The sequence below is a fragment of the Burkholderia sp. BCC1999 genome (genome assembly GCF_905339975.1).
GTDB lineage: Bacteria > Pseudomonadota > Gammaproteobacteria > Burkholderiales > Burkholderiaceae > Burkholderia.
This window is the reverse complement of sequence record NZ_CAJPHP010000010.1, coordinates 1-57,671: the sequence shown is the minus strand read 5'-3', so window position 1 is coordinate 57,671 and position 57,671 is coordinate 1. Positions and strand designations below refer to the sequence as shown.

Annotated in this window: 47 protein-coding genes (1 of these 47 running past the window's edge); 29 read left to right on the top strand and 18 right to left on the bottom strand. The window is 66.8% G+C overall.

The window, feature by feature from the left end; translation table 11 throughout:
- From U5809_RS16130 to U5809_RS16120, 3 genes are all read left to right on the top strand, one after another.
- A protein-coding gene (locus U5809_RS16130; protein ID WP_322087255.1) for a S53 family peptidase crosses the window boundary here: on the top strand, positions 1-1,810 show its 3' portion. Its footprint begins 119 nt before the window's first position; 1,810 of the gene's 1,929 nt are visible here — the last part of the coding sequence; the start codon falls outside the window, past its left edge; the stop codon is at positions 1,808-1,810.
- A 297-nt stretch (positions 1,811-2,107) separates the two neighbouring features.
- Positions 2,108-3,514 (top strand): methyl-accepting chemotaxis protein, encoded by a 1,407-nt coding sequence (locus U5809_RS16125; protein ID WP_322087254.1) that lies wholly within the window; start codon positions 2,108-2,110, stop codon positions 3,512-3,514.
- 123 nt (positions 3,515-3,637) lie between these two features.
- Positions 3,638-4,483 (top strand): GNAT family N-acetyltransferase, encoded by an 846-nt coding sequence (locus U5809_RS16120; RefSeq protein ID WP_322087253.1) that lies wholly within the window; start codon positions 3,638-3,640, stop codon positions 4,481-4,483.
- 75 nt (positions 4,484-4,558) lie between these two features.
- Here the strand turns inward: U5809_RS16120 and pbpC are convergent, their stop codons facing one another.
- On the bottom strand, positions 4,559-6,970 hold the full coding sequence (gene pbpC, locus U5809_RS16115) for a penicillin-binding protein 1C (RefSeq protein ID WP_322087252.1): 2,412 nt from the start codon (positions 6,968-6,970) through the stop codon (positions 4,559-4,561).
- A gap of 54 nt (positions 6,971-7,024) precedes the next feature.
- The gene (locus U5809_RS16110; RefSeq protein WP_322087251.1) at positions 7,025-13,027 is read right to left on the bottom strand and encodes an MG2 domain-containing protein; all 6,003 of its coding nucleotides are present in this window, start codon (positions 13,025-13,027) and stop codon (positions 7,025-7,027) included.
- A gap of 282 nt (positions 13,028-13,309) precedes the next feature.
- On the opposite strand from U5809_RS16110, the gene U5809_RS16105 reads away from it, so the two are divergent.
- Positions 13,310-14,578, top strand: a complete 1,269-nt coding sequence (locus U5809_RS16105) for a lipoprotein-releasing ABC transporter permease subunit (protein WP_322087250.1) — start codon at positions 13,310-13,312, stop codon at positions 14,576-14,578.
- 8 nt (positions 14,579-14,586) lie between these two features.
- On the opposite strand, the gene U5809_RS16100 is transcribed toward U5809_RS16105, so the two are convergent.
- Positions 14,587-15,396 carry a hypothetical protein gene (locus U5809_RS16100; protein WP_322087249.1) on the bottom strand — a complete coding sequence of 270 codons (810 nt, stop codon included), beginning with the start codon at positions 15,394-15,396 and terminating at the stop codon, positions 14,587-14,589.
- A gap of 496 nt (positions 15,397-15,892) precedes the next feature.
- Here U5809_RS16100 and U5809_RS16095 point away from each other — a divergent pair, with 496 nt between their 5' ends.
- Together U5809_RS16095 and U5809_RS16090 are read left to right on the top strand one after the other, a co-directional pair.
- Positions 15,893-17,857, top strand: a complete 1,965-nt coding sequence (locus tag U5809_RS16095; RefSeq protein WP_322087248.1) for a Xaa-Pro dipeptidyl-peptidase — start codon at positions 15,893-15,895, stop codon at positions 17,855-17,857.
- A gap of 417 nt (positions 17,858-18,274) precedes the next feature.
- Positions 18,275-18,643, top strand: a complete 369-nt coding sequence (locus U5809_RS16090) for an NUDIX hydrolase (protein ID WP_322087247.1) — start codon at positions 18,275-18,277, stop codon at positions 18,641-18,643.
- A gap of 21 nt (positions 18,644-18,664) precedes the next feature.
- Here the strand turns inward: U5809_RS16090 and U5809_RS16085 are convergent, their stop codons facing one another.
- A complete protein-coding gene (locus U5809_RS16085; RefSeq protein ID WP_322087246.1) occupies positions 18,665-19,594 on the bottom strand; it encodes a 2-hydroxyacid dehydrogenase in 930 nt (309 codons plus the stop codon).
- Between the two features lie 166 nt (positions 19,595-19,760).
- Here U5809_RS16085 and U5809_RS16080 point away from each other — a divergent pair, with 166 nt between their 5' ends.
- From U5809_RS16080 to U5809_RS16060, 5 genes are all read left to right on the top strand, one after another.
- Complete coding sequence (locus tag U5809_RS16080) at positions 19,761-20,684, top strand: ABC transporter substrate-binding protein (protein WP_176048421.1); 924 nt, start codon at positions 19,761-19,763, stop codon at positions 20,682-20,684.
- A complete protein-coding gene (locus tag U5809_RS16075; RefSeq protein WP_322087245.1) occupies positions 20,681-21,859 on the top strand; it encodes an ABC transporter permease in 1,179 nt (392 codons plus the stop codon). Before U5809_RS16080 ends, U5809_RS16075 begins: the two co-directional genes overlap by 4 nt.
- A complete protein-coding gene (locus U5809_RS16070) occupies positions 21,856-22,803 on the top strand; it encodes an ABC transporter ATP-binding protein (RefSeq protein ID WP_322087244.1) in 948 nt (315 codons plus the stop codon). The genes U5809_RS16075 and U5809_RS16070 overlap by 4 nt, the downstream gene beginning before the upstream one ends.
- A complete protein-coding gene (locus U5809_RS16065) occupies positions 22,800-23,567 on the top strand; it encodes an ABC transporter permease (protein ID WP_322087243.1) in 768 nt (255 codons plus the stop codon). Before U5809_RS16070 ends, U5809_RS16065 begins: the two co-directional genes overlap by 4 nt.
- 219 nt (positions 23,568-23,786) lie before the next feature.
- Complete coding sequence (locus tag U5809_RS16060; RefSeq protein WP_322087242.1) at positions 23,787-24,461, top strand: lytic transglycosylase domain-containing protein; 675 nt, start codon at positions 23,787-23,789, stop codon at positions 24,459-24,461.
- A gap of 87 nt (positions 24,462-24,548) precedes the next feature.
- On the opposite strand, the gene U5809_RS16055 is transcribed toward U5809_RS16060, so the two are convergent.
- Positions 24,549-25,424 carry a LysR family transcriptional regulator gene (locus U5809_RS16055; RefSeq protein WP_322087241.1) on the bottom strand — a complete coding sequence of 292 codons (876 nt, stop codon included), beginning with the start codon at positions 25,422-25,424 and terminating at the stop codon, positions 24,549-24,551.
- A gap of 170 nt (positions 25,425-25,594) precedes the next feature.
- On the opposite strand from U5809_RS16055, the gene U5809_RS16050 reads away from it, so the two are divergent.
- Positions 25,595-26,707 (top strand): alkene reductase, encoded by a 1,113-nt coding sequence (locus U5809_RS16050; RefSeq protein ID WP_322087240.1) that lies wholly within the window; start codon positions 25,595-25,597, stop codon positions 26,705-26,707.
- Between the two features lie 30 nt (positions 26,708-26,737).
- On the opposite strand, the gene U5809_RS16045 is transcribed toward U5809_RS16050, so the two are convergent.
- The 8 genes from U5809_RS16045 to U5809_RS16010 form a co-directional block, all read right to left on the bottom strand.
- Positions 26,738-28,090 (bottom strand): HipA domain-containing protein, encoded by a 1,353-nt coding sequence (locus U5809_RS16045; protein ID WP_322087239.1) that lies wholly within the window; start codon positions 28,088-28,090, stop codon positions 26,738-26,740.
- A complete protein-coding gene (locus U5809_RS16040) occupies positions 28,090-28,416 on the bottom strand; it encodes a helix-turn-helix transcriptional regulator (RefSeq protein ID WP_322087238.1) in 327 nt (108 codons plus the stop codon). The genes U5809_RS16045 and U5809_RS16040 overlap by 1 nt, the downstream gene beginning before the upstream one ends.
- Before the next feature lie 210 nt (positions 28,417-28,626).
- The gene (locus U5809_RS16035) at positions 28,627-29,067 is read right to left on the bottom strand and encodes a dihydroneopterin aldolase (RefSeq protein ID WP_322087237.1); all 441 of its coding nucleotides are present in this window, start codon (positions 29,065-29,067) and stop codon (positions 28,627-28,629) included.
- Positions 29,064-29,696 carry a sarcosine oxidase subunit gamma gene (locus U5809_RS16030; RefSeq protein WP_176048431.1) on the bottom strand — a complete coding sequence of 211 codons (633 nt, stop codon included), beginning with the start codon at positions 29,694-29,696 and terminating at the stop codon, positions 29,064-29,066. The genes U5809_RS16035 and U5809_RS16030 overlap by 4 nt, the downstream gene beginning before the upstream one ends.
- Complete coding sequence (locus U5809_RS16025; protein WP_322087236.1) at positions 29,686-32,697, bottom strand: sarcosine oxidase subunit alpha family protein; 3,012 nt, start codon at positions 32,695-32,697, stop codon at positions 29,686-29,688. The genes U5809_RS16030 and U5809_RS16025 overlap by 11 nt, the downstream gene beginning before the upstream one ends.
- The gene (locus tag U5809_RS16020) at positions 32,694-32,993 is read right to left on the bottom strand and encodes a sarcosine oxidase subunit delta (protein ID WP_011354096.1); all 300 of its coding nucleotides are present in this window, start codon (positions 32,991-32,993) and stop codon (positions 32,694-32,696) included. Before U5809_RS16020 ends, U5809_RS16025 begins: the two co-directional genes overlap by 4 nt.
- Before the next feature lie 22 nt (positions 32,994-33,015).
- A complete protein-coding gene (locus U5809_RS16015) occupies positions 33,016-34,260 on the bottom strand; it encodes a sarcosine oxidase subunit beta family protein (RefSeq protein ID WP_006480591.1) in 1,245 nt (414 codons plus the stop codon).
- A 14-nt stretch (positions 34,261-34,274) separates the two neighbouring features.
- Positions 34,275-35,660, bottom strand: a complete 1,386-nt coding sequence (locus U5809_RS16010) for an L-serine ammonia-lyase (RefSeq protein ID WP_282508587.1) — start codon at positions 35,658-35,660, stop codon at positions 34,275-34,277.
- Between the two features lie 289 nt (positions 35,661-35,949).
- Here U5809_RS16010 and U5809_RS16005 point away from each other — a divergent pair, with 289 nt between their 5' ends.
- From U5809_RS16005 to denD, 8 genes are all read left to right on the top strand, one after another.
- A complete protein-coding gene (locus U5809_RS16005) occupies positions 35,950-37,017 on the top strand; it encodes a GlxA family transcriptional regulator (protein ID WP_322087235.1) in 1,068 nt (355 codons plus the stop codon).
- A gap of 195 nt (positions 37,018-37,212) precedes the next feature.
- A complete protein-coding gene (locus tag U5809_RS16000; RefSeq protein ID WP_322087234.1) occupies positions 37,213-37,917 on the top strand; it encodes a FadR/GntR family transcriptional regulator in 705 nt (234 codons plus the stop codon).
- Positions 37,918-37,987: 70 nt separating this feature from the next.
- Entirely contained in the window at positions 37,988-38,878 is an 891-nt protein-coding gene (gene ltnD, locus U5809_RS15995; RefSeq protein ID WP_322087233.1) for an L-threonate dehydrogenase, read from the top strand.
- A gap of 19 nt (positions 38,879-38,897) precedes the next feature.
- Positions 38,898-40,199: a 3-oxo-tetronate kinase gene (gene otnK / locus U5809_RS15990; RefSeq protein WP_322087232.1), complete on the top strand. Its 1,302-nt coding sequence runs from the start codon at positions 38,898-38,900 to the stop codon at positions 40,197-40,199.
- Positions 40,196-40,834 (top strand): aldolase, encoded by a 639-nt coding sequence (locus tag U5809_RS15985; protein WP_322087231.1) that lies wholly within the window; start codon positions 40,196-40,198, stop codon positions 40,832-40,834. Before otnK ends, U5809_RS15985 begins: the two co-directional genes overlap by 4 nt.
- A 119-nt stretch (positions 40,835-40,953) precedes the next feature.
- The gene (locus U5809_RS15980) at positions 40,954-42,279 is read left to right on the top strand and encodes an MFS transporter (protein ID WP_322087230.1); all 1,326 of its coding nucleotides are present in this window, start codon (positions 40,954-40,956) and stop codon (positions 42,277-42,279) included.
- A 70-nt stretch (positions 42,280-42,349) separates the two neighbouring features.
- The gene (gene otnI / locus U5809_RS15975; RefSeq protein ID WP_322087229.1) at positions 42,350-43,126 is read left to right on the top strand and encodes a 2-oxo-tetronate isomerase; all 777 of its coding nucleotides are present in this window, start codon (positions 42,350-42,352) and stop codon (positions 43,124-43,126) included.
- 28 nt (positions 43,127-43,154) lie between these two features.
- Positions 43,155-44,126, top strand: a complete 972-nt coding sequence (gene denD, locus U5809_RS15970) for a D-erythronate dehydrogenase (protein ID WP_322087228.1) — start codon at positions 43,155-43,157, stop codon at positions 44,124-44,126.
- Positions 44,127-44,154: 28 nt separating this feature from the next.
- Here the strand turns inward: denD and U5809_RS15965 are convergent, their stop codons facing one another.
- The 3 genes from U5809_RS15965 to U5809_RS15955 all read right to left on the bottom strand — a co-directional run bounded on the left by U5809_RS15965 (position 44,155) and on the right by U5809_RS15955 (position 46,821).
- Positions 44,155-45,243 (bottom strand): lysylphosphatidylglycerol synthase domain-containing protein, encoded by a 1,089-nt coding sequence (locus U5809_RS15965; RefSeq protein WP_322087227.1) that lies wholly within the window; start codon positions 45,241-45,243, stop codon positions 44,155-44,157.
- Positions 45,240-46,409, bottom strand: coding sequence for a bacteriohopanetetrol glucosamine biosynthesis glycosyltransferase HpnI (gene hpnI / locus U5809_RS15960; RefSeq protein WP_322087226.1), 1,170 nt, complete (start codon positions 46,407-46,409; stop codon positions 45,240-45,242). The genes U5809_RS15965 and hpnI overlap by 4 nt, the downstream gene beginning before the upstream one ends.
- 61 nt (positions 46,410-46,470) lie before the next feature.
- Entirely contained in the window at positions 46,471-46,821 is a 351-nt protein-coding gene (locus U5809_RS15955) for a hypothetical protein (protein WP_322087225.1), read from the bottom strand.
- Between the two features lie 295 nt (positions 46,822-47,116).
- Here U5809_RS15955 and U5809_RS15950 point away from each other — a divergent pair, with 295 nt between their 5' ends.
- The 3 genes from U5809_RS15950 to U5809_RS15940 all read left to right on the top strand — a co-directional run bounded on the left by U5809_RS15950 (position 47,117) and on the right by U5809_RS15940 (position 49,784).
- Positions 47,117-47,776, top strand: a complete 660-nt coding sequence (locus tag U5809_RS15950) for a response regulator (RefSeq protein WP_322087224.1) — start codon at positions 47,117-47,119, stop codon at positions 47,774-47,776.
- Entirely contained in the window at positions 47,773-49,188 is a 1,416-nt protein-coding gene (locus U5809_RS15945; RefSeq protein ID WP_322087223.1) for an ATP-binding protein, read from the top strand. The genes U5809_RS15950 and U5809_RS15945 overlap by 4 nt, the downstream gene beginning before the upstream one ends.
- 68 nt (positions 49,189-49,256) lie before the next feature.
- Positions 49,257-49,784: a cytochrome b gene (locus U5809_RS15940; protein ID WP_322087222.1), complete on the top strand. Its 528-nt coding sequence runs from the start codon at positions 49,257-49,259 to the stop codon at positions 49,782-49,784.
- Between the two features lie 177 nt (positions 49,785-49,961).
- On the opposite strand, the gene U5809_RS15935 is transcribed toward U5809_RS15940, so the two are convergent.
- Both U5809_RS15935 and U5809_RS15930 read right to left on the bottom strand, forming a co-directional pair.
- Positions 49,962-50,237, bottom strand: coding sequence for a DUF4148 domain-containing protein (locus U5809_RS15935; protein ID WP_322087221.1), 276 nt, complete (start codon positions 50,235-50,237; stop codon positions 49,962-49,964).
- Between the two features lie 71 nt (positions 50,238-50,308).
- The gene (locus U5809_RS15930; RefSeq protein ID WP_322087220.1) at positions 50,309-50,653 is read right to left on the bottom strand and encodes a DUF4148 domain-containing protein; all 345 of its coding nucleotides are present in this window, start codon (positions 50,651-50,653) and stop codon (positions 50,309-50,311) included.
- A gap of 210 nt (positions 50,654-50,863) precedes the next feature.
- Here U5809_RS15930 and U5809_RS15925 point away from each other — a divergent pair, with 210 nt between their 5' ends.
- From U5809_RS15925 to U5809_RS15900, 6 genes are all read left to right on the top strand, one after another.
- A complete protein-coding gene (locus U5809_RS15925) occupies positions 50,864-51,553 on the top strand; it encodes an aspartyl/asparaginyl beta-hydroxylase domain-containing protein (protein ID WP_322087219.1) in 690 nt (229 codons plus the stop codon).
- 91 nt (positions 51,554-51,644) lie between these two features.
- On the top strand, positions 51,645-51,914 hold the full coding sequence (locus tag U5809_RS15920) for a MoaD/ThiS family protein (protein ID WP_282508569.1): 270 nt from the start codon (positions 51,645-51,647) through the stop codon (positions 51,912-51,914).
- A 66-nt stretch (positions 51,915-51,980) separates the two neighbouring features.
- Positions 51,981-53,129, top strand: coding sequence for an exo-alpha-sialidase (locus U5809_RS15915; RefSeq protein ID WP_322087218.1), 1,149 nt, complete (start codon positions 51,981-51,983; stop codon positions 53,127-53,129).
- Between the two features lie 557 nt (positions 53,130-53,686).
- Positions 53,687-55,960, top strand: a complete 2,274-nt coding sequence (locus U5809_RS15910) for a type VI secretion system Vgr family protein (protein WP_322087217.1) — start codon at positions 53,687-53,689, stop codon at positions 55,958-55,960.
- Positions 55,961-55,968: 8 nt separating this feature from the next.
- Positions 55,969-57,000 (top strand): hypothetical protein, encoded by a 1,032-nt coding sequence (locus tag U5809_RS15905; protein ID WP_322087216.1) that lies wholly within the window; start codon positions 55,969-55,971, stop codon positions 56,998-57,000.
- The coding region (locus U5809_RS15900; RefSeq protein WP_322087215.1) for a hypothetical protein at positions 56,997-57,671 on the top strand (675 nt) is incomplete at its 3' end. The genes U5809_RS15905 and U5809_RS15900, both read left to right, overlap by 4 nt.

Genomic DNA, 57,671 nt, shown 5'->3' with positions numbered 1-57,671 from the left:
GCCGACCCGCACCACCGCTTTCCTGCTGTCGAACGCGCCCACCGCGGCTGCTTCGGCCGCGTCGCAGGCCCAGCCTGCATACTCGCTCAACAGCATCGGCACGCCCGCGCTCACCGACACGCACGTGACGCCGCTCGAACTGAGCCAGCCGCTGCATGTCACCGTGGTGCTGAAGAACCGCAACACCGACCAGCTCGACGCGTTCCTGCGCGACGTCAACCAGCCAGGCAGCGCGAACTATCGCAAGTACCTGACGCCCGCCCAGTTCAAGGCGCGCTTCGCGCCGACCGACGATCAGGTCGCGGCCGTCGTGGCCCACCTGAAGGCGAACGGCTTCAGCAACGTCACGGTGTCGGAGAACAACACGCTGGTCTCCGCCGACGGCAACGCGAGCAACGCGCAAAACGGCTTTCACGCGAGCATCAAGCGCTTCAACTATCGCGGCAAGCCCGTCTTCGCGAACGATTCGGCCGCGCTGATCCCGGCGTCGCTCGGCCCGGTCGTCGATGCGGTGCTCGGCCTGCAGAACGCCGCCGTGCCGCACCGCCTGCTCCACCGCTTCGCGCCGGCCGCCGTCATCGAACCGAACAAGATCGCGAAGAATGCGACTGCCGCGTCGCAGCAGGTCGGCCACCAGCCGACCGATTTCGCGAAGATCTACGATGCGAGCGGCCTGCCTGCCGCGACCAACACCACGGTGGGCATCATCACCTGGGGCGACATGACCCAGACCATCGCCGACCTGAACACCTTCACGCAGAATGCCGGTCTGGCGACCGTCAACACGGCGGTGGTCGCGGGCGGGTCGGGCACGCTGGCCGACGACGGCGATCCGGGCGAATGGGATCTCGACAGCCAGGACATCATCGGCACGTCCGGCGGCGTCAAGCAGCTGATCTTCTACTCGGCGGTGAACGGCGACAGCAGCGACAGCGGCCTCACCGACGCGACGCTGACCGCGGCGTACAACAAGGCCGTGACCGACAACAAGGCGACCGTCATCAACGTGTCGCTCGGCCTCGACGAAACCGCCGCGAACTCCGACGGCTCGCTCGCCGCCGACGACGCGGTGTTCAAGCAGGCCGTCGCGCAGGGCCAGGTCTTCTCGGTCTCGGCCGGCGACGCGGGCGTCTATCAATGGTCGACGTCGCCGCAAGGCGCGCCCGGCTATATCGGCACGTACAACGGCACGTCGGTCAGGACGACGATCAACCTGTCGAAGTACAGCGTGTCGTCGCCCGCGAGTTCGCCGTATGTCGTCGCGGTCGGTGGCACGACGCTCTCGACCACCGGCACCACGACGTGGGCCGGCGAAACCGTGTGGAACGAAGGCGTCGCGTACGCGGATCTCGACAGCAACGGCAACCCGGTCGACAACGCGGTGCGGATCTGGGCGACGGGCGGCGGGGTGAGCGCGTTCGAAACCGCGCCGAGCTGGCAGACGGCCGCGCTCGGCAGCACGGTGACGAAGCGCGTGGTGCCCGACGTAGCGTTCGACGCCGCGCAATCGACAGGCGCGTACATCGTCATCAACGGGCAGACCAACCAGCTCGTCGGCGGCACGAGCCTCGCTTCGCCGATCTTCGTCGGCGGCTGGGCGCGGGTCGAATCGGCGAACAACAACAGCCTCGGCCTGCCGACGTCGGCGTTCTACCAGAACCTCCCGACCAATACGTCGCTGCTCCACGACGTGACCTCGGGCAACAACGGTTATAGCAGCCACGGCTATACCGCGAAGGCCGGCTGGGACGACGATACGGGCTTCGGCAGCCTGGACTTCGCGAAGGTCAGCGCGAGCTCCGCGAAGTAACACCCCGGCGCGATGCGGCGCGGCGAAGCTGCCGCGTCGTGTCGCGCCCGGCACGAGGGTCGGCCAAGCGCCGGCATCCATCACCTGTTCCGACGAGCGCATCCGGCCGGATGACCGGTACCCGCTCGTCCGGCCCCCGGCCGTCGGAAGACGGCCGCGCAAAAACGGACAACGCACCGTGCCGGTCTAGACGTTTACCCGACCTCAAGTCGGCGGCTACGCAGCCGTCATGTCAGGAGCGCACGCCCAAAACTCGTCAATGACCGGCCAAGCGCATCCACCAGGAGACCCAGCAACGTGAACTTCTTCGGAATCGGCCGCGGCCACCGTTTGTCGCGCGCGCTCGTCGGCGACATCGCCGAGCAGGCCGGCAGGCTCGGCATCGAGATCTGCGATGTGTCGGGTCACGTCGAGGAAGTCGCGGCCCGCGTCGCCAGACAGGCGGAGGTCTGCCACACGCTGCGCGAATCGGCCGCCGTCACGTTGCGCGGCAACCACCGGATCGCCGAGGCCGCGCAGCAGGTGCGCGCCGTGAGCGCGAATGCATCGAACGCGGTCCACCAGTCGCAACAGACGATCGAGGCGTCGCTCGCCGACATCCACGGACTCGTCGAGGGCGTCACGTCGATCGGCAACCAGATGGGCGCGCTGCGCGACGCGCTCGATCACGTACGGGCCGTGTCCGAAGAGATCTCCGTGATCGCGCGACAGACCCACCTGCTCGCGCTGAACGCCGCGATCGAGGCCGCCCGCGCCGGCGATTCGGGCCGCAGCTTCGCCGTCGTCGCAGCCGAGGTCAAGAACCTGTCCGCCAAGACCGGACAGGCGACGGCCCAGATCGAGACGACCCTCGCGCGCCTTGCCGAGCAGACCGAACACCTGATCGCGGAAGGAACCGACAACGCCGCGCGCGCGCATCGCGTGCGCGAGGGCACGCGTACGATCGGCGAGGTCGTGCACGCGACCGGGCATGCGATCACCGAGCTCGCCGGCGAGGCCGAACAGATCGCGTCGCTGACCGACGAGATCGAGACGCAATGCCATCGCCTCGACGAACAGGTCGGCGAGATGGCATCCGGCGTCGAGGATTCGAGCGACAACTTCTCGCAGGCCAAGGACCGGCTCGGCAACCTGCTCTCCGTCTCCGAGACGCTCATCGAACTCACGGCCGCGACCGGCATCGAATCGCCCGACACACGCCTGATCGATACCGCGCGGAATACAGCCGCCGCGATCGGCAAGCGCTTCGAGGAAGCGGTCGGGCGCGGCGATATCGCACTCGACGCGCTCTTCGACGCGAACTACGTGCCGATCCCCGGCACCGACCCGCAGCAGTTCATGACGCGCTTCACCGACTTCACCGACCGCATGCTGCCGGCCATCCAGGAGCCGGTGCTCGGGATCGACGCACGCATCGTCTATTGCGCGAGCTTCGACAGGCAGTGCTACCTGCCGACCCACAACCGGAAATTCTCGCTGCCCCAGCGCGCGGACGCCGCGTGGAACGCCGCGAACTGCCGGAATCGCCGGATCTACACGGACCGCACGGCGCGCACTTCCGTGTCGCATACCAAGCCGTTCCTGCTGCAGACCTATCGGCGCGACATGGGCAACGGCAACTTCGCGCTGATGAAGGACGTTTCCGCACCCATCGTCGTCGGCGGACGGCAATGGGGGGTGCTGCGGATCGGCTACAGCGTCTGAGTCGGGGCCTGCATCGGCAGGCCGTCGTCTTCTACTGTTCGAGCCCCGTGACGGCACGAAATGACCGTGCCGATATCCGTCGCCGGCACTATGATGGGTCAATCAGCCGCATCGGAGCGAACCATGAATCGGGACGAAGACTTCGTCGTGCGCACCATGTCGGCCGACGAAGTCGCCATGTCGGTCGAATGGGCTGCCGCGGAAGGCTGGAACCCCGGCCTGCATGACCCGCACTGTTTCAGGGAAGCGGACCCGGCCGGCTTCTTCATCGGCTTCTGGCGCAACGTGCCAGTCGCATGCCTCGCCGCGATCGCCTACGACGAACGCTTCGGCTTCATCGGGCTCTACATCGTCAAACCCGGGTTTCGCGGCAAAGGATTCGGCATGCGGATCTGGCAGCACGGCATGCGCTACCTCGGCGATCGCAACATCGGTCTCGACGGCGTCGTTGCGCAGCAGGCGAACTACCGGAAATCCGGCTTCCGGCTCGCGTACCGCAACATCCGCTATCAGGGACACGTGAGCGGCATCGGATGCGCGCTGGCGACCGCGGCTGCCGATGTACCGTTCGAGCAGTTGTTTGCGTACGATCGCCAGTGTTTCCCCGCCGCGCGCGTACGTTTCGTCTCTGCATGGATTGCGCAGCCGGATGCCGTTGCGCTCGCAACAGTCGATGCCGGGCGTGTCGCTGGATACGGGGTCATACGCCGCTGCAAGGCCGGCTGCAAGATCGGCCCGCTGTTCGCCGACGACGCGGATGTCGCCACCGGGCTGTTTCGCGCGCTGGCTGCGCGCATGCCCGGCGAGGTCGTCGTGCTGGACGTACCGGAGACGAACCCTGCTGCCGTCGCGCTGGCCGAAGCGCACGGCATGACGAGCGTGTTCGAAACCGCGCGGATGTACACGCAAGACGCACCAGCGATTGCGATCGATCGCGTGTTCGGGGTAACGTCGTTCGAGTTGGGCTGACGGAGCGGACGGCCCGAGCGCATCGTCCGCCAACGGCAACGCCACGGCCCCGCCAGCAACCGACAGCCCGCCCCGCTACTGCTCCAGCCCCACCCCCAACGGCCGCTGATCGCTGCGCCCGTGATCGTCGACCACCCGCACCGTATAGTTGCCGGCCGTCCTCGGCTGCCAGAACAGCACATCGCCCGGCGTACTGCGACCGACGTACGCATCGTTGACGAACCAGTACAGCGCATGCGCGCTCGCATCGGCCGTCGCGTTGAACGCGATGCGCGTCTCCTCGGTGCGCTTCACGCGCATCGCATACGTACTGCCACGCAGCGGCGACGTGATCCGCGGCGGATCGCCTTCGACCTGCCCGGCATCGCGACAGTCCGCATTCTGCGGCGGCCGCCTGCGTGGGACACCAGCCTGAGCGAACACCTGCTGCAGATCCGACGGCCAGAACTCGAAGATCTCCGTATGCGTGCGCTTGCCATCGTACGGCGGGCATGCAGCCTTCCCCGTCGCATCGTCGATCACGACGGGCCGGTGCACGGTGCTCACGCGAATCGGCGACGTGCCGGGAATGAACCACGTCCAGCCCTGCTGCGGACACCACTCGTTCGGCAGATCGCCACTCGCGAGACAGATCCGCACGCGCTTCAGCCGCGGCGGCATCGCACGCGGCGGCTCGACGAGCGCGCGCTCGGCATTCATCGCGTCGACGACCTGGAAGAACAGCGGCGCGGCCGCGTCGACGCCGACGAACGCCGTATTCGTCGAATTGTCGAAATTGCCGACCCACACGACCAGCACGTACGGGCCGAACACGCCGGCCGTCCACGCATCGCGAAACGACCATGACGTGCCGGTCTTCCAGTACACCGGCACGCTCGACGGCTGTGCGCCGCTCGTCTCGTCGGGGCGCAGGTGCTGGCGCAGCATATCCATCGTCATGTAGCTCGCGTCCGCGCTGAGCAAGCGCAGGCCGGGCAGCGCCGGCTCGTCCGCGCGCAGCCGCAGCGGCCGGAATTCACCGCGATTCGCGAGCATCGCGTACAGCGCCGCGAGATCCTGCATCGTCACCTCGCCGCCGCCGAGCACGAGCGCGAGCCCGTAGTGCTGTGCGCTCGCGAGCCGGCGCACGCCGGCTTCCTGCAGGAACTGATACAGATCAGGCGACTTGAGCTGCGACGCGACCCATACGGCCGGCACGTTGCGGCTGCGGTTCAGCGCGTCGGTTGCCGTGATCGGCCCGAGGAAATGGCCGTCGAAATTTTCCGGCGCATACGGGCCGAACGAAGTCGGCACATCGCGCAGCACCGTCTGCGGATGCAGCACGCCCTGGTCGAACCCGAGCGCATAGATGAACGGCTTGAGCGTCGAGCCCGGCGAGCGCCGCGCGAGCGTACCGTTCACCTGCCCGTCGATGGTGCGGTCGAAGAAGTTCGCGGAGCCGACGAGCGCCTTGACGCCCATGTCGCGCGTATCGACGAGGATGGCCGCCGCGTTGCGTATGCCGCGCGTGTCGTTGCGTGCGACATAGCGCGCGATCTGTCGCTCGAGCGTGCGCTGCAGATCGAGATCGAGCGTCGTCACGAGCTGCGCACCGGAATCGCCGTCGCCTGCCGCGCTGCCCGACGTCGTGCGCCACGCGCTGCGCGCGGCGAGCGCCTGGTCGACCGCATGCGGCGCGTCGAACGGCAGCGCGGACAGCGGCCGCATCGCAAGCGGCAACGCGAACAGCGGCTTCAGCGACGCATCGCCCGGATGCTTCGTCAGCCAGCGCGCATACAGCCGGTTGCGCGACGTGGCGAGCGCGCGATTGATCTCGTCCTGCCCGCCGCGCACGCGCCGTGCAGGATCCTGCGGAATCACCGCGAGCGCGAGCGCTTCGGGCAGCGTCAGCGCATCGGGCATCCGGTCGAAATAGACGACGCTCGCGGTGCCCGCACCCTCGACGTTGCGGCCGTACGGTGCGTCGTTCAGATAGGCTTCGAGGATCTGCCGCTTCGAATAGAACAGTTCGAGCTGCATCGCGCGCGCGACTTGCACGAGCTTGCCGGCCGGCGTGCGCGTGTTCAGCTTCCACAGCGAGCGTGCAAGCTGCATGGTCAGCGTCGACCCGCCCTGCGGATTGCCGCCGCGCACGTACGTGATCCACACGCCGCGTGCGAGCCCGTACGGGTTGAAGCCCGGATGCCACCAGAACCAGCGGTCCTCGTGCAGCATCACGGCCTCGACGAGTTGCGGCGACATCCGGTCGAGCGGCACCCACAGCCGGTAGCGGTCGTCCTTCGCGAGCGTCAGGCGCAGCAACCGGCCCTGCGCGTCCGTCACTGCAACCGACGACGGTTTCCAGTCGCGCAGCGGCGGATGCGGCCACAGCCGGCACGCGGCCAGCGCGCCGAACACGAGCAGCGCACCGACGAGCCAGTTCTGCCAGCGATGCAGCCAGCGGCCGGCGCCGTACAGCGCGCGCCGGAGCACGGATGCTTCAGCCATGCGCGGATGCTCCGCGCGTTCGACATGGCCTGCAACGCCGCTGCCGCCGGATCGTCATCGCACGCGCTCCACCGTCAGTGCCATGCCGCCCGGCGCCTGCGCCTGCACGCGGCGGTCGTACATCGACTCACCGTACGCGGGCGGCGCGACGAAGCGGCCCGCGTTGCTCGCCTTGATCCGGTAGACGAATTCGCGCACGTCGGTGGTCGCGGTGCCGTAGATCACCACGCGGTCCTCGCGCACATCCGCGAACTGCGGTTGCCACGTCGAACCCTTTACGCCGATCGGCGAACGCCACGGTACATCGGCCACCGGCGCCGACGCGCCGCCGTCGCCGTTGCTGTCGCCATCCTGCGCGTCGGTCGCGGGCGGCGGCGCGATCACCGGATCGAAGCCGCCCGGCAACAGGTCGACGATCGCGACATTGCCGACGTTCGCGGAGCCCGTCGCGCGGATCTTCAGGTGCACGTCGATCTCCTGGCCGACCGTGATCTTGTCCAGCGGCTTGCCGTCCGTGTCGGTGTAGTCGCGCACGATCTCCAGCCCGTTCTTGATCGCCTTCGTCGACGTGCCGCGGTCGTAGCCCGACTGGCTCGCGACCCACCATGCGGGCAGCGCGCTGCCGTTCACGAAGTCGACGCGCGACGCGCCGGCCGCCCACGTGCCCGAGCGTACGAGGTTCGCCTGGATCGACGACACGTCCTTCGCGCCGGCACCCGCACGCACCTCGTCGATCGCGAGCTGGTCGAGCTGGCCCGCGTTCGACGCCGCGTACGCGTCGAGCGCGAGGATCGTCATCGCCGACGACAGCGTGTTGTAGCGGTTGTCGACGAGCGGCGCGGCGATGTTGTCCATCGCGCGCGGCGACAGCTTGCTCACGCGATCCGGGAAGTGCTTCGCAAGCAGGTACAGCACGCTCGCGTCGCGCGTCAGCGGGTCGATGTAGTAACCCGTCACGTAATCGCCGTCGGACGCGCGCTTGCGTTCGAGCAACGCCTGCGGGCTCGCGATCAGTGCGGCGGCCTCCTTGTCCTGCTTCAGCAACTGATACGACGCGGCGAGCCACGCGGCCGCGAGATCGTTCTTCCAGTCCTTCGGGTACGCATCCTGCAGCCGCTTCTGCACGGCCGCGAGGCTGTTGGTCGTCACGTTGCCCTGGCGCGTCAGCAGGTAGACCGCGTACGCGCGCTGCCGCAGCAGGTCGAGCGAGCCGAGCGAATCGTTCGCGGCGAGCTTCTGCAGATACGCATTGCCCGCGTCGAGCATGTCCTTCGGCACCGCAACACCGCGATCGTGCGCGTCGAGCAGCACGTGCATCGCATACGCGGACACGAACGGATCGGCATCGGGCGTCGCGCTCCACAGCCCGAACCCGCCCTGCGCGTTCTGCCGGCTGCGCAGTACGCCGAGGAACTGCGTGATCGCGCTCGCGTTCGCCGCATCCGCACCGGCTTCGGGCGCATGCATCGCGCTCGTCAGCGCGCGCACCGACAGCCACTTCGCCGCGAACACGCGCGGCACGACCGCGCTCACCATCTGCTCGCTGCAGTAGTGGTCGAAGTTGACGAGATACGACGACAGCCCCTCGGACAGCACGAGCGGCGCGGTCGAGATGCTCGCGTCGCGCGACGCATACGCGTCGTACATCGACCGCAGGTTCGGCACGCTCGCCTTCTTGCCCGGATCGACGCGCGCGATGTCGAGCTGCGTGCGGAACGCGGCGGCCGGCCGCACCGACACGTCGACGCGCTGCTGCGCCCCCTTCGCGCCATAGCGCGCGCCGAACGACAGCGCGCCCGAGCCGAGCGTATCGGTTGCCTTCACGCGGAACATCGCGACGCCTTCATGCTGCGGCGCGAGCGCGACGTTCTGCGTCGCCGGCCCGATCACCTGCAGCTGCGGGCCCGTCTTCAGCGTGACGGCCACCGGCACCGGCTGGTTGCCGACGCCCGTCAGGTTGTTCGCGACACCGACGCTGACGTCGGCCTCGTCGCCGGGCGCGAGCGTCGTCGGCACGTTCGGCGACAGCACGAAATCGCCCCGCACCGTTGTCGCACCTTCGAACGTGCCGACCAGGTCCGGCGACACCGACACGGCCATCACGCGCAGCTTCCCGTTGAAGTAGTCGGGCACCGTGTAGCTCAACCGCGTATCGCCGTTCACGTCGACGATCCCCGACCAGTAGACGACCGGCTTGTCGCGCTTGCGCTTGAACGGGTTCAGCTGGCGGCCGATCGCATCGTCGGCGTCCCCGCCGGGCGCGGCCATCGCCATCAGCTTCTCGAAGTCCGGCAGGATCAGGTCGAGAATCTGCGATGTGCCGACTTCGAGCATCCGCTTGCGGAAGAAGAACTTCAGCGGATCGCCGAGCTTGTAGCGCGCGACCTGCAGGATGCCCTCGTCGACCGCGAACACGACGACCTTCGCGGGCTTCGCCGAATGCACGGTGAAGTTGACGGTATCGCCCGGCTTCACGAGCGCCGGCGCATCGACCGTCACCGCGTTGCGGCGCGCGTCGAGGTTCACCGAGAACGGCACGACGCCGTAGCTCAGCGGGCTCATGAAGATCTCGTCGGACGACGGGTCGCGGATGTATTGCACGTTGATGTAGCCGTTGCCTTCGAAGCCGGCCGGCACCGTGATGTGCTGGATCGAGCTCGTCGTGTCCGCATGGAACCACGCGTGCGCATACACCTTGTCGCGTTCGATCGTGATCAGGCCGCTGCCCGCATAAGGCGCGCGGATCGCGATCTCCACCTGCTCGCCCGGCTTGAAGTCGTGCTTCGCGAGGCTCACCTGCAGCTCGGCGTTGCGGTCGAGCGAGCGCGTGACGTTCGCGGCGCCGGTGACCGAATACTCGATCCGGTTCACCGCGGTGCCGTCCGCGCGGCGGATCACGAGTGCATAGCTGCCCGGCTTGTCGGTGCGCAGCGCGAAGTCGAGCCCCGCGGCCGGAATCGCCAGCGGCTTCTCGTCGACCGGCACTTCCTTCAGCCGCGAATCGTATTTGTACGCGCCGGAATCCTGCTTCGTCAGCACCGACACGTAGCGCTCCTCGACGAGCTGCGCGCGCAAGTCCTTCACATCGATCGCCTTCGCGCCCGGATCGATCGCGACGAGCCGCACCGTACGCGGGCTGCCGCGCTTTACGTAGCCGAGATCGTCGACCGACTTGTAGCCGACGAGCCAGTCGTTGTTCGACACGAGCGTCTGCGCGTTCGCGGCAACGTTGCGGCCGCCTTCCGCCTCATACGCCTTCGCCTGGAAATACAGCTGGTAGGTCGCGTCCGCGTACTTGTCGAGATCGAGATCGAACTCGGCATGGCCGTGGTCGTCGGTCGTGCCGTCCTGCAGCGTCGTCGTATAGCCCTCCTTCGCGCGGCGTGCATCGAAGAAGTGATAGCCCTGCCAGCTGCGGAACGACGGCCACACGGGGCGCAGCGTCAGCGTCGCCGCGACGCGGCGTTTCTCCGCCGGCGTGCCGAACAGGTTCTGCGCATCGACGATGCCCTTCAGCCCCTTCGGCTTCACCCATCCTTCGACGACCTGCTGCGACAGCTTCGCGTCGACCTTCATCCGGTCGGGCAGGAACTCCTTCACCTGCACGGTCGTGCTGCCGATCGGCTCGGCGCCCGGCTGGCCGTCCTTCACGATATACAGGTTGACCGTCCACGTGCCGGTCGGCGCCGTTTCGGCGGTCGTGTAGCCGAGCTCGGTGAAGCCCGTCGCGTCGACGGTCACCGGCTTGCGCTCGACGGTGATGCCGCGCGGATCGACGATTTCCGCCTGCAGCGGCACGCCGGCCGGGCTGCGCGCCCAGCTGGCCGCGCGCACGATCAGGCCGATGTGGAACGGATCGCCGGGCCGGTACAGGCCGCGATCCGAGAACAGGTACGCCGAGAGCTGCCCCTGGCCGGTCGCGTTGCGCTCGCCGTCGACGTCGAAGCGCGAGAAATCGAGCTGGCGGTCGCGGCCGGCCACCGGCAGGAACGACAGGTCGGTGTCCTTCTTCACGACATACAGCTGCGGACGTTTCTCGCGGTCGAGCCCCTTGAACGCAGGGAAATGCACGACGCCGTCGGCAGCGGTCGTCTGCGTGAACAGCGCCTGGCCGTTCACCGCGAGCACCGACACCGTTGCGCCCGCAACCGGCTTGCCCGTGCGGATCGACTGGATGAACACGTCCTGGCTGCCGTCGAGCGAACGCTTGACCAGCATCCCGAGATCGGTCACGACGATCAGGCGTGTATCGCCGAGCGCGCTGTCGCTGTCGTCGCCGTTGCCGCTGCTGTCACCCGAATCGGCGTTGTCCGACTGATCCTGGCTGCCGTCGCCGGACGATGCATCGCCGTCCTTCGCGTCGTCGGCTTTCTTCTTCTCGGCCGCCGGATCGTACTTCGACAGGTGCAGCAGGAACACGCCTCGCTTGCCGCCCTTCAGGTACTGGCCAAGATCGATGCCTTCGTAATGCGCCTTGCCGGGCTCGCCGGCCGGGAACGCACGCGTCTGCACGAAGCGCTCGACGATGTGATCCTCGCTGAACGAATAGGACAGCTCGGGCCGCGCGTACGTGCCGTTGTTGAAGCTCACGAGATGCTGGATCTGGTCGGGCAGCACGCGGCCGATCTCGACCTTCATCCCCGGCAGGTTGCGCGACACGACCGACAATCGCTTGCTGCCGCTCATCGACAGCAGCGAGCCGTCGGCCATGAAGCGCAGCAGCTTCGGATAGTCGGGCACCGTGAACGCGCTCGTCACGGGCTTGCCGAGCAGGTAGCCGCCCGCCGATTTCAGGTCGCCCTCGAACCGCACGACGACGCGCTCGCCCGGCGTCGCGTGGTACTTGAAGCTTTGCAGCGTCGCGAAATCGTTCTCGGTCGGCACCGCTTCGAGCGGCAGCGGCTTCGACTGCTTCAGCACCGCATCGCTGATGTCGGCCACGTTCCATTCGTACGGCGGATCGTCGTCGGATTGATCGACGCCCGGCTTGCGCTTCGGCAGCACCCACGCCTTCGCGCGCGCGGCGAGATCGGCACTGCGCACGCCGTCGGACGTTTCGGCGACGAGCACCTGCTCGGGCTCATAGCGCTCGTTGTCGACGAGCGTCGGCGCGACGTTGCCGATCGACAGGCTGTACAGCCCCGGCACGCCGACCGACGCGTGCAGCACGTCCGGCGTGCCGTTGCCGCCGCGCACGCTCTTCACGCCCTTGTCGACGTCGAGCCGCACCGACAACGGATCGCGCGGGATCTCGAGCGGCTGCGAGTAGACCCACGCGCCCGTCTTCATCTTGTCGTAGTTGACCGTGTAGCGCAGCGGCGACGCGGTCTTGCCATCGCGGCCGACCAGCACGAGGCCGATGCGCTTCTCGAATTCGGCCGGATCGACCGGGTAGTTGAAGCGCAACTGCAGCAGCGCCTGCTTCTCCGCCGGATTGTCTGGGTTCTGGTAGAACTCGTTGTTGCCGAATGTGGCGGCGAACGCCGGCAGGTCGAACGAGAATCGGTCGTCATGCATCGTCACCTGCGGCGCGAACACGCGGTGCACCGCGAAACGCACCTCGACGTGCGCGCCGACCGGCCAGTCGGCCGCCGGCGTGAAGCGCAGCGTCTTGTCGTCTACCCACTCCCACGCGCCCTTCAGCGCGGGCGTCATCTCGATGCCGTCGCCGGCCGGCTTGCCGACCTGCTCGATCGGCGCGGCCGATTGCGCGAACACGACTTCGAGCGGATGCACGGTGATCTTCGGCTTGTCGGTGTCGTCGACCTCGTAGGTCGTGATCGCCGGCGCCTTCACGGTAAAGCTGACGGTTTCGGGCTCGGGCGGCTTCGGGCGGTGCTTGAACCAGTACCCGCCGTAGCCGAGCGCGGCCGCGAGCAGCACGAGGCCGCCGGCATGCCACGGGCGGCGGCGCACGGCCGCGACGGTGATGCCCATCCACGCGGGCGCCGTCCACGATACGTCGCCGACCAGCGGCCGCAGCGCGCTGCCGAGCAGCCACCACACGAAACCTGCGACGCGAATCGGCAGGAGCAGCAGGAAGCGCAGCAAATCCATTTGTTATTTCCTTGTCAAGGACCTGCTGCCGACGCGGCAACCTTCCCCGAATTGTTATGGGTCTGTGACGGCGCGGCCCGGTTGCGCCGTATTGCCTGGTATGTTCGACCGGATGCTGGCCGCCATTATCGATCAGACCCGAAACGATGGAAATATCGGTGTGCCGGCACGCAACGCCGCCCGGTGACCGGCCGGTCGGGCGGATTTCGGTCCACGGCGCGACCGCTGCACACGGCCGCGCCGCGTTCGCTAGAATGCGCGGCTCGGCAGGATCGAATCGAAATGAAAGGAAACCGCTTGAAACTCCCGTTCGAATGGCAGATCGGGCTGCGCTACGCACGCGGCGGCCGGCGCTCGGCCGGCGACGGCTTCGTGTCGTTCATCGCCGGCGCCGCAATGGCCGGCATCGCGCTCGGCGTCGCCGCGCTGATCGTCGTGCTGTCGGTGATGAACGGCTTTCGCACCGAAGTGCGCGACCGGATGCTGTCGGTGCTCGCGCACGTGGAAATCTTCTCGCCGTCCGGCGCGATGCCCGACTGGCGGCTCACCGCGCACGAATCTCTGCAGAACCCGGCCGTGCGCGCGATCGCGCCGTACGTCGACGCGCAGGCGCTGCTGACGAACGCGGGCAGCGTGACGGGCGTCGCGCTGCGCGGCATCGACCCCGTGCTCGAGCCGCGCGTGTCCGAGATCGCGCGCAAGCTGAAGACCGGCCGCCTCGACGCGCTCGTGCCGGGCGGAATGGGCATCGTGCTCGGCTCGGCGCTCGCCGATGCGCTGCACGTGAAGATCGGCGACCGCATCACGTTCTTCGCGCCCGGCAACACCGCACGCATCGGCGAGGCGCTGCCGCAGTTCCGCCAGTTCAACGTGGTCGGCACGTTCGAGTCGGGCCACTACCAGTACGACAGCGCGCTCGCGTACATTCATATCCGCGACGCGCAGAAACTGTTCAACGTGCCCGCGCCGACCGGCGTCCGGCTGCGCCTCGACGATCTGCAGCGCGCGCCGGAGATCGCGCTCGCGCTGTCGCGCACGCTGTCGGGCGACCTGTACATCCGCGACTGGACGCGGCAGAACCGCACGTGGTTCGAAGCCGAGCGGCTGCAGAAGCGGATGCTGTCGCTGATCCTGATGCTGATCGTCGCGGTCGCCGCGTTCAACCTCGTGTCGTCGCTCGTGATGACCGTCACGCAGAAACAGGGTGACATCGCGATCCTGCGCACGCTCGGTGCGCCGCCCCGGTCGATCATGAAGATCTTCGCGATCCAGGGGATGACGATCGGCCTCGCCGGCACGCTCGCGGGCGTCGCCTTCGGCTGCGCGATCGCGGTCAGCATCCCGTGGGTGCTGCCGGCGACCGAACGGTTGCTCGGCATCCACTTCCTCACACCGTCCGTGTACTTCCTCAGCTCGCTGCCGTCGAAGCTCGCGGCGGTCGACGTGATCGAGATCGCCGCGGCCGCGTTCCTGATGTCGTGCGTCGCGACGCTGTATCCGAGCTGGCGCGCCGCCCGCGTGCGGCCGGCCGAGGCCCTGCGCGACGAATAGGCCGCGCGTTATGCCGTCTCGTGGAAACCGACGCTACTGCCGCCGTCCGGCGTGTAGCCGGCAAGCACGTCGAGGCCGACGTCGACGAGTTCGGCACGCATGCCGGCTGTCTCGCGACCCGACCGGTCGACCAGGATCGCCGTGCCGGACGACAGCTGGCGTGCCGTATTCAGCAAGGCGAGTGTGCCGCGCGCGGTGCCGGCCGACTGCCCGACCGTCAGCGGCGTGCCGTCTTGCGCAACGAGGTGCTCGCCGGACGCCAGCGGCTGGTTGCGCGCGACGGACGCGTTGAGCAGGCTCATGAAGTGAAAGCGCGCATCGGCGCTCCGGCCGGCTGCCGCGCGGTCGCCGTCGGTGAACGTGTCGCCACGCACGGCCGCCCCCTGCGCGGCGAGGTCGACGGCCTGCTCGTGAAACGCGTTCGTCGCGAGCACGAGGCCGGCATTCGCGTTCAGCGTCGACTCGATCCAGGCGCGATCGGTTTCCGCAAGGCTCGTCGATTCGACCTTGATCTGGCCGTTGTCGGTCGTGAAGTCGAATGACGCGTCCGCCAGATCCGGGCGCTTCGCGACGATCTCCTGCATGCTCGCCGCGAGCGGGTCGGTCACGCCGCGCAGTTTCATCGTCAGGTCGCCGACCATTGACAACTGTTTCGTCAGCGCCGCTTGCATCGCTTCAGGATCCAGCGCCCTGACGGTAAGCGGCTGACCTGGCGGATTCCCCGAGCCCGTCGCATCCGTGTCCTGGCGCCCGTCGAGCGCCGCCTGTGCCATCTGCGCGAGCGACAGGCCGCCCGCTGCCGTGACCGAAATCGTCATTGCCCTCTCTCTCTTCTTCAAGACTGTTTGTCACGGTTTACGGACGGATGCCACGGAAGTTGAGACGACATGCCGCGCACACGCCGAAACTTTGTTTGACCAAAGCTAAAAAAGTTTGACACGAACATTTCACTGAGATAACTTTTGCGCAAGCTTCCGGAAAGCAATCCGGCCAGCCACGCCGACTTACATCGCGCTTTCCTGCCGTTGCTGCACCGCCGTTCGCAACATTCCCGCCTCATCGCATCGTGCCGTTCCGTTTCATCTGAAACCTGAAGGAAGCTCGGGCATGCCCACATTTGATTCGCACTCCTGCATTCACTCCGTGGTGCCGCTGCGCTGACGCGTTCCGCTCGGGGCGAGACGCCCGTGCGTCCCGTCCGCCGCTTTTGATGGTGCAGTTCCGCTTCATCCGACGCAGTACCCGGCCAGGCCGCAGGGGGTGTATCGCGAGCCGCGCCGGTTCCAGACAATCACAAGAGACGAGGTCGATTCAATGAACATTCATCGAACCGGATTCCGGCGCGCGTGGCTTCCCGCGCTCGTGGCCGCCACGACGCTCGCCGCGTGCGGCGGCGACGACGGCAGCGTGGCGGGTGTATCCGCACTCGCGCAGGGCCAACAGGAGGGGGCAGCAGCCGCAGCGGCAGCCGATGCGCAGTCGCTCGCGTCGCACGTGTCGCCGTCCGGCGTCCCGTACGCGAATCCGGCCAGCAACGGACGCTACAAGCCGGTGATCAGCAACGGCCAGGTGCAGCCGTCGCTGTCGGGCGGCACGATCGAGGAAAACGCGTGGGTCGACACGCCGGTCGATTCCGACGGCGACGGCACGCGCGACCGCATTCATGTGCGCATCGTGCGGCCGTCCGAAACCGCGAACGGCGCACGCACGCCCGTCATCGTGCTCGCGAGCCCGTACTACGCGGGGCTTGCCGACAGCCCCGACCACAACGTCGACGTCGAACTCGACGGCACGCCGCATCCGGCCGCGGCTGCCGGCGCACCGGTATCGGCGTCCACGCGCATCATGGCCGCCGCACCGCAGTCGCGGATGCTGCAGCAGGTCGAAGCGGCCGCCGCCGGCCGCTCGTGGATCGAGAGCTACTTCGTGCCGCGCGGCTTCACGATCGTCTACGCGGATTCGCTCGGCACCGCCGGCTCGGACGGCTGCCCGACAATCCTGACGCGCGACGAATCTGTCGCGATGGCGTCGGTGATCCGCTGGCTCGGCCGCGACGCAACCGCGAAGGACGCGAACGGCAAGACGGTCGTCGCGAACTGGTCGACGGGCCACGTCGGCATGTACGGCGTGTCGTACGACGGCACGCTGCCGAAGATGGTCGCAAGCCTGCGCACGCGCGGGCTCGACGCGATCGTACCGATCGCCGGGCTGACGAACATGTACGGCTACTACCGCTCGGGCGGGCTCGTGCGCGCGCCGGAAGGCTATCAGGGCGAAGACGTCGACGTGTACATCAAGGCGCTGCTGACGAACGCGCATCCCGAGCGCTGCACGCACCTGATCGACGAAGCGTTGCAGCAGGAAGACCGCAAGACCGGCGACTACTCGCCGTTCTGGGCCGCGCGCGAGATCCCGACCGCGTTCGCGGTTGCACCGGCACTCGTCGCGCAGGGGCTGACCGACGACAACGTGCGCGTCGACCAGTCGACGTCGTGGTATCTCGCGATGCGGCGCCAGGGCGTGCCGACGCAGCTGTGGCTGCACCGCCTGAAGCACACCGACCCGACGCGCGTACCGGCGATGGGCGAAGCGTGGACCGCGGAGGTGAACCGCTGGTTCACGCGCTACCTGATCGGCTACAACAACGGCGTCGAACGCGATCCGCGCGCGGTGATCGAGCAGGCCGACGGCACGCTGCTGAAGGAGGCGGACTGGGCCGCACGCCGTGCGACGCCGGTCACGTATTTCGCGGGCGGCGACGGCGCGGGCACCGGCACGCTGCTGCGGCTGCCGTCCGGCGGCCCGCTCACGCGCTTCACCGACGATGCGCGCATTCCGGCGCTCACGCTGGCGAACACGCCGACGGGTGAAAACCGCAGCCGCTTCGAAACCGCGCCGCTGACGGCCGCGACCCGCCTCTCCGGCGCCGCGACCGCCCGCGTCAGGCTGACCTTCACGGGCGTCGCCAACGTGACGGCACTGCTGGTCGATCGCGCGCCGGACGGCACGGCCACGATCGTCACACGTGCCTGGACCGACCCGCGCAACCGGCTGTCCGAGTGGCTGTCGGAACCGGTGCTGCCCGGCTTGCCGTACGATCTGAAGCTGACGTTCATGCCGCGCGACTACAAGCTGGAAGCCGGCCACCGGCTCGGGCTCGTCGTCCTCTCCAGCGACTACGAGGCGACGCTGCGGCCGACGCCGGGCACGGGCCTGACGCTCGATCCGGCCGGCACGTCGGTGACGGTGCCGCTGGCTTCGTCGTCGGCAGGCGTGTAATCGCACGCCGGCTGCCGGCGTAACGGCGCCGCCTCCCCCGTCTGCGCGTTCGTTGGCGCAGGCGGGGGATCGCTGCAAGAAGGGAGCACCCAGGGCCTGTTCACGCTAATAACGGGCTTGCGCTGGCCCCCAGAAGGGCCGAGCGCAAGGAATGCGACGAAGCGAATACTCGACGTATTCGCGAGGAGCATGACGCGGCGATCGGCCCTTCTGGGGGCCAGCCCCACGAATGATTTTTTCCAAACAGGGGAACGTGCCTTGCCGGCCGCATTGCGGCGTCGCGCGTCGCTTGTTTGGCTCGGCCAAACGGCGCTCCTTGCTTCTTGCACTGCAGCCGGCAAGGCACGTTCGCAAGCCCGTTATTAGCGTGAACAGGCCCTATAGGCTGCGACAGTCAAACGCAATCGGTGAACCCATATGATCCCCCTCAGCGCGAAAGCCATCGTCCGTGACGGACGCTCGGTCCTGTTCCTGCGCAATCCACGCGACGAATGGGAGTTGCCGGGCGGCTGGCCCGAAGAGGGCGAATCGCTCGAAGCAACCGTCACGCGCGAAGTGCGGGAAGAATGCGGGATCGTCGCGTCGGCGCTCCGCTACGTGGCGAGCCGCTCGTGCGAGGTCGTACCGGGCAAGCGCGTGCTCATCGTGTGCTTCGAGTGTCAGGTCGATCGTCACGACATCGTACTGAGCGACGAGCACAACCAGTTCGGCTGGATCGACCTCGATGCCGACAGGCCGGCGAACCTGCCGGAGTTCTATTGGGAATTCTGCAGGCAGGCAAGCTGATCCGCGCCCGCCCCGCGGCCATCACACCGGCGTCAACACCGGCTGCCCCGCGAAATGCCGCGCCGCGTTGTCGAGAAACTGCTGCACCGACCGATCGAGCGCCTCGGGCGACCAACCGCCCATGTGCGGCGTCAGCACGACATTGTCGAGATCCGTCAGCGCGCGTGGCGGCTCGGGTTCGCCTTCGTACACGTCGAGTCCCGCGCCCGCGATGCGCCGTTCGCGCAGCGCGTCTGCCAAAGCAGCGGTATCGACAACGCTGCCGCGCGACACGTTGACGAGAAAACCGCCGGAGCCGAGCGCATCGAGCACGGTGCGGTCGATCAGGTGCCGCGTGCCCGCGCCGCCCGGCGTCGCGACGATCAGGAAATCGGCCCACTGCGCGAGCGTATCGACTCGATCGAAATAGCGGTAAGGAACGGGCTTCTCCGACCGGTTGTGATATCCGATCTCGATGTCGAAGCCGGCCGCGCGACGCGCGCACTTCTCGCCGATCTTGCCGAGCCCGACGATGCCGAGCTTCTTGCCCGACACGTTCGGCGGCATCGGCAACCCTTCGCGCCACACGCCGGCACGGGTTTTCGCATCGAGCTGCACGACGTTGCGCACCGCCGCGAGCAGCAGCGCGAACGCGTGATCGGCCACGCAATCGTCATTGGTGCCCGCGCCCGTGACCACCGTGACGCCGCGCGCCTTCGCATGCGCGACGTCGATGTGCTCGTAGCCCGCGCCGAGCGCGCTGACGAACGTGAGCTGCGGCAGCCGGTCGATCTCGGCGGCAGTGAGCCCCGTGCTGCCGTTGGTCAGCACCGCGCGTATCGTGCCGCCGTGTTCGGCGATCGCGCGTTCGCGTTCTTCGGCAGTCGGGGCGTGGCGCACGTCGAACGACGCGGCAATCTCGCGGCGCGCGTCGCCGCGCAAGGCGATGAGGACCAGCAACTCGGGCTTCATGTCAGCAAGTGTCCGCAGGCAGGAACGAATTTCAGTGTAACAAGCGCACGTGACGGATGCGGGTTATCCCCACACGGGCTGTGGACACGCCGCCGCACGCGGTTTGCCAAAGCCCGCTCAGTCAAGTAACTTTCGGCGTACGCCCCCGTCCTGGAGATTGGCCCTGATGAAGCTCGCCCTGCCCGCCCGGATCCTGGGCCTCGCGTTCGCCGCCGCCCTCGTCGCGCCCGGCGCGCACGCCGACACGCCCGTCGTGGTGTCGTCGAAGATCGACACCGAAGGCAACCTGCTCGGCAACCTCATCGCGCAGGTGCTGAAGGCCCACGGCATCCCCGTCACCGAAAAGATCGCGCTCGGCACCACGCCGATCGTGCGCAAGGCGCTCACGAGCGGCGAGATCGACGTCTACCCCGAGTACACGGGCAATGCCGCGTTCTTCTTCAACAAGGCCGACGATCCTCTGTGGAAGAACGCGAGCCAGGGCTACGACGCCGCGAAGAAACTCGACTACGCGGCGAACCATCTCGTGTGGCTCGCGCCGGCGCCCGCGAACAACACATGGGGCGTCGCGCTGCTCGCGCCCGTCGCGCAATCGCAGCACCTGAAGACCTTCTCCGATTTCGGCAAGTGGGTGGCCGGCGGCGGCAAGGTGAAACTCGCGGCATCGGCCGAATTCGTGAACAGCGCGTCCGCATTGCCGTCGTTCGAGAAAGCGTACGGCTTCAAGCTGAAGCCCGAGCAGCTCGTCGTGCTGTCCGGCGGCGACACGGCCGCGACGATCAAGGCCGCCGCCAACCAGACCGACGGCGTGAATGCCGCGATGGTCTACGGCACCGACGGCGGCATCGCATCGAGCGGCCTCGCGGTGCTCGACGACGACAAGCACGTGCAGCCCGTCTACGCGCCGGCGCCGGTGATCCGCGAAGCCGTGCTGAAAGCGCATCCGCAGATCGCCGACTACCTGAAACCGGTATTCGCGAGCCTCGACCTGAAGACGCTGCAGTCGTTGAACGCGCGCATCCAGATCAACGGCGAGCCGGCCGCCGGCGTCGCGAAAAGCTACCTGAAAGCGAAGGGCTTCGTGAAATGACGGGTCGCGCGGCGGCGTCCGCGCGGCGCGTCACGCTCGACAAGGTCGGTATCCTGATCGGGGTACTGACGATCGTCGCCGTGTTCGGCCTCTCGTTCGCGGTGCTGAGGCCGAACCGGATCGCGGCCGGCACCGGGCTGTCGGTGTTCGCCGCGCTGCCGCCGATGCAGGGTGCCGCGCTCGCCGCGCTGTGGACCGCCGGCGCGCTGTGGGTGATGACGGCGAGCCGTCCCGCCTGGCGGCTCGCGGCCGGCTGCGCGGGGCTCGCGACGCTCGCGTATGCGGTCGGCGCGGCCGCGACGCACGTCGTCGCACCCGACGACATGCTCGCGCGCGTCTCGCCCGACGCGGGTGTCTGGCTGCTGCTGTTCGCCTGGACCGTGCTGATCGCCGACGCGCTCGCACGCCTCGCGTTCGGCCCGTGGCGACGGCTCGTCGCACTCGTCGTCGCGATAGCAGCGATTTCGGTGCCGCTCGCAAGCGGCTGGTGGGACAGCCTCTCGGTGATGCGCGAATACGCGGTGCGCAGCGACGATTTCTGGCGCGAGGCGATTCGTCACGTGTCGCTGGCGGGCGGCTCAGTGGCCGCCGCGCTCGTCGCGGGCCTGCCGCTCGGCATCGCATGCGCAAGGGTCGCGGCTGTGCGCACCGTCGCGATGCCCGTGCTCAATGTCGTGCAGACGATCCCCAGCATCGCGATGTACGGGCTGATGATGGCGCCGCTCGGCCTGCTCGCCGCGCACGTGCCGCTCGCGGCCGCGCTCGGCATCCGTGGGATCGGCGTGGCGCCGGCCGTGCTCGCGCTGTTCCTGTATTCGCTGCTGCCGATCGCATCGAGTGTCGTGGTCGGGCTCGGGCAGGTGCCACCGCACGTGACCGAAGCGGCGCGTGCGATGGGCATGACGCGTGCGCAGCGGCTGCTGCGTGTCGATCTTGTGCTCGCGCTGCCGGTGATCCTGAGCGGCGTGCGCATCGTGCTCGTGCAGAACATCGGCCTGACCGCGGTCGCCGCACTGATCGGCGGCGGCGGGTTCGGCACCTTCATCTTCCAGGGGATCGGGCAGTCGGCCGCCGATCTCGTGCTGCTCGGCGCGATCCCGACGATCGCGCTCGCACTGGCGGCCGCCGTCGTGTTCGAAGCCGCGACGTCGCTCGCGAAGGGACGTGCAGGATGATCGAGATCGAACACGCCGGCAAACGCTTCGGCGATGTGATCGCCGTCGACGACGTGTCGCTGACGATGCAGCGCGGCACGATCACCGCGCTCGTCGGCGCATCGGGCAGCGGCAAGTCGACGCTCCTGCGCATGATCAACCGGCTGATTGCGCCGACCAGCGGCACGATCCGCATCGACGGCGTCGATACGGCGACCGTCGCCCCCGAGCAACTGCGGCGCGGTATCGGCTATGCGATCCAGGGGCATGGACTGTTCCCGCACTGGAGCGTCGCGCGCAACATCGCGACCGTGCCGCGCCTGCTCGGCTGGCCGTCCGCTCGCATCGACGCGCGCGTGAACGAACTGCTCGACCTGTTCCATCTCGCGCCGGCCGAGTTCGCGGACAAGCTGCCGCACGAACTGTCGGGCGGCCAGCAGCAGCGCGTCGGCGTCGCGCGCGCACTCGCGGCCGAGCCCGCGATGCTGCTGATGGACGAACCGTTCGGCGCGCTCGACCCGATCATTCGCGGCAAGGCGCAAGACGACCTGTTCGCGCTGCAGCGCCGCCTCGGCATCACGGTCGTGATCGTCACGCACGACATCGAGGAAGCGCTGAAGCTCGGCGACACGATCGCGGTGATGGACAACGGCAAGCTGCTGCAGGTCGCGCCGCCGGCCGAGATCCTCTGCAAGCCGGCGGCCGGCGTCGTCGAGCAACTCGTCGCGGGCGTCGACCGACCGCTGCGCCTGCTCGCGCTGACGCCGATCGATACGGTGGCCGAACCCGGCCATGCCGACGGCGAACCGATCGCCGCGACGCGCACGCTTCGCGATGCGGTATCCGAATTACTGTGGCGCGGTGTCGATGCACTGCCCGTCGATGACGGCGACGCACGCAACGAACACGGCGCGCGCCGCATCACGCTCGACGCGATCCGCGCGCATGCGAGGAAGCCCGCATGACGGCGCACGGCAGCATGCGGCCGATGCGTTCGGCACTTCCCGCGTACGTCGCCCGCGCGGCCGCGCTCGCGCTGCTGCTCGTGCTGCTGTTGCGCCCCGCGTGGCTGCAGGGTGTGTTCGCGCCGTTCGCGGACAACGGCGCACCCGTCATCTACGATCGCGCGAGCCTGCTCGATCTCACGCTCGCCCATCTCGGCACGGTCGCGCTGTCGAGCCTGATCGGCACGATCGTCGCGGTCGCGGCCGGGATCTTCGTCACACGGCCGGCCGGCGCGGATTTCCTGCCGGTCGCGCGCAGCGTCGTCGACATCGGCCAGACCTTCCCGCCGGTCGCAGTGCTCGCGCTGGCCGTGCCGGCCGTCGGCTTCGGCTTGAAACCCGTGCTGATCGCGCTCGTGCTGTACGGGCTCCTGCCGATTTTCGAAAGCACGATCGCAGGGCTCGAAGACGTGCCGCGCGACGTCGTCGATGCCGCGCGCGGAATGGGGATGAGCAGCTGGCAGCAACTGGTGTCGGTCGAGCTGCCGCTCGCGTTTCCGGTGATCGTCAACGGCATCCGGCTCGCGGTCGTGATCAATCTCGGCACCGCGACGATCGGCTCGACTGTCGCCGCGCGCGGGCTCGGCGACGTGATCATCGCGGGCCTGCAGACGTCGAACACCGCGTTCGTGCTGCAGGGCGGCGTAATCGTCGGGCTGCTCGCGGTGCTCGTCAGCGATGCGATCGGTGCACTGGCACGGGTGGCGACCGCGCGTCGCGCGTAAGGTTTGCGGCGCAGCACACCTTGCGCGCGTGTTAAATAACGTCAGCGCGAGATTGAACGGCGTCTATCCGGACTACGATGCGTGTCCGCGCAACGATCGCACCGCCGCATCGTTGCGCGCCGAAACAAACCTACATGCTGCTTTCATTCGAGCCGACGTTCGACAACCCGTGTTGATTGGTCGATATACTATGCGCCTCCCATTCCCCCGCACTTCACCATGCGACGGTTTCTCTCGCTGATCGTGCTTTCGCTCGGCATCGCGCATCAGGCATCGGCGCAGCAAGCGCCCGCGCTGCCTGCATCCGCGCCCGACGCACTGGCATCGGCGCCGTCCGTCGCCTCCGCGCCGCTCGCGAACGCCAACGATCAGCCGAACGAAGCAAACCGCCGCATCACGACCTACCTGACGAAGAAATTCGGCGTGGCGAAGGAACGGGCCACGAAGCTCGCCGACATCGTGAGCGTCACTGCGACGAAATATTCGCTTCCTCCCGCACTCGTTTACGCCATCATCTCGATCGAATCGCGCTTCCAGGAAAAGGCGCGCGGCCAGCATGGCGCGACCGGGCTGATGCAGGTCGTGCCGGCCGCGCACCGCGGCCTGTTGCGCAACGTGAAGGATCTGACCGAGCCGAACGCGAACGTCGAAGCCGGTTCCGCGATCCTGTCGGGCTACGTGAAGGCGGCCGGCGGCAACGTGCAGGCCGGGCTGAAGAGCTATGGCGGTTCGAACGCGTACGCGGCGAAAGTGATGCAGCGGGTCGATTCGTTCCGGTTCGTGCTCGAGCCCGACGACGACGCGAAAGCCGTCAAGGCGCCCAGCGACACGAAGGGCCGCCTGATACCGGTCAGCGATACGTCGCCGCCTGCGTCAGCGCGCAACAGCCAGTAATTCCCGCTTCCATTCCCGCTTCCTCCCGCGGTCCCGCGCAAGCGGAAACACGTCACCTGCGCAAGAGCGACCGCCGCCGGGCACCTGTCATGCCGGTGCGAAATGTGCGCGCAGATACTCGATGAAAACCTGCGTTTTCGCGGGCAGCAAACGCGTTTCGGTCATCGCGAAGATGGGCACGAGCGCGCCCTCCCATTCAGGCAGCACGCGCCGCAGCCGGCCGGCGGCGACATCGTCGGCCACCACTTCCTCCGGCAGCTGGATGATCCCCGCATCGTGCACGGCCAGTTGGCGGTTCATGCCCACGCTGTTCACGACGAACCGCCCGCCCACCGGCACGTCGACCGCCTGCTCGCCGCGACGCAGCGTCCACGCGGTGAGGCGCTGCACACTCATGCACTGGTGCTGCGCCAGGTCGCCCGGTTCGAGCGGCTCGCCCGCGCGTTCGAGATAGCGCGGCGACGCATACAGGTAGTTGTGGAACGTCGCGAGGCGCCGCGCGACGAGCTGCGAATCCGCCGATTCGCCGATCCGGATCGCGACGTCGAACGGCTCGCTCACGAGGTCGACACGCCGTGACGTCAGCTCGAAATCGAAGGTCAGCTTCGGGTAGCGGTTCGCGAATTCGACGAGCAGCGGCGTCAGGTAGATCACCGCGAAATCGACCGGAAACGACGCGCGCAGCACGCCCGCCGGTTCGGCCAACAGCCCGCCGAGTTGCTCGTGCGCGAGCCGCGCCTCGTCGACGATGCGCTTGCATCGCTCGAAATACAGCTGCCCGGCTTCCGTCAGCTCGATGCGGCGCGTCGTGCGGTGCAGCAACCGCAAGCCGATCGCCTTTTCGAGCGCGCCGATCCGCCGCGACAGCGTCGAATTCGGCATCCCCAGCGCCTGCGCGGCGCTGCGAAAGCCGCGCGCCTTCACGACTTCCACGAACAGCGCCATGTCGTTCAGCAGTTCCATCCCGAATGCTCCATCAATGGATCAATGTTCTCCACGACACCCACTTTATCTCGAAAAAGGAGCAATGGATGATGCGGATATGGCGTCACGGCCGGCGCGACCTGCGCGACCCTCGCCCGATGCGGCACCGCCCCGGTGCCGTCACCCGAACTTCGATGAGGAAATACGCGATGAAACAGCTTTTCGTTCCCGCTCAAGCCGGCCAGGAAGCGCCGCGTCTGTTCGCTCCGGTCCGTGTCGGCCGCTACGACCTGCAGAACCGCCTGGTCATGGCGCCGATGACGCGCAGCCGCGCCGCATTCGACGGCACGCCCGGCGCATTGGCCGCCGAATACTATGCGCAGCGCGCGGACCTCGGCCTGATCGTCAGCGAAGGCACGCAACCGTCGGACGACGGCCAGGGCTACCTGACGACGCCTGGCATCTACACCGATGCGCACGTCGCCGGCTGGAAGGCGGTCAGCGAGCGCGTGCACGCACGCGGCAGCCGCCTGTTCATCCAGCTGATGCACGTGGGGCGCATGTCGCACCCTGACAATACGCCGCATCATCGCCAGGGCGTCGCGCCTTCCGCGATCGCACCGGGCGTGCCGATGTTCACGATGAAAGGGATGCAGGAGATTCCGGCGCCGCGCGCGCTGACGACGGACGAAGTGCGCGAGACCGTGAACGACTTCCGCATCGCCGCGCGCCGCGCGATCGAGGCCGGCGCCGACGGCGTCGAGATCCACGGTGCGAACGGGTATCTGGTCCAGCAGTTCTTCGCGCCGAACGCGAACACGCGCACCGACGCGTACGGCGGCTCGATCGAGAACCGCGCGCGCTTCGCGATCGAGGTGGCCGAGGCGATCGCCGACGACATCGGCGCGGATCGCACGGCGATCCGCCTGTCGCCCGGCACCACGCTGTGGGGCATCGACGAAGGTCCGGAAAGCGCCGACCTGTATCGCCACCTGACCGCGCAGCTCAACCGCCTCGGCCTCGCATACCTGCACGTGATGCACGGGGGCGACGAGCCGCTGCTTGCAGACCTGCGCGCACACTGGAACGGCACGCTGATCGTGAACCGGCCTGGCCGCACGCGCGATGCGATCGGCACGGATGTCGCGACGGGCCTCGCCGATCTCGAAGCGTACGGCCAGATGGTGCTCGCGAATCCGGATTTCGTCACGCGCCTGAAGACGGGCGCACCGATGAACGACGCGCAACGCGACACGTTCTTCGGCGGCGATGCGCGCGGGTATGTGGATTATCCGGCGCTGGATGGGGCGGCTGCGGCTTGATGCATCCGCATGGCGCGGTGCCGCGATGCCTCACAGAAGATCGACGTTGACCTTGGCAATCATGGGTGCGATACGCTGCGTCTTTTCGGCCTGATCGCATATGCAGTCCGAAATATTTCGCACCCACCCGCGCTCCTCGCCCGCGTACACGTCCGACTCGGCCAACTCGGGAGCCAGCTTCCTGGCCAACGTCGCCATCTTCGTCAATTCGCGTGCAACGAACGCCGGCCGGATTTGCACGCGGTGCGCAAAATCCGCCAATGCGAAGGCGGTCAGCTCCTCGGAACGGAATACGTCGCCGTAAGCCATCGCCATGTCCTGGACATATGCGTCACCGTACACATCGACGCAAACGAGATCGTAAAGCGGCGCGGGAGCGAGACCGCCGCTACTGACAAAAAACGAAATGTTCTTGCCGTGTGCGTCGCTGTTGCCGATCAGCAATTGCAGCAGCGCCCAGCGCAACATCGCCGTGCGCGCGGCAGCCGGAGTCTCGAGATACGGCGTCAACGAAAACAGCTTCTCGAAGCTCACGCCCTCCCGAATATTGCGGACGTCCGCATTGTTCCCGAGGTTGCGCTCGTACTTGAGCGTCGCCGGCAAGTCCAGTGCCTGGCATCCGTCGATGATGTGGAGGCGCCGCACTGCACGGACACGCTGCGGGTCTCCCGGTTCGATCGTCACGATCCGGTCGAATCGCTCGATAAGCAGAATGGGTTCGGGAATCCGCCGTATCTCGACATGCGCCACCGGCAGCCCCATCCGGGCAGCCAGCGTCATGCAGAAATGTTCGTTGGCAACCATGAACGGCGCGTGCGGATTGCGGGACTCGGGCTTCAGGATATGCGTGCTGCTGAGCGCCCCCTCGACGAGCGCGAATTGCTCGCCCTCGACCAGTACCTGCAACTTGTCCTGATGACCGGCAATCGACAGCCGAACCCGATCGTCCCAGACGGGAAACGGAATCGCGTCCCGCTTGCGAATGCGGTCGGTCAATTCCTCCGCGGATATCACGCGCCGCACCGGTTCGGCGGCCTCCGGTGCTGGCACATCGGCACCATCGTCGGGAACGAAGCTCAACGCACCGACGGGCTCTTTCCCAAGCATGCGGATCAAGCCGAAGACATTGTCCTTCGATATCTGATACATCGCCGCGGCCACTTCGAGCGCGCGGCCCTCGGGCAGCAGATTGCCGATGAAGCGCTGGATCGCTCCCGCGGGAAGCGAACCGCCGTCGAGCGGAATACACGGAGACAGTGAAAATGCGTCAGCGCGCGCCTGCCACGACGGATCGTACGCAAAGCCGTAATCGTCCTGACGGGCGTCGTAGGTCAACCGTCCGACCGGCGAGCCGTTGGTCGAAATGCTCAGGCGATGGGGCATCAGGCCGGCTCCCGCGACCCTGGCGCAACAGCCTGCGATGCCATGTGTTCGTGCAACGCCTTGCGGGCGACGGGAACGTCACGTTTCGGCACGACAAGCAGATTGAGACCGAGGCCGTCGAGCACCTTGAACAATTTATCGAGGCTCACCGCTCGGCCGTTTTCCAGCCGGGACAGCACATCCTTCGAGACGCCGAGCATATCGGCCGCGTCGTCGATCCGCATCTGGTTCTGCGCCCGCCGGTTGCGCACGAGCGCCCCCAGCGCGGCGAGATCAAGTGTAAGCGGATCGGGGGTCGCAATCGGACGAGGTAAGGTACGGGCCATAATTCCGGAATTCCAGGAACAAAGTGCCGCCAGCGATATCTGGCAGCATTGTTACGAAAATATCGGAATTATACTCGCAGGAGCTCCAAGTCGCCAATTGTTCCTATATTTCAGGAATAAATCGACTCAGACTAGCCTTCTTTAAATTATTCTCATATTTCAGGAATTATTGTCCTCGACGAACCGGAACGGCGGGCGCCGCCGTTGGCCTCACAGCTGCCCCGCCGCCCCCGTCCACCGCAGGTAATCGCCGCGTGTCCAGTCGAGCGACACGCCGACGCGCTTCGTACCGGGCCGGATCTTCGGCTTGTACACCGACAGCGTCAACGATTCCAGCGCCGGCCATTCTCGGAACGACAGCACCGCGATATCGGCGACGAGCGTCTCCAGCAACCGCGTATGCGGCTTGTGCGACAGGAACGCGGCAAGCCGCGCGCAATAGCCGTCGTAATCGATCCACTCGCCCTGCTCGCTCGGCTCGCAGCGATAGCCGAGCCGAGCATCGATCACGATCGGCTGCGGCGCTTCATGCTCGTGCGCATGAATGCCGATCCGCGCGGGCACCTTCAGTTCGTCGACGAACACGCTCCAGCCGCGCCCGCGCAGGCGCGGCGCGTCGATCGCCACGAACGGTTCGTCGAACGGCTTCATGATGCGAGCGGCGCCGCGGCGTCGAGCATGATGCGCACGAAATAGTCCGCGAAGCTGCGACGCAGGACGATCTCGAACGTGTCGTCGCCGGTCGGGATCAGCGTGATCGGCGACTTGAAGTAGTGCGACTGCGCACACTGGCCCGGCTTGAACACGCGCGGATGCAGATCGAGCGGGCAGCCGCGCGCGATCACGTCGCGCACGCGTTCGCCGCTGATCTCGACGACCGTATAGCCGCTGCCGACATCGACGGCCGCCGCATACGAACCCTGCACGGCTTCAGCGAGCTTCGCTTCGAGCACGCCGGCCTGAACGGGCCCGTTCGAGCGCACGAGCCACTCGTCGGGGCCGAGCCACAGCACGTCGTACTCGGCGCCGCGCGCAACCGTGTTCGGCGCCGCGGGCGGGCGGCAACCGACCACACGCTCGAACGCGGCGACGAATGCCGGATCGCTCAACTCGCCACGCACATTGACGAGATCGAGGAACGGCCGCTCGCGCAGCGTGAACTTCTTCGATGCGCGCGCCTGGTGCGGCTTCAGCACGTCGGCCGCGCCGACGAACGGCGATTCAAGCGTCACGCCGCCCGCGCCCGCCACCTGCGTCTGGTTTCTCGTTTCATTCCACATGCTGGCGCACCCCTTCGGTATCGTAGAAAACCGGGCTCGAGATCTTCGCGGTGATGCGCTTGCCGTTGGCCAGCGGAATCACGACGCTCTCGCCCATCTTGTTCAGGCCGCCCTTCACCACCGCGAGCGCGATCGAGCGCTTCAGGATCGGGCTGTAGTAGCTCGACGTCACGTGGCCGATCATCGGCGTCGGATCGACCGCCGACACCTGCGTGTCCTTCGCGATGATCTGCGCGCCTTCCGGCAGCACGAACTGTTCGTCTTCGGTCAGCAGGCCGACGAACTGCTTGCGGCCCTCCTTCGCGGTGTCCGACCGCGCGAGCGAGCGCTTGCCGAGGAAGTCCTTCGACTTCGCGACGACCCCGCCCATCCCGAGGTCGTACGGCGTGATCGAGCCGTCGGTATCCTGGCCGACGATGATGTAGCCCTTCTCCGCGCGCAGCACGTGCATCGTCTCGGTGCCGTACGGCGTGATGTCGAACTCGGCGCCGGCCGCCATCAGCGCTTCCCACACCGCCCGGCCCGCGTTCGCCGGCACGTTCACTTCATAGGCCAGTTCGCCCGAGAAGCTGATCCGCATCACGCGCGCCTTCGCGCCGGCAACGGTGCCGTTCCGATAGCTCATGAACGGGAACGCCTCGTTGCCGAAGTCGATGTCCTGGCACACCTTCTGCACGACCTTGCGGCTCTTCGGTCCGACCACCGCGAACGTCGCCCAGTGATCGGTAACCGACGACAGCCGCACCTTCATGTCGGGCCATTCGGTCTGCAGCCAGCGTTCGAGCCACGTGAGCACGCGCGCCGCGCCGCCCGTCGTGGTCGTCATCATGAAATGCTGGTCGGCGAGGCGCACGGTCACGCCGTCGTCGAACACCATCCCGTTTTCGTCGAGCATCAGCCCGTAGCGGCACTTGCCCACTTCGAGCTTGTTCCACGGATTCGTGTACATCCAGTTCAGCAGCTTCACCGCATCGGGGCCCTGGATGTCGATCTTGCCGAGCGTCGATGCATCGAGGATGCCGACGCTGTTGCGCACCGCCAGGCATTCGCGCTTCACGGCCGCATGCAGGTCCTCGCCATTCTTCGGGAAATACCACGGCCGCTTCCAGTTGCCGACGTCCTCGAACAGCGCGCCGTGCTCGACGTGCCATTCGTGCACGCAGGTCTTGCGGATCGGGTCGAGGAAATCGCCCGTCTCGCGCCCCGCGAACGTACCGAACGACACGGGCGTGTAGTTCGGGCGGAACGTCGTCGTGCCCGTTTCGGGAATCGTCTTGCCGAGCGCGCCCGCGAGGATCGCCATCCCGTTGATGTTGCCGAGCTTGCCCTGGTCGGTGCCGAAGCCCATCGCCGTGTAGCGCTTCACGTGCTCGACCGATTCGAAGCCTTCGCGCGCGGCGAGCAGGATGTCGGCGGCCGCCACGTCGTTCTGGAAGTCGACGAACTGCTTCGGCCCGCGTGCCGCGGCCTCACGGCTGCCGACGAGCCACAACGGCTGCAGTGCGCCTTCGACGGCTTCGGCCACCTGCGGAGCGACCGGGCGCTGCGCGGCCGTGAAGCCCGCCGCCTTCGCGGCTTCCGCACCTGCGTCGACCGCGAGCCGCAGCGCGCGTGCCAGGCCGAATTCGCCGGCCGCCGCGCCGATGCTCGCTTCCGCCTGCACGGGCTTGCCCGGCAGGAAACATGCCTTCTCGTCGTTCCAGCACGCCTTGCCGCCCGACTGCGCGAACAGGTGCAGCACGGGGCTGAAGCCGCCCGACATCGCGACGAGGTCGCACGGCAACGTCTGCAGCTTGCCGCCCACCTGGCCGTTCGTGAGGGACGCGACGTCGACCGACGATACGCGCCACTTGCCCGATGCGGCCGTCACGACCGCGCCGCTCATCACCGTCACACCCTGCCGCTTCGCAGCGGCCGGCAGCGCACCGTTCGACGACGCACGCGAATCGACGACCGTCACCTTCGCGCCGCATGCCTTCAGGTCGATCGCGGTCTGGTACGCGCGGTCGTTGTTCGTGAACACGACCGCGTTGCGGCCCGGCAGCACGCCGAAGCGATGCACGTACGTGGATACCGCGCCAGCCAGCATCACGCCCGGCAGGTCGTTGTTGCCGAACACGATCGGACGCTCGTGCGCGCCGGTCGCGAGGATCACGCGCTTGGCACGGACCTTCCACAGCAGCTCGCGCGTGCCCTTGCGCATCGATACCGGCAGGTGATCGGTCAGGCGCTGCGTGACCGTCACGAGGTTGTGGTCCTGATAACCGAACGCGGTGCTGCGCGACAGGATCGTCACGTCGGGCAGCTTGCGCAGCTCGGCCTCGATCTTCTCGACCCACTGCAGCGCGGGCTTCGCGTCGATCTCCGCGCGGCACGACAGCAGGCTGCCGCCGAGTTCGCGCTGGTCGTCGACGAGAATCACGCGCGCGCCGGCCGTCGCGGCCGCATGCGCGGCGGCGAGACCCGACGGGCCACCGCCGACCACGAGCACGTCGCAATGCGCGTAGCACTTGTCGTAGCGATCGGCGTCGAGCACTTCAGGCGCCTTGCCGAGGCCGGCCGCATCGCGGATCTTCTCTTCGTACTTCGGCCACATGTTGCGCGGCCACATGAACGTCTTGTAGTAGAACCCGGCCGGCATGAAGCGCGAGAACTTCTGGTTGATCGCGTACTTGTCGTTCTCGAGCGTCGGCTCGGCGTTCACGCTCGTCGCGACGAGCCCCTGGTACAGCTCGATCTCGGTCGCGCGTGCATTCGGCACCGTATACGGGCCCGATTCGAGCTGCACGACGGCATTCGGTTCGGCCACGTCCGCCGTCACGATCCCGCGCGGACGGTGGTACTTGAAGCTGCGCGCGACGAAGTGCACACCGTTCGCAAGCAGCGCGGACGCGAGCGTGTCGCCCTGGAAGCCTTGATACGTGCGGCCGTTGAACGTGAACGTCAGCGGAATCGCGCGATTGATGCGGCCACCGGTGCCGAGGCGGTCTTTCTGGCTCATTTGCTCGTGCCCTCTTCGTGTGCGTTGCCGGCAGCTTCGCCACCGAACTTTTCGTAGCCCTTGATATCGTAGGTCACCGTGTCGCGCGTGGCCTTGAACCAGCGGCGGCAGCCCTGCGCATGCAGCCATTGCTCCTTGTGCAGCCCGCGCTTGTTCTCGCGCATGAACACGTATTCGCCCCATTCGCGGTCGGTCATGTTCTCGTTGTTGACGGGGCGCACGATGTCGGCTTCACCGCCGCACGAGAACTCGGATTCGGCGCGCGGCCCGCACCACGGACATTCGATCAGCAGCATGTTTCTTTCTCCAATGGTCGGTTCAGTGCGCGACGGCGGCTGCGCCGTGCTCGTCGATCAGGTGGCCCGTGTAGAAGCGGTCGAGCGCGAACGGCGCGTTCAGCGGATGCGGTTCGTCGCGCGCGATCGTGTGCGCGAACACCCAGCCCGAGCCGGGCGTCGCCTTGAAGCCGCCCGTACCCCAGCCGCAGTTGAAATAGAGGCCTTTCACGTCGGTCTTGGTGATGATCGGGCACGCGTCCGGCGACACGTCCACGATGCCGCCCCACTGGCGGTTCATCCGCACGCGCGAGAACACCGGGAACATCTCGACGATCGCCTGCAGCGTGCTCTCGATGATGTGGAAGCTGCCGCGCTGGCCGAAGCCCGTGTACTGGTCGATACCGGCACCGATCACGAGGTCGCCCTTGTCGGACTGGCTGATGTACGCGTGCACCGCGTTCGACATGATCACCGAGTTGACGACCGGCTTGATCGGCTCGGACACCAGTGCCTGCAGCGGGTGACTTTCAATCGGCAAGCGCACGCCGGCCATGTCGGCGAGCGTCGTCGTATTGCCGGCCGCGACCACCGCGACCTTCTTCGCCTTGATGAAGCCCTTCACCGTATCGACGCCGACCACCGCGCCGCCTTCACGACGAATGCCCGTCACCTGGCAGTTCTGGATGATGTCGACGCCCGCGCGGTCCGCGCCGCGTGCGAAGCCCCAGGCCACCGCGTCGTGGCGCGCGACGCCGGCGCGACGCTGGATCGATGCGCCGAGCACCGGGTAGCGGCTGTTCAGGTTGATGGTCGGCTCGATTTCCTTGATCTGCGCAGGCGTCAGGAATTCCGCGTCGACGCCGTTCAGGCGGTTCGCGTTCACGCGGCGCTCGGTGTCGCGCACGTCCTGCAGCGTGTGAGCGAGGTTCATCACGCCGCGCTGGCTGAACATCACGTTGTAGTTCAGGTCCTGCGACAGCCCTTCCCACAGCTTCATCGCCTTCTCGTACAGTGCGGCCGATTCGTCCCACAAATAGTTCGAGCGCACGATCGTCGTGTTGCGTGCGGTGTTGCCGCCGCCGATCCAGCCCTTCTCGAGGATCGCGACGTTCGTGATGCCGTGCTCCTTCGCGAGGTAGTACGCGGTCGCCAGGCCGTGGCCGCCGCCGCCGACGATCACGACGTCGTATTCCTTCTTCGGCTCCGGGCTCTTCCACTGCTTTTCCCAGTTCTCGTGATACGAGAGACCGTTGCGGAACAGGCTGAATATCGAGTAGCGGCTCATGGTGTGGTCCTTCGTTAGCATTCGATGACGTTCACGGCGAGACCGCCGCGCGACGTTTCCTTGTATTTCGTCTTCATGTCGGCGCCGGTTTCGCGCATCGTCTTGATTACGGAATCGAGCGATACGTAGTGCTGGCCGTTGCCCTTGAGCGCCATGCGCGACGCGTTCAGCGCCTTGATCGCGCCCATCGCGTTGCGCTCGATGCACGGGATCTGCACGAGCCCGCCGACCGGGTCGCAGGTCATCCCGAGGTTGTGCTCCATGCCGATCTCGGCCGCGTTCTCGACCTGGTCGGGCGTACCGCCCATCACGGCGGCGAGCGCGGCGGCCGCCATCGAGCACGCGACACCCACTTCGCCCTGGCACCCGACTTCCGCGCCGGAGATCGACGCCGTTTCCTTGTAGATGATCCCGATCGCCGCGGCCGTCAGCAGGAACTCGACGATGCCGGCTTCGTTCGAACCCGGCACGAATTTCACGTAGTAGTGCAGCACCGCGGGGATCACGCCGGCCGCACCGTTGGTCGGCGCCGTGACCACGCGGCCGCCGGCCGCGTTCTCTTCGTTCACGGCCATCGCATACAGGTTGACCCAGTCGAGCATCGACAGCGGGTCGCGCAGCGACTCTTCCGAACGGGCACGCAGATGGCGATTCATCTCGGCCGCGCGGCGCTTCACGCGCATCGGGCCCGGCAGGTCGCCCTCGACCTTGCAGCCGCGCTCGACGCAGGCGGCCATCGTGCGCCAGATCGCGAGCAGCCCGGCGCGCACTTCGTCGGCGGAGCGCAGCGCGCATTCGTTGCGCATCATCAGTTCGGCGATCGACAGCCCGTGTTCGCGGCACTGGCGCATCAGGTCGTCGCCGGTGCGGAACGGGTACGGCACCTCGACCGCCGCGCGCACGCCGTTCACGCGATCGCCGTCGCGGTTCACGACGAAGCCGCCGCCGACCGAGTAATACTCTTTCTCGACGAGCAGCTGGCCGTGCTCGTCGAAGGCCTGGAAGCGCATTCCGTTCGGGTGCACGATGCTCGTGCCGCTCATCAGCTTGCGATAGAAGCCGATGTGTTCCTTTTCCTCGAAACGCACCGTCTGCTTGCCGAGCAGCGACAGCGACTTCTCCGCGCGGATCGCGGCGAGGCGCGGCTCGATCAGGTCGGGGTCGATCGTGTCGGGCAGGTGGCCCTCGAGGCCGAGCAGCACGGCCTTGTCGGTGCCGTGGCCCTTGCCGGTCGCGCCGAGCGAGCCGTACAGCTCGACCCTCACGCGGCGCACGAAGCCGAGCAGGTTCGCGTCCTCGACGTGCGACGCGAAGCGGCACGCGGCGATCATCGGGCCGACCGTATGCGAACTGGACGGGCCGATACCGATCTTGAACAGGTCGAACGCGCTGACGTTCATCTGGCTGCCTTTGCGCTTTCACGCGTTGAGTGACGTTGATTGGACGCCAGTACACCAAAGCGTAAAATCGGCCGATAGAACAAAAACGGCATCGGCGTGGGATACCGCCGCCAAGCACCGCGCCGGCCGGCCCGAAAGTGCGTTTTGGCGATGGTTCGCGACGAAAAACCACAAGTCCGGCCGCGGCCGATCGGCGACGCTGGCTTCATCCGCGCCGCCTCGGCAGCCGTACCCGCAACCAGAGTGAAACGAGTGAGACCGCCTGCCCGGCGTGACGAGATTGGCCGCGATGACACCCGACGTACCCGCTTCCCCCCTCGCAGAACCCGCGCCGCGGCGCATCCGCTTCGGCATCGTGCTGCTGCCGAACTTCACGCTGACGGCCTTCTCCGGCTTCGTCGACATGCTGCGGCTGTCGGCCGACGACGGCGACTACAGCAAGCCCGTGCGCTGCGCATGGAGCGTGATCGGCGAAACGCTCGCGCCGGTGCGCGCGAGCTGCGGGATCCAGATCACGCCCTGGGAGACGTTCGACGCGGCCGAGCCGTTCGACTATGTGGTGGTGGTCGGCGGGCTGCTGCATTCGGGGCCGCAGGCCGGCCCGCAAACGCTCGACTTCGTCCGCCACGCGGCGGCCGGCGGCGCGACGGTCGTCGGCATCTGCACCGGCGTGTTCACGCTGATGCGCGCCGGCGTGCTCGACGGCTACCGCACCTGCGTGAGCTGGTTCCATTACTGGGATTTCATCGAGCGCTTTCCGTCAGCCGATCCCGACCTGCTGATCGCCGACCGGCTGTTCGTGATCGACCGGCGCCGGATCACCTGTTCGGGCGGCCGCGCGTCGATCGACGTCGCGGCGGCCATCCTGCTGCGCCATTTCGATCACGCCACGGTGCAGAAGGCGCTGCGCATCCTGCTCGTCGGCGAGATGCAGAAAGGCAACGCGCCGCAACCGCATCCGCCGGGCCTCGAACCGGCGACGCACCCGAAGGTCAAGCGCGCGATTCTCCTGATGGAACAGCATGTCGGGCGTGCGCTGTCGCTCGACGAGCTCGCGAACAAGCTCGACCTGTCGACGCGGCAGCTCGAGCGGCTGTTCAAGGCCGAGACGGGCAAGAGCCCGCAGGCATTCGCGAAGCAGGTGCGGCTGCGCACGGCCGCGTGGCTGCTGACGAGTTCCGATCGCACGGTCGCCGATATCGCGTCGAGCTGCGGATTCGCCGACGCATCGCACCTCGGGCGCGAGTTCCGCAAACAGTTCGGCGTGCCGCCGGCGACGTATCGCGAGCGAGGCGGCGAAGTGGCGGAAGGCGGTGAACTGGCTGCGGCCGATCCCGTCGAGGACATCGCCGACTGACGGCCGCGGCGCACCGCCCCCCTTCCCTGACCGACCGCTCGCAGAACGACACACGTTCGCGTCGGTTTCACCTCTTTTGGAACCGGTTCCAATCAATTTGACCGACGTTGCATCCTGCTAACCGAGGGTTATCCCGGATGCTGATGCTTGTGCAAATTTGTATGATGACCACATCACCTTACAAACCAGAGCGCCATGTTCGAGAAAATTCCCGCCCGTGCGATGAGCGACCATGTCGCGCAGCAACTGCTCAAGCAGATCGAAGCCGGCAGTTTCTCGGCCAGCGGCAAGCTGCCGACGGAAGCCGTGCTCGCGCTGGAATTCGGCGTGAGCCGCACCGTGATCCGCGAGGCGATCTCGCGGCTGAAGAACGAAGGCGTGGTCGAGCCGCGCCAGGGCAGCGGCGTGTTCGTGAACCAGCACGGCGCGATCCGGCCGCTGCGGATCGACTACGCGGAAGCGGTCGAGGCCACCTCGCTGCCGCACTTGCTCGCAGTGCGCCGCGCGATCGAGGCCGAGGTCGCGGCCGAAGCGGCCCTGCATCACACCGATGAAGACATGGCCGACATCGACGATGCGCTGCGCAAGATCGACGATGCGGTGGCCGAAGGGCGCGACGGCGTCGCCGAAGACGTCGCGTTCCACCGCACGATCGCGGCCGTCACCGGCAACCCGTATTTCCTGAAGACGCTGCAGTTCCTGAACCAGTACCTCGAAGCCGGCGTGAAGGTCACGCGGCGCAACGAAGCGACGCGCGAGGACTTCTCGCGCCAGGTGCGCGAGGAACACGCGGCGATCGCCGACGCGATCCGTGCACGCGACCCGATGGCCGCCCGCAACGCGGCGCGCACGCACATGTACAACGCCGCCCGCCGTCTCGCGGAAGCCGGCATCTGCTGAAGCCGGCGGCCACTGCCCGATCGGGCGCCGCCGCCATCACGAACCTCTCCCGAATCGATCAAGGTTGACCATGTCACGAAATGTTGGAGTCATCGGCCTCGGCGCGATGGGTCTCGGCGTCGCACGCTCGCTGCTGCGCGCCGGCCTGCACGTCCATGCATGCGACGTGCGCGACACCGTGCTGCAGGCGTTCGCCGCCGAAGGCGGCGTGGCCTGCGCGACGCCGGCCGAACTCGGCGCGCAGTGCGACGTCGTCGTCACGCTCGTCGTCAATGCCGCCCAAACGGAAACGGTGCTGTTCGGCGAACACGGCGCGGTCGCGGCGATGAAGCCGGGCGGCGTCGTGATCGCGAGCGCGACCGTCGCGCCCGAATTCGCGGTCGCGCTCGGCGCACGCATCGAGGCCGTCGGCCTGCAGATGCTCGATGCGCCCGTGTCGGGCGGCGCCGCGCGTGCGGCCTCCGGCGAGATGACGATGATGACGTCGGGCCCGGCCGCCGCGTACGCGGGTTGCGAAGACGTGCTCGCCGCGATCGCCGGCAAGGTCTATCGCCTCGGCGACGCACACGGCATCGGCTCGAAAGTGAAGATCATCAACCAGCTGCTGGCCGGCGTGCACATTGCCGCGGCCGCCGAAGCGATGGCGCTGGGTTTGCGCGAAGGCGTGGACGCCGACGCGCTGTACGACGTGATCACGCACAGCGCCGGCAATTCGTGGATGTTCGAGAACCGCGTGCCGCACATCCTGAACGGCGACTACACGCCGCTGTCGGCCGTCGACATCTTCGTGAAGGATCTCGGCCTCGTGCTCGATACCGCGCGCCGCAGCAAGTTCCCGCTGCCGCTGTCGGCCACCGCGCACCAGATGTTCATGAGCGCGTCGAGCGCCGGCCACGGCGGCGAGGACGATTCCGCCGTGATCAAGACTTTCCCCGGCATCACGCTGCCGCCCGCCCGCTGATTCGAACGACGCTCCTGCCATGACCGCTTCCGCTTCCCGTCCCCTGCTCGGCTGTATCGCCGACGATTTCACCGGCGCGACCGATCTCGCGAACATGCTCGTCAAGAGCGGCATGCGCACCGTGCAGACGATCGGCGTGCCCGCCGACGGCGCGTCGGCCGACACGGCCATCGACGCCGACGCGATCGTCGTCGCGCTGAAGTCGCGCACGATCCCGGCGGCCGACGCCGTCGCGCAATCGCTCGCCGCGTACGCATGGCTGCGCGCGCAGGGCTGTCGCCAGTTTTTCTTCAAGTACTGCTCGACGTTCGACTCGACCGACGCGGGCAACATCGGGCCGGTGGCCGACGCGCTGCTCGACGCGGCCGGCGGCGGCTTCACGATCGCGTGCCCGGCGTTCCCGGAGAACGGCCGCACGATCTATCGCGGCCACCTGTTCGTCGGCGACGTGCTGCTGAACGAATCGGGGATGGAGAACCATCCGCTCACGCCGATGAAGGACGCGAACCTCGTGCGCGTGCTGCAGCAGCAGACGACCTCGGCGGTCGGCCTGATCCGCCATGACACGATCGCGCTCGGCGCGGCTGCCGTCCGTACGCGGATCGAGCAGCTGCGCGCGGAGCGCGTGCGTTTCGCGATCGCCGACGCGCTGTCGGACCGCGACCTCTACGTGCTCGGCGAAGCGTGCGCGGGCCTGCCGCTCGTCACCGGCGGCTCGGGCATCGCACTCGGCCTGCCCGCGAATTTCCGCCGCGCGGAGCAACTGCCAGAACGCGACAACGCGGCGTCGCTGCCGCGCATCGACGGGCTGTCGGCCGTGCTCGCCGGCAGCGCGTCGAAGGCCACCAACGCACAGGTCGCCGCGTGGCGCGCGACGCGGCCGAGCTTCCGCATCGATCCGCTCGCGGCATCGCGCGGCGAACCCGTCGTCGACCAGGCGCTCGCATTCGCGCGCTCGCACCTGCCGCAACCCGTGCTGATCTACGCGACCGCGACGCCCGACGAAGTGAAGGCCGTGCAGCAAGCGCTCGGCGTCGAAGCGGCCGGCCATCTCGTCGAAAGCACGCTCGCGGCGATCGCACGCTGCCTGCGTGATCTCGGCGTGCGCAAGTTCGTCGTCGCCGGCGGCGAGACGTCCGGCGCGGTCGTGCAGGCGCTCGACGTGAAGTCGCTGCAGATCGGCGCGCAGATCGATCCGGGCGTGCCGGCCACGGCCACCATCGACGCGCAGCCGCTCGGCCTCGCGCTGAAATCCGGCAACTTCGGCGCGACGGACTTTTTCGACAAGGCGCTGCGCGCGCTGGACGGAGCCGCACGATGAGCGACGAAGCGAAACTGCGCGAAGAGATCTGCGTCGTCGGTGCCAGCCTGTACGCGCGCGGCCACGCAGTCGGGAGCGCCGGCAACATCAGCGCGCGCCTGCCCGACGGCTGGCTGATCACGCCGACCGATGCATGCCTCGGCCGGCTCGACCCGAACGACATCGCAAAGGTCGGCACGGACGGCCAGCCGGTATCGGGCGGCAAGCCGTCGAAGACGCTCGCGCTGCATCGCGGCATCTATGCGCGCAACGCGGAAGCGAACGGCGTCGTCCACACGCATTCGACGCACCTCGTCGCGCTGACGCTCGCCGGCGTGTGGCGCGACACCGACGTGCTGCCGCCGATCACGCCGTACTACGTGATGAAGGTCGGCCACATTCCGCTGATTCGCTACCGCCGCCCCGGCGACCCGGCCGTCGCGGCCGAAGTCGCGGCGCTGGCCGACCAGGTGCGCGGCGTGCTGCTCGACCGCCTCGGCCCCGTGATGTGGGGGCCGTCGGTATCGCAAGCATCGTACGCACTCGAAGAGCTCGAGGAAACGGCACGGCTGTGGCTGATGACGCAGCCGAAGCCCGCGCCGCTGTCCGAAGCGGCACTCGACGAACTGCGCCAGACCTTCGGCGCGCGCTGGTAGCCCGACGCACGCGACACGCACCGATTCCCATGCCCGCCGTGTGCGCGGGCCCTTCCGCCAGCACACACACGATCCGGCGGCGTACGCGCCGCCGGCACACGATATTCATGGAGACGACGATGACTGCTCTCGACGCGGCCGCAAGCCGCTCGCCCGCCGCGCCCGCCCATGCGGCCGAACTCGACCGCACCTACAAGAAAGTGTTCTGGCGCATCGTGCCGTTCCTGATGCTCTGCTACGTGGTCGCGTATCTCGACCGCGTGAACGTCGGCTTCGCGAAGCTGCAGATGTCACAGGACCTCGCGTTCAGCGAAACCGTGTTCGGGCTCGGCGCCGGTATCTTCTTTCTTGGCTATTTTCTGTTCGAACTGCCAAGCAACATGCTGATGCACCGCCTCGGCGCACGCATCTGGATCGCGCGGATCATGATCACATGGGGCCTGCTGTCCGCGCTGTTCGCGTTCGTGAAGACGCCGACGCAGTTCTACGTGCTGCGCTTCCTGCTCGGCCTCGCGGAAGCCGGCTTCTATCCGGGCGTGATCCTGTACCTCACGTACTGGTTCCCGTCGCATCGCCGCGCGAAGATCATCGCGGTGTTCATGTCCGCGATTCCTGTGTCGGGCATCTTCGGCAACCCGCTGTCGGGCTGGATCATGGAGCGCTTCCACGGCGGCTCGGGTTTCCACGGCTGGCAATGGATGTTCATGATCGAAGCCGTGCCGGCTGTGCTCATCGGCATCGCGACGATCCTGTATCTCGACAACAACATCCGCGGCGCGAAGTGGCTCGACGAGCGCGAGAAGCAGCTGCTCGAGGACGAGATCGCCGCGCAGCCGCAGGAACAGCAGAAGCACGGCCATTCGCTGAAGGCCGTGTTCTCGGACCCGCGCATGTGGTGGATGTCGCTGATCTACTTCGCGTTCGTCACGGGCCAGTACGGCCTCACGTTCTGGATGCCGACGCTCGTGAAATCGACCGGTATCACCGATACGCTCCAGATCGGCCTGCTGTCGGCGATTCCGTTCCTCGTCGCGATCGTCGTGATGAACCTGTTCGGCCACAGCGCGGACAAACGCCGCGAACGCCGCTGGCACCTGATCGTGCCGGCGCTGATGGGCGCGGTCGGGTTTGCGGTTGCCGCGTCGTACTCGCACAATACGGCGGTGTCGATCGTATTCCTGTCGCTCGCGGCAGGCGGCGTGCTGACCTGCGCGCCGCTGTTCTGGTCGCTGCCGACCGCGTTCCTCGCGGGCTCCGCGGCCGCGGCCGGGATCGCGATCATCAACTCGGTCGGCAACCTCGCCGGATTCGCGAGCCCGTACGTGATCGGCTACCTGAAGGACGTCACGCACAGCACGTCGTCCGGCATGTACGTGCTGGCCGCGATGCTCGTGATCGGCGCGATCGCCGTGTGGCTCACGCCCGCGAAACTCGTGAACCGCTGATCCGGCGAACTGCAAGATTCGACGCGGGGCGCCGTGCGCCCCGCCCCACTCATTCACAGGACCCGCTGCCATGCCACGCTTCGCCGCCAACCTCTCGATGATGTACACCGAGCATGCGTTCCTCGAACGCTTCGCCGCTGCCTCGTACGACGGCTTCAAGGCCGTCGAGTACCTGTTCCCGTACGACTTCACCGCCGAGGACATTCGCGCGCGCCTCGACGCGCACAACCTCGAACAGGCGCTGTTCAACGCGCCGCCGGGCGACTGGGCCGCGGGCGAACGCGGCATCGCGTCGCTGCCGGGCCGCGAGGACGAGTTTCGCCGCGGCATCGACCAGGCGCTCGACTATGCACGCGTGCTCGGCAACAAGAAGCTGCACGTGATGGCCGGCATGGTGCCGCCGGGCGCCGACCGCGCGCACCATCGCGACACGTACCTCGCGAACCTGCGCCATGCGGCACAGGCCGCTGCCGCGCACGGCATCACGATCCTGATCGAGCCGATCAACCAGCGCGACATGCCCGGTTACTTCCTGAGCCGCCAGGACGACGCGCAGGCGATCTGCGCGGAAGTCGGCGCGCCGAACCTGAAGGTGCAGTTCGACTGCTACCACTGCCAGATCGTCGAAGGCGATCTCGCGATGAAGCTCAAGCGCGATTTCGCGGGCATCGGCCACATCCAGATCGCCGGCGTGCCCGAACGCCACGAGCCGGATATCGGCGAACTCAACTACCCGTACCTGTTCGCGCTGATCGACACGCTCGGCTACGACGGCTGGATCGGCTGCGAATACCGCCCGAAGGCCGGCACGTCCGAAGGCCTCGGCTGGGTCAGGCCGTACCTGTAATTCCCGTATTCCTTTGAGGGTGAAGAACATGAAAGTACTGATCACCGGCGGCGCCGGCTTTCTCGGCCAGCGTCTCGCGCGCAAGCTGCTCGAGCGCGGCGAACTGACCGGCCCGGACGGCCGCGGCGAGAAGATCGACGAGCTGGTGCTGCTCGACGTCGTCAAGGGCAGCGACTTCGGCGATGCGCGCGTGACGTCCATCGTCGGCGACATCGCCGATCGCGCGGTGCTCGAAAGCGCGATCGACACGCAGACGGGCGCGATCTTCCACCTCGCGGCAATCGTCAGCGGGCAGGCCGAAGCCGATTTCGATCTCGGCATGCGGATCAACCTCGACGCATCGCGCGCGCTGCTCGAAGTGTGCCGGGCACGCGGCCATCGGCCGCGCGTCGTGTTCACGAGCTCCGTCGCGGTTTATGGCGGCGCGCTGCCCGACGTCGTGCAGGACGACACCGCGCTGAATCCGCAATCGTCGTATGGCGCCGAGAAGGCGATCGCCGAGCTGCTGCTGTGCGACTACGCGCGGCGCGGCTTCGTCGACGGCCGCGTGTTGCGGCTGCCGACGATCAGCGTGCGGCCGGGCCGGCCGAACGCGGCGGCATCGTCGTTCGCGAGCGGCATCATCCGCGAGCCGCTGAACGGCGAGGAAAGCGTATGCCCGGTGCCCGGTTCGACGCGGCTGTGGCTGCTGTCGCCGCGCGGCGCGATCGAAGCGCTCGTCGCCGGTTGCGAGATCGACGGCGCGAAGCTCGGCAACAAGCGCGTGATCAACCTGCCGGGCCTGTCGGTCTCGGTCGACGAGATGATCGAAGCGCTGCGCGAAGTCGCGGGCGACGAGGTCGTGAAGCGGATCCACCATGCGCCCGACGAGCGTGTCGAGAAGATCGTCGGCAGCTGGCCGGGCCGCTGGGACACGTCGCGTGCGGAAGCGCTCGGACTGAGGGGCGATACGTCGTTCGCCGACGTGATCCGCAGCCATATCGCCGACGAACGGCGCTGAATCGCGCGTCGCGTCGCGCCCGGCTGCGTCAGCGCGGCCGGGCGGATTCCCCGATGGGTTGCGACGCGGGTCTCGTGCCACCCGGCCGGTTCGACGAACCGGCCGCCCACTGCCACGCGAGCAGGCCCGGCAGATAGAACAGCAGGTCGCGCACGCGGCGGGCGCCGGCCAGTGCCAGGCAGGTCGGCGGGTCGAACCCGAGCAACCCGCCGATCAGCACGAACCCGCCCTCCTGCACGCCCAGGCCGCCCGGCATCAGGAACGCAATGCTGCTCACGAGCTGGATCAGCGCCTCGATCGCCAGCGCTTGCGCAAAGGTCGGATCGGCGCCGAGAAAATACAGCGCCAGCCAGATTTCCAGCGCATAGCCCGCGAACTGCAGCGTCTGCCAGATCCCCAGGTAGCGCACGACGACACCCGTCTTTCTCCAGATCAACCGGATCGACTGATCGGTACGCGCCGATTCGCCGACCAGCGCCACCACCTTGCCGCTCGTGACGCGGTTGAGCACGCGCATCGCGCGCTCGAACGGCCGCGCATGCTGCACCAGCGCGAACAGCAGCAGCACCGGCACCAGCGCGGCCATGCCGATCGCGAGGTTCCCGGCCACCCGCGCGGCGTCGGACGACACGTGTTCGAGCACGTAGCCGATCGCAACCAGCGCGAAGATCAACTGGCTGATCAGCGTCAGCTGCATGTCGGCGACGAGGCTCGCCACGGCGGTCGCCGGGCGCACGCCGGCCTGCCGCAGCAAGCCGAACGACACGATCTCGCCGCCGATGCGCGCGACCGGCAGCAACCCGTTGATCGATTCACGGATCCACACGAGCTTGAGCATCGTCATGAACGACGGCCGGCGCGGGCCACGGATCAGCATCCGCCAGTCCCACGCATTCGCGAGCATCGGCAGGATGTGCGCGAGCGCGGCGAGCAGCAGCCCCGCGCCGGCGATCTGCAAGCGATGGAGGATATCCAGCGGATGCTCGCGCCAGATCAGCCACACCGCGAGCGCCAGCCCGCCGAGCGCGGCGGCGCGTCCTGCATGCCGAAGCCGTGCGTCGCCGCGCGAGGCGCCCGGGTCCGCACGGGTGGCGTCGGTGTGCGTCGCGGTGGTCACGATTCACCCGCCGGCGACAGCAGGCCTTCCCGGTCGACGCGAAAACGCGTGCCGCGCCACACGACGTGCGACGAGAAGAAGCTCGATACGAACACCAGGAACTGCAGGAGATCGACGAACGGCAGCCAGAATGCGCCGCGCAGGCCGGCGCCGGTCGCGCGGCTCGTTTTCACCATCAGCAGCACCCGCGCGGCGAGCGCCGCGACCGTCAGCGCGCACGCGGCGGCCGCGCCGCCGGAAAACAGCAACGCCAGCAACGCGAGCGGCAGCGGGTGCATCAGCACCGACCCCGCATGACCGAGCCGGTCCGCGGCGCGAATGGTGCAGCTCCAGCGCAATTCGTGAGCGTACAACCGGGCGAACGTCTCCTCGACACACGCATGGCCGACCACGAACGGCGGAATGACGACCTGCGCGCCCGCTTGCCGCACCGCTTCGCCGAGTGCGTGATCTTCCGCCAGGTGATGCGCGAAACGCGCCAGCCCGCCGATGCGCTCGAGCGTCGCGCGCGTGATCGCAATCGTCTGACCGAAGCACGGCCGCGCGCGCCCGATGAAGAGCCCGGTGATCACGCCCGGCAGGAAATGGTAGTTCGTCATCGCAACGGCGACTCCGGGCCAGAAACCCGGCGATGCAACGCCGCGATACACGCTCGTCACGATGCCGACATCCGGCTGCTGTAACGCGCCGACGACGGCGCGCAGATAATCGCGCTCGACCACCACGTCGCTGTCGGCGAGACAGAGCACCGAATGCTCCGCGTGTTCGAGCATGTTCACGAGATTGGCGATCTTGCGGTTCGGTCCGTACAGCCGCGCATCGGCCACGACCTTGATGTTCGCGTCCGGGTAGCGTGCGCGCAGCGTCTCGACAGCCGCCAGTGCGGCGTCGCACGCATCGTGCACGCCGAACAGGTGCTGGACCGGCCCAAGATAATCTTGCACGAAGAAGCTTTCGAGATGCTGTACGAGATCCCATTCGTCGCCGTGCAGCGGCTTCGCGACGGTGACGCCCGGAAACGCGCGCGGCTTCGCCGCCGCCCGCGAAAAGAACCGGCCGACCAGTACACTGGCCGTGATCGTGTACGCAATCCCCAGCAACACGCCCAGCCCGCAGACGATCGACATTGTACCGGCCAGCGCGTGCAGCACATGCAGCAAAACCATGCTTCTCCCCAGTGGTGCCCCGTACGACCGCGACGCCCGGGAACGGCCGCGCGCACGCGGCTCACCCGTGCGCGCCGCCGTACCGGTTCCCGTTGAGCCGGATATGAAGGACGACCAAGCGACGATACGCGCAATCAGATGACACAACTACCGTGCGGCGATCGATTCCGGTCACGCGCACGTAGCCGCATGCCACCGCGGCCTTGAACGCCGCGCCGGCAAGCTTACGGGCTGACAGGATCGCGGTGGCGACCGCCACGATGATCCAGATGCGAAACGTCATCGTGGTGAAAAATGCTTCGGGTACGCGCCATGCGAGCAGCGAAACCAGCACGAAACACTGGATGAACATGCCGGCCAGTGCGGCGATCAGCAGGTGGGCGCGCCATCGCTCGATCGTCGAGGGTGCCATCAGGAATGAACCTCCCGTACGGGCGACACGCATCGACCGTAGGTCGATCGAAAGCGTCGCGGATTGTCGAGCGGGCCCATCCGGCTCGTGCCGGAGGCGCCCGACCCGGTTCGGGATCAGCGGATGCGGAGAACCACCCGAGAAATGTTGTGGCCGATGGTAGCGGGATTGCCGGCGCCGAACCTTAAGCGTTCTTCAGAATCGCGCGGTATTCGAACGGGGCCCGATTACATTCCGTTGCACGGCCCGCGTGGTCAGGCTCGTACAATCGCGGTTGCCTGCACACGAATCGACCATGCGACTCCTCCTTGTTGAAGACGACGACCTGATTGGCAGCGGCCTCGAGATCAGCCTCGGCCAGGCCGGTTATCACGTCGACTGGTTGCGCGACGGCCACGCGGCCGCCACCGCGCTCGCGACGACGCGCTTCGCGCTCGTCGTGCTCGATCTCGGCCTGCCCGGTAAATCGGGAACGGACCTGCTGCGCGCGCTGCGCGATGCCGGCGATACGGTCCCCGTGCTGGTGCTGACCGCGCGTGGCACCGTGGCCGACCGCGTCCGCGGCCTTGACGACGGCGCGGACGACTATCTCGCGAAACCTTTCGAGCTGTCCGAGGTGCTCGCCCGCTGTCGCGCGCTCGTGCGACGCTCGCAGGGCCGGGCCGGCGATGAAATCGTGTGGCGCGACATCACGATCGACCTGACCGCGCATACGGTGACGCGCGATGCGTCGCGCATCGCGCTCACGTCGCGCGAGTGGGCAATCCTTATTCAGCTCGTCGGCCACCCGGGCATTCCGCAGTCGCGCGCGCGCCTCGAGGACAGCCTGTACGGCTGGCAGGAAGGCATCGAAAGCAATGCGATCGAGGTCCATGTTTCGAACCTGCGCAAGAAGCTCGGCGCGGAACTGATCCGCACCGTCCGCGGCATCGGCTACGTCGTCGATCTCCAATGATCACCCGCTCGATACGACGCCGCGTGTCGCTGATGGCGATCGGCTGCGTAAGCGTCGTCTGGCTCGTCGCCGTGGTCGGCGGCATCCACTACGCGACACGCGAGATCGGCGAATGGGAAGATGCCCGCCTCGCCGAATACGCGTCGCTGCTGATCAATCTCGCACCGGCCGATCTCGACCGCCTTGCCCGCGTGCCGCCCGACGCGCGGGTCGAACTGTCGTTCGGCGCATCGCGATCCGGGCCTGACAGCGACGGCGACCGTTTGCCGCGCGACGTGCTGTTCGATGTGCGCGACGCACAAGGCAACGTCGTTGCGTCGAGCCTTCCCGCTGCCGCGGCAGGGTTGCCCGATGCGCGTGACGCACACGACGCCCCGCAGACGATCGTGATCGGCGATGCGCAGTGGCGCACGTATACGCTGCGCGAGAACACGTCGGGGCGCCGCGTGCGCGTGATGGAGACCGTCAATACGCGCAGCGATCTGGCGACCGGCATCGCACGCGGCATCGTCCTGCCGCTGATCGTCGCGCTGCCGGTGCTCGCACTGCTGCTCTGGGTCACGATCGGACGCAGTCTCGCGCCGTTGAAGACGCTGTCCACGCTGATCGGCGCGCGCGATGCGCGATCGCTCGAACCGCTCGCCATCGCGACCGTCCCGGATGAAGTGCGCACGCTGGTCGATGCGATCGACCGCCTGCTCGCGCGGCTACGGCAATCGATCGTGCGCGAACGCGCGTTCACGTCCGATGCCGCGCACGAACTCAAGACACCGCTCGCCGCGATCAAGGTGCAGGCGCAGGTGGCAATCGCGACCGACGATCCGGCACGCAAGCAGTTGGCGATGCAGCGTGTCGTGCAAGGCGTCGACCGCAGTGCGCGGCTCGCCGAACAGTTGCTGCTGCTCGCGCGGCTCGACGAATACGAACGCATTCCGACGCGCGCGGTCGTCGTGCGCGAACTCGTCGACGCGGCGATCGACCGCCATCTGGCGAAGGCGGCTGACAAGGACATCGCCATCGTGGCCGGTCACCTCTCCATGCGCGCGATCGACGCCGATCCGATCCTGATCGGCATCCTGCTCGACAATCTCGTCGACAACGCCGTCAAGTACGGCCGCCACGGTGGGCGCATCGAGCTCGGCGTGGACGACGACGGCGCACTGCAACGCATCGTCGTGCGAGACGACGGGCCCGGTGTCGCGCCCGGCGAGCACGAACGGCTCGGCAACCGCTTCTATCGCGGCAGCGGTGCGCAGTCGCCCGGCAGCGGGCTCGGGCTGTCGATCGTCACACGCATCGCGCAATATTTCGGCGGCACCGTGCAGTTCGAGTCCGGTATCGGCAGCCAGGGCCTCGGCGTGGCGATCACGCTGCCGTCGGCGGATGCAGGTGGATCGATGCCGCGCGCTTAACGTTTCGTTAAGGATTCGACCGTAGAATCCGCCCGAACCATACCCCCTGTCACCCGTCAGGAGTCTCCATGTCCACACCCGCCCGCTATGACGCCGTTGCCCGTTTTCTTCACTGGCTGATCGTGGCGCTGGTCGTCGCGCAATACGCGATCGGCTGGACGATGCCCGACGTGCATCGCGACACGCAACCGGTCGGCCTGATCGCCGCGCACCTGATCGTCGGCACGGCGCTGCTCGCGGCGATGGCGTGCCGCGTGCTGTGGCGCGCGACGCATCGCCCGCCGGCCAGCGACCTGTCGCCCGCGATGCGCGCGCTGTCGGGCGTCACGCACGGCGCGCTCTACCTGCTGCTGATCGCGGTGCCGCTGCTCGGCTGGATCAACGCGTCATCACGCGCGTGGGCCGTGACGCTCGTCGGTGTCATGCCGCTGCCGGCGCTGTCGGCGGCCGGCTCCGGATTCGGTCACGCGATGGGCGACGTGCACGGCATCCTCGCGTGGGCCCTGTTCGCCGGCATCTGCCTGCACGTGGCGGCCGCCCTGTTGCACCGCTTCGTGCTGCGCGACCAGGTCGTGCAGCGCATGATGCCGTGGTGACTGGCCTGCCGGCTCATCGCGACCGGTTGACGAGCTGATCGCGACGCCGCGCGAAGCGGCGTGCAATGAGCGGCATCGCAGCCGGCGCCCTTCGGCCACGTCGCGTGGCGCGAAGGGCATGCGGTTTGTGGTCCCGCGAACACGACGGCCAGGCTTCACACACGATCATGGCGGCACCTAGTTGCTGGTTTGCGCCGGCATGCCTGGAGCCGGCGCAGGCGCGGCCGACGTCGCCATCCGCGCGCGGTCCTGCTCGGCGAGCTTCGCTTCCGCGGCCTGGATGTCCGCCGGATACTCGCCGTCGTCGCCCTTCGCCGGGTCATACCCGGCCGCTTCCAGACGCATCAGTTCGTCGCGAACCTGCGCGCGCGTCAGCGGCGCAGTCGATTGCGCGAATGCAGACTGACCGACGATCGCGCCGATCATCATCAGTAGTGCGATATATGTTTTCATCATGAACTCCTTCAATATTGCGTTTCGATCAACCGTGGGAAATGCGTGACCTGCGGATGCAGGCGGGTACGTCAGCTGCCGAAATAGATCGTGCAGAAACTCGCGGGGCCGACGCATGCGGCAGCGCGCGGATGGGGCGACATCGTCACCGGTTTGCCGGCGTCGGATGAAACGGCCGGATCGCTGCCGACCGCCGTGCTCGCCTGGCGCTGCGGCATCTGTTCGGCCTGTTGCCGGAACAGCGGGCTCACGTCCGGATACGACGTGTCGGTCACGAAGCGCAACCCGTTGTTTTCCGCGTCGATCAGTTGTTGCGTGACCTGCGCGCGCGTCAGCGCCTGTGCCGACGCTTGCGTCGCGACACCCGCGACGGACATCGCCACCACCGTGGCGGCCACCAGCCAATGCGTGTTCATGTTTCACTCCTTCAGAAGTCAACGAGACGACGTGCTACACCCGTATGACGACGGAGCGGCGGTGTTTATTCCCGGCCTTTCGTTCCGCGAGTGCCGGGTGTTCATCAAACTGTCATTCATTCGTCAGCGGGCGTAACCTGACGTAACGCAGCGCCCGTAGGGGTTCGGGCAGACTGACGTCACCTCATACGGATCGCGTTCCGATCGACCATGTCCGTCGCTTACGACTATGCAGCCGGCCTGCTTCGCAAGCTGTACGACCGCCATATCGATGGCGGCGCGGTGCTCGACACGGCCGCGTTCCCGGACGCCGAGCGTTTCGTGCGCGCATGGCCCGCAATCCAGGCCGAAGCGCTCGCCGTCGCGCGCGACATGCCGCGCATCCCGCGCTTCCACGAAATCATGCGCGAGCAGTACGACATCTCGGCCAACGATGCGCGCGACTGGCGGATGTTCATCATGCAGGCGTACGGCCAACGATTCCCGCGCAACCTGTCGCGCTGCCCGACCGTCGCATCGATCGTCGCGGCATCGCCGGACGTGCTGTCCGCGTCGCTGTCGTTCCTCGCACCCGGCAAGCACATTCCGCCGCATCGCGGGCCGTTTCGCGGCATCCTGCGCGGCTATCTCGTGCTGTCGATGCCCAAACGCGCGGACGGCACGCCCGCCGCCGTACTGAAGGTCGACGGCCGCCAATACCGGCTCGACGAAGGCCGTTTCCTGCTGTGGGACGACACGTTCATGCACGAGGTGTGGAACGACAGCGACGCGGTGCGGATCGTGCTGCTGCTCGATATCCGCCGGCGCGGCATGCCGCGTTTGCTCACGTGGCTGTCGAATGCGGTGATCGGCATCGTGCGGCTCGGGATCCGGATCCGCGGGCGATCGATTCCGGTTTAGCGCCCACGCAGCGCCATCCCGACTTTCCGCTTCCGGCGGATCGCCTACACTACAGACCGTCCCTTCCGCGCGGCTCCTGCCAGCCACCGCCATGGCGCACCTCTTCTTCGCCGCATCGATCCAGCGGCATATCGAAACGCCCGAGCGCGATATCGACGCGCACACGGTCGGCGAAGCATTCGACACCGTTTTCAGCGAGCAGCCGCGGCTGCGCGGCTACATCCTCGACGACCAGGGCGCGCTGCGAAAGCATCTGTCGGTGTTCATCGACGGCCAGCCGATACGCGACCGCCAGCGCCTGTCCGATGCGCTCGGCGACGCCAGCCGCGTGTATGTCGTCCAGGCGCTGACGGGTGGATAAAGGGACGGATGCATCGACGCGGACCCGGCGCCCGAACACCGGGCCGCCCCTCTGGAGACATCGCACATGAACGATCGACTGCTCGTCGCCACCCGCAAGGGCCTGTTCATCCTGCAGCCCGACGGTCACGGCGGCTGGACGCCGGGCGAACCGCATTTCATCGGCGAGCCTGTCAGCATGGCGCTCGCCGACCCGCGCGACGGCACGCTGTATGCGGCGCTCAACCTCGGCCATTTCGGCGTGAAGCTGCATCGGCAGCGAGCCGGCGCCACCGACTGGGAAGAATGCGCGGTCCCCGTCTACCCGCCGCAACCGGCCGACGCGGCGCCCGCCGGCGCCGGTGCGCATGCCGGCACCGGCGACGCGGACGACGAGCCGCTCGGCGCACCGCAACCGCCGTGGACACTTCAGCAGATCTGGTCGCTCGAAGCCGGCGGCGCCGACGAACCGGGCGTGCTGTGGGCCGGTACGATCCCCGGCGGGCTGTTTCGCTCCGACGACCACGGCGATTCGTGGGTGCTCAACCGCGCGCTGTGGGACCGCCCCGAACGCGCCGAATGGGGTGGCGGCGGGTACGACGCGCCGGGCATCCATTCGGTGATGGTCGATCCGCGCGACAGCCGACACGTGACGGTCGGCATTTCGTGCGGCGGCGTCTGGCAAACCGCCGACGGCGGCACGACGTGGCGCGTGACCGCGGAAGGCATGGAAGCCGACTACATGCCGCCCGAGCGGCGCGGAGAACCCAACGCGCAGGATCCGCACCGCGTCGCGCAGTGCGCGGCCAACCCGGACGTGCTGTGGACGCAGCATCATTGCGCGATCTTCCGCTCGACCGACGGCGCCGAGCACTGGCGGCGGATCGAGGCGCAACCGTCGAGCTTCGGCTTCGCGGTTGCCGTGCATCCGCACGAACCGGACACCGCGTGGTTCGTACCGGCCGTGAAGGATGCATGCCGGATTCCGGTGAACGGGCGGTTCGTCGTCACGCGCACGCGCGACGGCGGGCGCAGTTTCGAGAGTTTGTCGAATGGTTTGCCGGCCGCACCGGCATACGACCTCGTGTACCGGCACGGGCTCGCGGTGGACGATTCCGGCACGCGCCTCGCGATGGCATCGACGACCGGCGGGTTATGGACGTCCGGCGATGGCGGTGAAAACTGGCAAATGGTGTCGGCGCATTTGCCGCCGGTGTATTGCGTCAGGTTCGGGTGACGGCGCGGCGGCGGACAACGGGAACCCGATACGTTCGGGTTCCCGCTCACTCGGTAGTTCTCACCTCAATGGGCTCATCCGCTCATCGATCGCCCGGGCGCCATCCCCGCCACCGACGCACGCGTCTGCGCGATTTCCGCTTCGAGCCCAGTCGAGAAACAGCCTGACTTGCGGCTTGCGTTCCCGCGCCGGCCGGCACAGCGTGCGTCGCGCTCGACATGCCAGTCAATCCGTACAGAAGCGGACAAGTCAACGCCCATCGACGGATGATCAATCCGCCCCGCAAGTACGCGATGGCGGTCATGCTCCCTTTTCCTTCTAGCGCATCGCCTGATGAAAATGCGCGGCTGCAAGCGCATGTGTTGCAGGAGCGTGCCTCAGAAAATTTTGCGGAAGATTTCGAATTTGTCTCATAGACACGAGGCACCGCACTAGCGATTCTACTGATCTGAAAAATCCTCGGCGTGCCAACGGCACGCTATCGGCATTCACAGTACGGCGCCACCTCATATGTCGTCGTTCATGGCACGGGGACGTAACAGGACACGCCTCGTAGCATGTTTGTCGCCCGGAGAATCGTCACGATGTCAAACGCACGCCAAGTGAGCTTTACCTTCTCGATTCCAGACACAATGGATTTCGAAGTCGTCGCGTTCCGCCTGGAAGAGCAGTTATCCGAAACTTTCCGGCTGGAGCTGGATCTGGCGAGCGCCAATCCATCGGTGGACTTCGGCAAGGTCCTCGATCACAGCGGCTTGCTGACCATCTGGCAAGGTAATCAACCGGTGCGCTACGTTCATGGCGCCGTTTCGTCGTTCGTTCAGGGAGAGACGGGATTTCGCCGCACCCGCTATTCTGCCGTGGTCGAGCCGCGTATTGCGCGCCTGAAGCTGTCCTCCGACTGGCGCATCTTCCAGACTCTGAGCGCGCCCGAGATTGCGACGGCAGTGCTCAAGGCACACCATCAAACGCTGGACTATGAACAGCGTGTCACCAACGAGCATCTGTCGCGCGAGTACTGCGTGCAGGCTGGCGACACCGACTACGACTTCATCGAGCGCATCCTGCGCGAGGAAGGCTTCTTCTACGCCTTCCAGCACCGCGCCGACGGCCACCGGCTGATCCACTGCGATCGCCTGTTTATCTTTGGCCGCCAGCAGGGCGAGCCCGTGCTGTACAACCCGACGCCCGGCGGCGACCAGCCGCAACCCGGCCTGCGCACGTTCGCCTATACCGAGAACGTGCGCACTGCGCGCCAGGTGCAGCGCGACTACACGTTCAAGAGCCCGCGCTACCCGCACGAGTATCCGCGCGAGGGCACCGACCTCGATCACCAGGGCCGCGGCTACGCGCGCTACGACTACCCGGGCCGCTACAAGCACGAAGCCAGCGGCAAGGCTTTCACGCAGGATCGCCTGCGTGGCCACCGTCGCGATGCGCGAATGGCCCGTGTAAGCGGTGACGATGCGCGCCTGCAACCCGGCATAGCCTTCGACCTCACCGGCCACCCGCGCGAAGACATGAATCGCGGCTGGCGTACGGTCAGCATCGTCCATCACGGCAAGCAGACCACCAGTCAGGCGGAAGAGAGTGCCGATGCGCAACAGGGCACGCACTATCGCTACGAAGCGGTGCTGGTGCCCGACGATGCGGAATGGCGCGCCGAGCCACTGCCGCGCCCACGCATCGACGGCCTGCAGCCCGCGACAGTAGTGGGCCCGGAAGGTGAAGAGATCTATACCGACGAGTACGGCCGGGTGAAAGTGCAGTTTCCGTGGGATCGCGAGGGCAAGCACAACGAGCACAGCTCCTGCTGGATTCAGGTTGCGCAGAATTGGGCCGGCGCGCTCTGGGGGCAAATGGCGATCCCGCGCATCGGTCAGGAGGTGATCGTCGGCTACCTCGACGGCGATGCCGACCAGCCACTCGTCCTGTCACGGGCCTACAACCGCCTGCAACTGCCGCCGTACGAGCTACCCAGGCACAAGACGCGGATGACGATCAAAAGCCAGACGCACAAAGGCGATGGCTTCAACGAACTGCGCTTCGAGGATGAAGCCGGTCAGGAGGAAATCTACGTCCACGCGCAGCGCGATCAGAACATTCACGTCAACCACGACGAAACGACGTTCGTCGGGCATGACCGCGGCGAACAGGTCGAACACGACGAAACCGTAGCTATCGGAAACGACCAGCGACTGGCGATAGGTCGGGACCGTCGTGAACGAGTGGGTCAGGACGAAGAACTCACCATCGTACGGCATCGTGCGATTCATACCGGCATGAATCACACGGAAACCGTCGGCAACAATCGTCACGACACCATTGTGGTCAACCACCGCGTCGATGTCGGCGGCCATGCGGAGCACCTCGTTCACGGCAGCCACCGCCTGGAGGCCGGGCAGCGCATTGAACGGAGAACCCTTCACTACCAGTTGCAGGCGGCAGAGCGTGTGGTTCTGCAAGGCCCGGGAGGCAGCATCGTCATCGACAGTTCGGGTATCACGCTCGACGCCGTTGCCATTCGCTTCAAGGGGCCGATACAGCAGCAGACCGGCGGCAAAGGCAACCTGCTCGACTTGTTGTCACGGACCGTCAACAACCCCGAAACCAAGTTCAGCGAGCAGTTTCTCGTCAAGCACGCGCGCACCGGAGAGGTGTTGGCCAATGTCCTGTATTGCGTGGAAACGGCAGAAGGTCAGCGCTTCGTCGGGCGTACCGATTCGCAAGGGCTTACGGCACGCGTTTATACCCGCCAGCCTGACGCCGCAGCGTTGCGTTGGGGAAGAGAAGCGGCGATGCACTTGCGCAAACAGAACATCAGCTACTGAGGTCCGTCATGGAACAACAAACGCAAAGTCGGACCGGCCCGAATAACCCGACGACCGAAGTGGTGGCGATTGCCGATCTTGATTATGTAACGGTGGTTGGTTGTTCTAACCCGGCTTTCTATGTGCGCGCCAGGAAGGGCAACAGGATGATGTTCATCAATCAAGGGATACGGCAGTTGCGTCAATACCCGGATGGGACGCCGGACTATGCGATTCAGCGTGTTTTTCTGATTTTCGCGAAGGATTATCCGCGCAAGCTTCTGGACAAGCTCAGGAAGATCGTCGAGGTTGACTACGGTGCCAGCTATCGCGAGATGACCAGTATCGCCGACCTTGTTTCATTCATTGCGGCGCGTCGCGGCAAGAAACGACTGATCAAGCAACTCGATATCTTCTCGCACGGCCTCGTGCACAGCATCGAATTCGGATACGACGTCGGCGAGTCATGGCAAATCTGCTACGGGCTGAATCAGGCGCGCATGCTCGCGCCGTTGGCGTTCGATGATGATGCAACCATATTCTCGTACGCGTGCCGTACGGGGCTTGGACACGACATCGGTACAAAACTCGATCCGGGGGAAGATCCCAAATATCAAGAGAGCCTCGCGCAGGTCATGGCTGATGCGGGCGATGTCGAAGTGAGGGCTTTCCCTCGAAGGTCCAACTATGACGAAACTTATGGGACTCGGGAGGAACTCATCGCGGCACAGAAGACGCTGCCGAAGATTGACGAATATAGGCGCGAGGTCGAGGCCTACCACCTTCAGATGGCTGCCTACCGGAAACGGACATTGGCACTGGGAAAGGGACCGATGAATGAAATTCCGGGGGAGCCACTACCCAAGGCACCCGTTAGACCATACACCGATCGGGAATTTCAGTTGGCAAAGCATATGGAGGCACGTGACGACAACGAAAACAATTCGAACATCGGTCTACCCCTGGATCCGTTCGGTGCCGTGAATCCGGTCAGGTCGGGTAACACGCCGGAGGGGTTACCCATGGGGCTTCGTACATTCAGACCAAGATCGCGCGCATGAACAAAAGAATCTCAGTGTTAATTGTGACGATGGTTCTGGCCGCTCTTTTTATGAGCTGGACGGTGAAAAGAGGGAATTCTATGAACGAAAAAATCATGATGCGTATTCATGAAGACGATCCACCATTTGACGCTACCCAGTGGTTTTATAACGACATTTATCAGAGAATTCCTCTCACGGATGAAGACAAGGCCTACTATCCAGCGGGAACAAAATTTAACGATACCTTGATGAAACGGATATCTCCACCCCCATTTCCAGACGAACAGGTGGAGAGCCTCCAAATCAATATTGTCATGGCCCTCAGAGGTGAAATATTTCCAGCAGATTTCCCCCCTAAGGTTCCCAGCTCGGTCGACAAACTCGGATTGGATTCCGGCTTCGATCCCAGGCCGCAGATCGTATATATCACTAGTCGATTCATGGACTACGGTGACGACAAACCCAAGTTGCCAGTCGACTACTACACCTTCTATACCCTACTGGAAGGAAAGAGATTCTTCGTTTCTATCAAGCGAAGTGGTAAAACCGGAGAAATTCTCTTTGCTTTCCGAGTGCACGACATTGCAATTCCGAGCGACGACGAGGAGCGGAGGTTTCGGGAGCTACAGTCCAAAGCCGATCTCCAGTCCAGGCTGGATGAGCCCGGCTGGAAACAGCGCTCCGGCGAG

Bases quoted from the DNA above. Each gene is read 5' to 3' on its own strand.
- U5809_RS15905 (WP_322087216.1), top strand. From the start codon at position 55,969: ATGGAACAACAAACGCAAAGTCGGACCGGCCCGAATAACCCGACGACC.
- U5809_RS16100 (WP_322087249.1), bottom strand. From the start codon at position 15,396: ATGACGATTTCGGTCACGGCAGCGGGCGGCCTGTCGCTCGCGCAGATG.
- U5809_RS15980 (WP_322087230.1), top strand. From the start codon at position 40,954: ATGACTGCTCTCGACGCGGCCGCAAGCCGCTCGCCCGCCGCGCCCGCC.
- U5809_RS15925 (WP_322087219.1), top strand. From the start codon at position 50,864: ATGTCCGTCGCTTACGACTATGCAGCCGGCCTGCTTCGCAAGCTGTAC.
- U5809_RS16055 (WP_322087241.1), bottom strand. From the start codon at position 25,424: ATGGAACTGCTGAACGACATGGCGCTGTTCGTGGAAGTCGTGAAGGCG.
- U5809_RS16120 (WP_322087253.1), top strand. From the start codon at position 3,638: ATGAATCGGGACGAAGACTTCGTCGTGCGCACCATGTCGGCCGACGAA.
- pbpC (WP_322087252.1), bottom strand. From the start codon at position 6,970: ATGGCTGAAGCATCCGTGCTCCGGCGCGCGCTGTACGGCGCCGGCCGC.
- U5809_RS16075 (WP_322087245.1), top strand. From the start codon at position 20,681: ATGACGGGTCGCGCGGCGGCGTCCGCGCGGCGCGTCACGCTCGACAAG.
- U5809_RS15935 (WP_322087221.1), bottom strand. From the start codon at position 50,237: ATGAAAACATATATCGCACTACTGATGATGATCGGCGCGATCGTCGGT.
- U5809_RS16095 (WP_322087248.1), top strand. From the start codon at position 15,893: ATGAACATTCATCGAACCGGATTCCGGCGCGCGTGGCTTCCCGCGCTC.
- U5809_RS15945 (WP_322087223.1), top strand. From the start codon at position 47,773: ATGATCACCCGCTCGATACGACGCCGCGTGTCGCTGATGGCGATCGGC.
- U5809_RS16080 (WP_176048421.1), top strand. From the start codon at position 19,761: ATGAAGCTCGCCCTGCCCGCCCGGATCCTGGGCCTCGCGTTCGCCGCC.
- U5809_RS16110 (WP_322087251.1), bottom strand. From the start codon at position 13,027: ATGGATTTGCTGCGCTTCCTGCTGCTCCTGCCGATTCGCGTCGCAGGT.
- otnI (WP_322087229.1), top strand. From the start codon at position 42,350: ATGCCACGCTTCGCCGCCAACCTCTCGATGATGTACACCGAGCATGCG.
- U5809_RS16030 (WP_176048431.1), bottom strand. From the start codon at position 29,696: ATGTGGAATGAAACGAGAAACCAGACGCAGGTGGCGGGCGCGGGCGGC.
- hpnI (WP_322087226.1), bottom strand. From the start codon at position 46,409: ATGGTTTTGCTGCATGTGCTGCACGCGCTGGCCGGTACAATGTCGATC.
- U5809_RS16020 (WP_011354096.1), bottom strand. From the start codon at position 32,993: ATGCTGCTGATCGAATGTCCGTGGTGCGGGCCGCGCGCCGAATCCGAG.
- U5809_RS16015 (WP_006480591.1), bottom strand. From the start codon at position 34,260: ATGAGCCGCTACTCGATATTCAGCCTGTTCCGCAACGGTCTCTCGTAT.
- U5809_RS15930 (WP_322087220.1), bottom strand. From the start codon at position 50,653: ATGAACACGCATTGGCTGGTGGCCGCCACGGTGGTGGCGATGTCCGTC.
- U5809_RS16040 (WP_322087238.1), bottom strand. From the start codon at position 28,416: ATGGCCCGTACCTTACCTCGTCCGATTGCGACCCCCGATCCGCTTACA.
- U5809_RS16050 (WP_322087240.1), top strand. From the start codon at position 25,595: ATGAAACAGCTTTTCGTTCCCGCTCAAGCCGGCCAGGAAGCGCCGCGT.
- U5809_RS16035 (WP_322087237.1), bottom strand. From the start codon at position 29,067: ATGAAGCCGTTCGACGAACCGTTCGTGGCGATCGACGCGCCGCGCCTG.
- U5809_RS16090 (WP_322087247.1), top strand. From the start codon at position 18,275: ATGATCCCCCTCAGCGCGAAAGCCATCGTCCGTGACGGACGCTCGGTC.
- U5809_RS16085 (WP_322087246.1), bottom strand. From the start codon at position 19,594: ATGAAGCCCGAGTTGCTGGTCCTCATCGCCTTGCGCGGCGACGCGCGC.
- denD (WP_322087228.1), top strand. From the start codon at position 43,155: ATGAAAGTACTGATCACCGGCGGCGCCGGCTTTCTCGGCCAGCGTCTC.
- U5809_RS16070 (WP_322087244.1), top strand. From the start codon at position 21,856: ATGATCGAGATCGAACACGCCGGCAAACGCTTCGGCGATGTGATCGCC.
- U5809_RS15985 (WP_322087231.1), top strand. From the start codon at position 40,196: ATGAGCGACGAAGCGAAACTGCGCGAAGAGATCTGCGTCGTCGGTGCC.
- U5809_RS16010 (WP_282508587.1), bottom strand. From the start codon at position 35,660: ATGAACGTCAGCGCGTTCGACCTGTTCAAGATCGGTATCGGCCCGTCC.
- U5809_RS15955 (WP_322087225.1), bottom strand. From the start codon at position 46,821: ATGGCACCCTCGACGATCGAGCGATGGCGCGCCCACCTGCTGATCGCC.
- U5809_RS16105 (WP_322087250.1), top strand. From the start codon at position 13,310: ATGAAAGGAAACCGCTTGAAACTCCCGTTCGAATGGCAGATCGGGCTG.
- U5809_RS16060 (WP_322087242.1), top strand. From the start codon at position 23,787: ATGCGACGGTTTCTCTCGCTGATCGTGCTTTCGCTCGGCATCGCGCAT.
- U5809_RS15910 (WP_322087217.1), top strand. From the start codon at position 53,687: ATGTTTGTCGCCCGGAGAATCGTCACGATGTCAAACGCACGCCAAGTG.
- U5809_RS15950 (WP_322087224.1), top strand. From the start codon at position 47,117: ATGCGACTCCTCCTTGTTGAAGACGACGACCTGATTGGCAGCGGCCTC.
- U5809_RS16065 (WP_322087243.1), top strand. From the start codon at position 22,800: ATGACGGCGCACGGCAGCATGCGGCCGATGCGTTCGGCACTTCCCGCG.
- U5809_RS15920 (WP_282508569.1), top strand. From the start codon at position 51,645: ATGGCGCACCTCTTCTTCGCCGCATCGATCCAGCGGCATATCGAAACG.
- U5809_RS16005 (WP_322087235.1), top strand. From the start codon at position 35,950: ATGACACCCGACGTACCCGCTTCCCCCCTCGCAGAACCCGCGCCGCGG.
- otnK (WP_322087232.1), top strand. From the start codon at position 38,898: ATGACCGCTTCCGCTTCCCGTCCCCTGCTCGGCTGTATCGCCGACGAT.
- U5809_RS16045 (WP_322087239.1), bottom strand. From the start codon at position 28,090: ATGCCCCATCGCCTGAGCATTTCGACCAACGGCTCGCCGGTCGGACGG.
- U5809_RS15915 (WP_322087218.1), top strand. From the start codon at position 51,981: ATGAACGATCGACTGCTCGTCGCCACCCGCAAGGGCCTGTTCATCCTG.
- U5809_RS16025 (WP_322087236.1), bottom strand. From the start codon at position 32,697: ATGAGCCAGAAAGACCGCCTCGGCACCGGTGGCCGCATCAATCGCGCG.
- ltnD (WP_322087233.1), top strand. From the start codon at position 37,988: ATGTCACGAAATGTTGGAGTCATCGGCCTCGGCGCGATGGGTCTCGGC.
- U5809_RS15940 (WP_322087222.1), top strand. From the start codon at position 49,257: ATGTCCACACCCGCCCGCTATGACGCCGTTGCCCGTTTTCTTCACTGG.
- U5809_RS16000 (WP_322087234.1), top strand. From the start codon at position 37,213: ATGTTCGAGAAAATTCCCGCCCGTGCGATGAGCGACCATGTCGCGCAG.